Annotated in this window: 43 protein-coding genes, 6 pseudogenes and 1 riboswitch (1 of these 50 only partly in view); of the genes and pseudogenes, 20 read left to right on the top strand and 29 right to left on the bottom strand. The window is 47.8% G+C overall.

Going from position 1 to position 57,671, the window contains the following annotated elements; all coding sequences use genetic code 11:
• The 3 genes from nrdB to N5E87_RS10200 all read left to right on the top strand — a co-directional run.
• Positions 1 to 590: the 3' portion of a class Ia ribonucleoside-diphosphate reductase subunit beta gene (gene nrdB / locus N5E87_RS10210; RefSeq protein WP_086903971.1), read on the top strand. The gene continues 541 nt to the left of window position 1, outside the view; only the last 590 of its 1,131 coding nucleotides appear in the window; its start codon lies off the left edge, out of view; it ends in the stop codon at positions 588 to 590.
• A gap of 16 nt (positions 591 to 606) precedes the next feature.
• The gene (gene yfaE / locus N5E87_RS10205) at positions 607 to 1,029 is read left to right on the top strand and encodes a class I ribonucleotide reductase maintenance protein YfaE (protein ID WP_086903972.1); all 423 of its coding nucleotides are present in this window, start codon (positions 607 to 609) and stop codon (positions 1,027 to 1,029) included.
• A 279-nt stretch (positions 1,030 to 1,308) separates the two neighbouring features.
• Positions 1,309 to 3,546, top strand: coding sequence for an Ig-like domain-containing protein (locus tag N5E87_RS10200; protein WP_086903973.1), 2,238 nt, complete (start codon positions 1,309 to 1,311; stop codon positions 3,544 to 3,546).
• 188 nt (positions 3,547 to 3,734) lie between these two features.
• On the opposite strand, the gene N5E87_RS10195 is transcribed toward N5E87_RS10200, so the two are convergent.
• A complete protein-coding gene (locus tag N5E87_RS10195) occupies positions 3,735 to 5,753 on the bottom strand; it encodes an NADPH-dependent 2,4-dienoyl-CoA reductase (RefSeq protein ID WP_086903974.1) in 2,019 nt (672 codons plus the stop codon).
• A gap of 165 nt (positions 5,754 to 5,918) precedes the next feature.
• On the opposite strand from N5E87_RS10195, the gene sppA reads away from it, so the two are divergent.
• The gene (sppA, locus tag N5E87_RS10190; protein ID WP_086903975.1) at positions 5,919 to 7,763 is read left to right on the top strand and encodes a signal peptide peptidase SppA; all 1,845 of its coding nucleotides are present in this window, start codon (positions 5,919 to 5,921) and stop codon (positions 7,761 to 7,763) included.
• A gap of 110 nt (positions 7,764 to 7,873) precedes the next feature.
• The gene (gene ansA / locus N5E87_RS10185; RefSeq protein ID WP_086903976.1) at positions 7,874 to 8,887 is read left to right on the top strand and encodes an asparaginase; all 1,014 of its coding nucleotides are present in this window, start codon (positions 7,874 to 7,876) and stop codon (positions 8,885 to 8,887) included.
• A gap of 70 nt (positions 8,888 to 8,957) precedes the next feature.
• Here the strand turns inward: ansA and N5E87_RS10180 are convergent, their stop codons facing one another.
• The 5 genes and pseudogenes from N5E87_RS10180 to N5E87_RS10160 form a co-directional block, all read right to left on the bottom strand.
• Positions 8,958 to 9,239 (bottom strand): DUF1315 family protein, encoded by a 282-nt coding sequence (locus N5E87_RS10180; protein ID WP_011716957.1) that lies wholly within the window; start codon positions 9,237 to 9,239, stop codon positions 8,958 to 8,960.
• Positions 9,236 to 9,553: a hypothetical protein gene (locus tag N5E87_RS10175; protein WP_039977219.1), complete on the bottom strand. Its 318-nt coding sequence runs from the start codon at positions 9,551 to 9,553 to the stop codon at positions 9,236 to 9,238. The genes N5E87_RS10180 and N5E87_RS10175 overlap by 4 nt, the downstream gene beginning before the upstream one ends.
• 8 nt (positions 9,554 to 9,561) lie before the next feature.
• The gene (locus N5E87_RS10170; protein WP_011716955.1) at positions 9,562 to 10,689 is read right to left on the bottom strand and encodes a M14-type cytosolic carboxypeptidase; all 1,128 of its coding nucleotides are present in this window, start codon (positions 10,687 to 10,689) and stop codon (positions 9,562 to 9,564) included.
• A 180-nt stretch (positions 10,690 to 10,869) separates the two neighbouring features.
• Positions 10,870 to 11,550: a response regulator transcription factor gene (locus N5E87_RS10165; protein ID WP_086903977.1), complete on the bottom strand. Its 681-nt coding sequence runs from the start codon at positions 11,548 to 11,550 to the stop codon at positions 10,870 to 10,872.
• A gap of 181 nt (positions 11,551 to 11,731) precedes the next feature.
• A pseudogene (locus N5E87_RS10160) lies at positions 11,732 to 12,064 on the bottom strand (integrase core domain-containing protein); the annotation flags it as partial.
• A 4-nt stretch (positions 12,065 to 12,068) separates the two neighbouring features.
• Between N5E87_RS10160 and N5E87_RS10155 the strand changes: the two are divergent.
• A pseudogene (locus N5E87_RS10155) lies at positions 12,069 to 12,928 on the top strand (IS3-like element ISSpu6 family transposase); the annotation flags it as partial.
• Positions 12,929 to 12,966: 38 nt separating this feature from the next.
• Here N5E87_RS10155 and N5E87_RS10150 read toward each other — a convergent pair.
• A pseudogene (locus N5E87_RS10150) lies at positions 12,967 to 13,554 on the bottom strand (integrase core domain-containing protein); the annotation flags it as partial.
• Between N5E87_RS10150 and N5E87_RS10145 the strand changes: the two are divergent.
• Positions 13,553 to 13,834: pseudogene (locus tag N5E87_RS10145) on the top strand (IS3 family transposase); the annotation flags it as partial. The pseudogenes N5E87_RS10150 and N5E87_RS10145 overlap by 2 nt on opposite strands.
• 37 nt (positions 13,835 to 13,871) lie before the next feature.
• Here the strand turns inward: N5E87_RS10145 and N5E87_RS10140 are convergent.
• Positions 13,872 to 14,755 (bottom strand): annotated as a pseudogene (locus N5E87_RS10140) (IS3 family transposase); the annotation flags it as partial.
• Positions 14,756 to 14,863: 108 nt separating this feature from the next.
• On the bottom strand, positions 14,864 to 17,467 hold the full coding sequence (locus N5E87_RS10135; protein WP_086904915.1) for a TonB-dependent receptor: 2,604 nt from the start codon (positions 17,465 to 17,467) through the stop codon (positions 14,864 to 14,866).
• A 1,010-nt stretch (positions 17,468 to 18,477) separates the two neighbouring features.
• Here N5E87_RS10135 and N5E87_RS10130 point away from each other — a divergent pair.
• A protein-coding gene (locus N5E87_RS10130) for an IS3 family transposase (protein WP_279775253.1) occupies positions 18,478 to 19,694 on the top strand; the annotation gives its coding sequence in 2 pieces (ribosomal slippage) (positions 18,478 to 18,826 and positions 18,826 to 19,694; 1,218 coding nt in all).
• A gap of 55 nt (positions 19,695 to 19,749) precedes the next feature.
• Here N5E87_RS10130 and ruvB read toward each other — a convergent pair.
• From ruvB to N5E87_RS10100, 6 genes are all read right to left on the bottom strand, one after another.
• Entirely contained in the window at positions 19,750 to 20,754 is a 1,005-nt protein-coding gene (gene ruvB / locus N5E87_RS10125) for a Holliday junction branch migration DNA helicase RuvB (RefSeq protein ID WP_011716952.1), read from the bottom strand.
• Between the two features lie 120 nt (positions 20,755 to 20,874).
• Positions 20,875 to 21,492 (bottom strand): Holliday junction branch migration protein RuvA, encoded by a 618-nt coding sequence (gene ruvA / locus N5E87_RS10120; RefSeq protein WP_086903456.1) that lies wholly within the window; start codon positions 21,490 to 21,492, stop codon positions 20,875 to 20,877.
• Positions 21,489 to 22,010 (bottom strand): crossover junction endodeoxyribonuclease RuvC, encoded by a 522-nt coding sequence (gene ruvC / locus N5E87_RS10115; RefSeq protein ID WP_011622671.1) that lies wholly within the window; start codon positions 22,008 to 22,010, stop codon positions 21,489 to 21,491. Before ruvC ends, ruvA begins: the two co-directional genes overlap by 4 nt.
• Before the next feature lie 273 nt (positions 22,011 to 22,283).
• Positions 22,284 to 23,030, bottom strand: a complete 747-nt coding sequence (locus N5E87_RS10110) for a YebC/PmpR family DNA-binding transcriptional regulator (RefSeq protein ID WP_011622670.1) — start codon at positions 23,028 to 23,030, stop codon at positions 22,284 to 22,286.
• 216 nt (positions 23,031 to 23,246) lie between these two features.
• Positions 23,247 to 25,022: an aspartate--tRNA ligase gene (gene aspS / locus N5E87_RS10105; RefSeq protein WP_011716950.1), complete on the bottom strand. Its 1,776-nt coding sequence runs from the start codon at positions 25,020 to 25,022 to the stop codon at positions 23,247 to 23,249.
• Between the two features lie 184 nt (positions 25,023 to 25,206).
• Positions 25,207 to 28,020 (bottom strand): transporter substrate-binding domain-containing protein, encoded by a 2,814-nt coding sequence (locus N5E87_RS10100; RefSeq protein ID WP_086903457.1) that lies wholly within the window; start codon positions 28,018 to 28,020, stop codon positions 25,207 to 25,209.
• Positions 28,021 to 28,168: 148 nt separating this feature from the next.
• On the opposite strand from N5E87_RS10100, the gene cmoA reads away from it, so the two are divergent.
• From cmoA to N5E87_RS10060, 8 genes are all read left to right on the top strand, one after another.
• Complete coding sequence (gene cmoA, locus N5E87_RS10095; RefSeq protein ID WP_086903458.1) at positions 28,169 to 28,900, top strand: carboxy-S-adenosyl-L-methionine synthase CmoA; 732 nt, start codon at positions 28,169 to 28,171, stop codon at positions 28,898 to 28,900.
• The gene (cmoB, locus tag N5E87_RS10090; RefSeq protein ID WP_011622666.1) at positions 28,897 to 29,889 is read left to right on the top strand and encodes a tRNA 5-methoxyuridine(34)/uridine 5-oxyacetic acid(34) synthase CmoB; all 993 of its coding nucleotides are present in this window, start codon (positions 28,897 to 28,899) and stop codon (positions 29,887 to 29,889) included. Before cmoA ends, cmoB begins: the two co-directional genes overlap by 4 nt.
• A gap of 83 nt (positions 29,890 to 29,972) precedes the next feature.
• Positions 29,973 to 30,800, top strand: coding sequence for an ATP-dependent zinc protease (locus N5E87_RS10085; protein WP_086903459.1), 828 nt, complete (start codon positions 29,973 to 29,975; stop codon positions 30,798 to 30,800).
• A 209-nt stretch (positions 30,801 to 31,009) separates the two neighbouring features.
• Positions 31,010 to 32,518: a UUP1 family membrane protein gene (locus N5E87_RS10080; RefSeq protein WP_086903460.1), complete on the top strand. Its 1,509-nt coding sequence runs from the start codon at positions 31,010 to 31,012 to the stop codon at positions 32,516 to 32,518.
• Entirely contained in the window at positions 32,518 to 33,462 is a 945-nt protein-coding gene (locus tag N5E87_RS10075) for an alpha-L-glutamate ligase-like protein (RefSeq protein WP_086903461.1), read from the top strand. Before N5E87_RS10080 ends, N5E87_RS10075 begins: the two co-directional genes overlap by 1 nt.
• Entirely contained in the window at positions 33,437 to 35,344 is a 1,908-nt protein-coding gene (locus N5E87_RS10070; protein WP_086903462.1) for a M3 family metallopeptidase, read from the top strand. The genes N5E87_RS10075 and N5E87_RS10070 overlap by 26 nt, the downstream gene beginning before the upstream one ends.
• Entirely contained in the window at positions 35,271 to 36,470 is a 1,200-nt protein-coding gene (locus N5E87_RS10065) for a DUF3541 domain-containing protein (RefSeq protein ID WP_086903463.1), read from the top strand. Before N5E87_RS10070 ends, N5E87_RS10065 begins: the two co-directional genes overlap by 74 nt.
• Before the next feature lie 173 nt (positions 36,471 to 36,643).
• Entirely contained in the window at positions 36,644 to 37,546 is a 903-nt protein-coding gene (locus N5E87_RS10060) for a LysR family transcriptional regulator (RefSeq protein WP_086903464.1), read from the top strand.
• A gap of 176 nt (positions 37,547 to 37,722) precedes the next feature.
• Here the strand turns inward: N5E87_RS10060 and N5E87_RS10055 are convergent, their stop codons facing one another.
• The 9 genes from N5E87_RS10055 to N5E87_RS10015 form a co-directional block, all read right to left on the bottom strand.
• Positions 37,723 to 39,858 (bottom strand): putative metalloprotease CJM1_0395 family protein, encoded by a 2,136-nt coding sequence (locus N5E87_RS10055; RefSeq protein WP_086903465.1) that lies wholly within the window; start codon positions 39,856 to 39,858, stop codon positions 37,723 to 37,725.
• Positions 39,859 to 39,860: 2 nt separating this feature from the next.
• A complete protein-coding gene (locus tag N5E87_RS10050) occupies positions 39,861 to 40,124 on the bottom strand; it encodes a chemotaxis protein (RefSeq protein ID WP_086903466.1) in 264 nt (87 codons plus the stop codon).
• A 124-nt stretch (positions 40,125 to 40,248) separates the two neighbouring features.
• Positions 40,249 to 41,364 carry a 2-iminoacetate synthase ThiH gene (thiH, locus tag N5E87_RS10045; RefSeq protein WP_086903467.1) on the bottom strand — a complete coding sequence of 372 codons (1,116 nt, stop codon included), beginning with the start codon at positions 41,362 to 41,364 and terminating at the stop codon, positions 40,249 to 40,251.
• Positions 41,361 to 42,125 (bottom strand): thiazole synthase, encoded by a 765-nt coding sequence (locus N5E87_RS10040; RefSeq protein WP_086903468.1) that lies wholly within the window; start codon positions 42,123 to 42,125, stop codon positions 41,361 to 41,363. Before N5E87_RS10040 ends, thiH begins: the two co-directional genes overlap by 4 nt.
• A gap of 1 nt (position 42,126) precedes the next feature.
• A complete protein-coding gene (gene thiS, locus N5E87_RS10035; protein WP_086903469.1) occupies positions 42,127 to 42,330 on the bottom strand; it encodes a sulfur carrier protein ThiS in 204 nt (67 codons plus the stop codon).
• Positions 42,327 to 43,343 carry a HesA/MoeB/ThiF family protein gene (locus N5E87_RS10030; RefSeq protein WP_086903470.1) on the bottom strand — a complete coding sequence of 339 codons (1,017 nt, stop codon included), beginning with the start codon at positions 43,341 to 43,343 and terminating at the stop codon, positions 42,327 to 42,329. The genes thiS and N5E87_RS10030 overlap by 4 nt, the downstream gene beginning before the upstream one ends.
• Positions 43,340 to 45,037 carry a thiamine phosphate synthase gene (thiE, locus tag N5E87_RS10025; protein ID WP_086903471.1) on the bottom strand — a complete coding sequence of 566 codons (1,698 nt, stop codon included), beginning with the start codon at positions 45,035 to 45,037 and terminating at the stop codon, positions 43,340 to 43,342. The genes N5E87_RS10030 and thiE overlap by 4 nt, the downstream gene beginning before the upstream one ends.
• Before the next feature lie 2 nt (positions 45,038 to 45,039).
• Positions 45,040 to 47,202 (bottom strand): phosphomethylpyrimidine synthase ThiC, encoded by a 2,163-nt coding sequence (thiC, locus tag N5E87_RS10020; protein ID WP_086903472.1) that lies wholly within the window; start codon positions 47,200 to 47,202, stop codon positions 45,040 to 45,042.
• A 158-nt stretch (positions 47,203 to 47,360) separates the two neighbouring features.
• Positions 47,361 to 47,459, bottom strand: a riboswitch (TPP riboswitch).
• Positions 47,460 to 47,634: 175 nt separating this feature from the next.
• Complete coding sequence (locus tag N5E87_RS10015; RefSeq protein ID WP_086903473.1) at positions 47,635 to 48,801, bottom strand: hypothetical protein; 1,167 nt, start codon at positions 48,799 to 48,801, stop codon at positions 47,635 to 47,637.
• Between the two features lie 276 nt (positions 48,802 to 49,077).
• Here N5E87_RS10015 and N5E87_RS10010 point away from each other — a divergent pair, with 276 nt between their 5' ends.
• Entirely contained in the window at positions 49,078 to 49,761 is a 684-nt protein-coding gene (locus N5E87_RS10010) for a hemolysin III family protein (RefSeq protein WP_086903474.1), read from the top strand.
• Between the two features lie 98 nt (positions 49,762 to 49,859).
• Here N5E87_RS10010 and N5E87_RS10005 read toward each other — a convergent pair whose 3' ends face one another.
• Both N5E87_RS10005 and N5E87_RS10000 read right to left on the bottom strand, forming a co-directional pair.
• On the bottom strand, positions 49,860 to 50,390 hold the full coding sequence (locus N5E87_RS10005; protein WP_086903475.1) for an NUDIX domain-containing protein: 531 nt from the start codon (positions 50,388 to 50,390) through the stop codon (positions 49,860 to 49,862).
• A 113-nt stretch (positions 50,391 to 50,503) separates the two neighbouring features.
• On the bottom strand, positions 50,504 to 51,346 hold the full coding sequence (locus N5E87_RS10000; RefSeq protein WP_086903476.1) for a tRNA (adenine(22)-N(1))-methyltransferase TrmK: 843 nt from the start codon (positions 51,344 to 51,346) through the stop codon (positions 50,504 to 50,506).
• 261 nt (positions 51,347 to 51,607) lie between these two features.
• On the opposite strand from N5E87_RS10000, the gene N5E87_RS09995 reads away from it, so the two are divergent.
• The 3 genes from N5E87_RS09995 (at position 51,608) to N5E87_RS09985 (ending at position 55,407) form a co-directional block, all read left to right on the top strand.
• Complete coding sequence (locus tag N5E87_RS09995) at positions 51,608 to 53,719, top strand: glycoside hydrolase family 97 protein (protein WP_126513065.1); 2,112 nt, start codon at positions 51,608 to 51,610, stop codon at positions 53,717 to 53,719.
• Positions 53,720 to 54,036: 317 nt separating this feature from the next.
• Complete coding sequence (locus N5E87_RS09990) at positions 54,037 to 54,921, top strand: helix-turn-helix domain-containing protein (protein ID WP_086903477.1); 885 nt, start codon at positions 54,037 to 54,039, stop codon at positions 54,919 to 54,921.
• A gap of 36 nt (positions 54,922 to 54,957) precedes the next feature.
• The gene (locus N5E87_RS09985) at positions 54,958 to 55,407 is read left to right on the top strand and encodes a carboxymuconolactone decarboxylase family protein (RefSeq protein ID WP_086903478.1); all 450 of its coding nucleotides are present in this window, start codon (positions 54,958 to 54,960) and stop codon (positions 55,405 to 55,407) included.
• A 68-nt stretch (positions 55,408 to 55,475) separates the two neighbouring features.
• Here N5E87_RS09985 and N5E87_RS09980 read toward each other — a convergent pair.
• From N5E87_RS09980 to N5E87_RS09970, 3 genes and pseudogenes are all read right to left on the bottom strand, one after another.
• A pseudogene (locus N5E87_RS09980) lies at positions 55,476 to 55,634 on the bottom strand (class I SAM-dependent rRNA methyltransferase); the annotation flags it as partial.
• Positions 55,635 to 55,688: 54 nt separating this feature from the next.
• Entirely contained in the window at positions 55,689 to 56,567 is an 879-nt protein-coding gene (locus N5E87_RS09975; protein ID WP_086903479.1) for an alpha/beta hydrolase, read from the bottom strand.
• 146 nt (positions 56,568 to 56,713) lie between these two features.
• Positions 56,714 to 57,007, bottom strand: coding sequence for a YciI family protein (locus N5E87_RS09970; RefSeq protein ID WP_086903480.1), 294 nt, complete (start codon positions 57,005 to 57,007; stop codon positions 56,714 to 56,716).
• Between the last annotated feature and the right edge of the window lie 664 nt (positions 57,008 to 57,671).

The raw sequence follows: 57,671 nt of genomic DNA, 5'->3' as shown, positions 1-57,671 counted from the left end.
AGCCGATTGAAGTCAACACTCGCACGCTAAAGAAAGCGTTGTACCTGTGCATGATGTCAGTTAACGCCCTCGAAGCGATTCGCTTCTATGTCAGTTTTGCCTGCTCATTCGCATTTGCAGAGCGTAAGCTCATGGAAGGTAACGCGAAAATTATTCGTCTTATCGCCCGTGACGAAGCGCTGCACTTAAACAGCACCCAGCATATCTTAACCATTATGCAGGGCGGCAAAGACGATCCTGAGATGGCCGAAATTGCTACGGAATGCCAACAGGAAGCCTATAACCTGTTCCTCAAGGCCGCCGAGCAAGAAAAAGAATGGGCAAAATACCTGTTCAAAGACGGCTCGATGATAGGTCTCAACGAGCAGATCCTCTGCCAATACGTTGAGTACATCACTAACCAACGGATGAAGTCCGTTAACCTGCCACTGCCTTATGCCGAGCAGTCTAACCCACTGCCTTGGATGAAGAACTGGCTAGAAAGTGATGCAGTGCAAGTGGCGCCGCAGGAAGTTGAAGTGTCATCTTATCTTGTCGGTCAAATCGATTCGGCCGTCGACAGTGATGAATTCCTCGATTTCGATCTCTAACGGGATTTGATTGCTTATGGCTAAATCGAACCTGCTGTTAAACAACCCCTTTGCGAAGGCGCCCATTGTGCGCCTTCAAGGGCAACCTGTGCTGCTGTTTACCGAGCAGCACAATTCGTTGTTGCAAGCACTCGAAGCCAAAAAAGTGACCATTTTCTCTGAGTGCCGCAGTGGTTTTTGCGGCGCTTGCAAGACCCGTATCATTAGCGGCAGTGTCAGCTATTTAACCGAGCCTTTGGCCGAGCTTAATGCCGACGAATGTCTGCCCTGCTGCTGTATACCTAGAGAAGATTTAGAACTCGATTTATCCCCCGAAGGTGCTGCCGTGGTGACCTATCCTTGCTATTACACGCACACTCAGCCTCACACGTCTATATCACGTCAACCGTCCAACTTAAAATCAGTATCTTTGCCAATAGCACAAACATTAGAAAAATAAAAATTCTGTACGCGTCTCGCCCCGAACAGAACTAATTTCGATATTCCTTACCACCTCCACTGCAATGATTCGCAAGTGAGAGCGAAATTTGGTGAAAAATAAAACTCTTCAGCTCAGTTATCACTCTAACAGTGACAAGCATCACATAAATATCTTGATATAAGATCACCGTTCCGTAAAATGCCGTCCGCAACCATATTGCCCACAAATTTGCAGCTTTTAAAAACTAAAAAGAAACATTTTATGGGCATAATAATTACAACAATCCTAAGGCTAATAATGTTTAAGAAAACATCAATTGCCCTCATCACTATGGCGCTTTTTGGCTGTGGCGATAACGGCGAAAAAAACGACACTGTAACCCCAAATAATACCGCTCCAGTATTCACAGCTGCAGCAATTGAATCAACCAATGGCACTGCCGCAAACTTAGATATTACTACTTTGGTATCTGACGTTGACGGCGACGACTTAACCATCGCCTCACTAGGCTCCCCCACACATGGCTCAGTTGCATTTACTGGCATGGTCATCACCTATACCCCCGATGAAGACTTCGCAGGTACAGACAGCTTCACCGCAACCATCACTGACGGTAAGGCTGAAACAACGGCCACAATTACCGTTTCAGCTTTTAAAGCATTGACGATTAAAGGTAAGGTTGTTGACGAACCTGTACCAAATGCAGCGGTAAGCGTAACATTAAACGGCCAAACATTTACCGCGACTGCCGATGAAAATGGTGACTACACCATTGAGGTTAAAACCACTGACACAACCAAGTTAGTTAAAGTAGAAGCCACTGGTGATGCTAACGACACCACTGGCATCAAACTAATCAGCTTATTGGGCGCAACCAGCAGCCTTATCACCAAGGCTGGTGATGACGGCATTCTGGGCGATAATGTAGAAGATTCAACCAATGTCACTAACGTCACTTCTGCTCGCTACATTCTGGCCACAGAAGCCAACAACGGGGTTGAAATCACTACTGATGCAGAACTGGTTCAAGCAGAAAAATCTATCGATGCCACACAGTTGATTGAAATTGCAGCTGTAATCAAAGTCATCTTAGACAACCCCAATTACGCGCTTCCAGAAGGGTTCGCGAATGTTATCGACTTCGTCAGCAACAGCCAAGCATATAACACATTCGTTGATGAAGTGACCGCTGCCAACCCTGACGACAACGTTTTAACTCAGACTATCACCAGCATCCAGCAAGATCCTGAGTTAACACAAGGATTTACTGTTAACACGCTTTCGAGTAACTACATATTAGCAACTGCTGCAGCCCCTGGTTTCCTGTCTCGTGGCGGCGACTTAATGGAGTTAAATGCTGACGCTACGGGTCGTTTCACTAACGATTATGAACAGCAAAACTTCAAATGGAGCTTGAACAATAACGAATTAGCTATCACCTTTGATAATCCGTTAAGCTCGTTTGGCTATTATTCAGCTTATGAAGTGCTACCTGCAGCACTGGCAGATCAATTCGTAGCTGAGTATGGTACTCAGCAAATTGGTGGAACAACTCAAGTTACGAGCAAAACATACTCGCGCTTAATCCACGGTAAGCAAATTGATACAGTTTCTGTAACGACAACACATCGCATTATTCTTGATACTTTCTACGTCAATGGCGTAAAAATCACGCCGAATGATGTTGTTGAAACATCAACGACACAAGAGCTGATGCGTAACATGGAAGCCATCACTCCACTTGCTATCACTGTGGAAGACTTAACCGAAACATGGGCTGCACCAACCTACTACCAAAGCGCTTATGGCTTTACATACAATGGCGACCTACTTCAGTTTAATCCTGACGGTACAGGCAACGCCGTTCTAAGTGATAGAGCGTTCAATTGGGTGCTAGACAACAACACAGTTACCGTAGCATTTGCAGATAAAACAAACCTAACTGTTCAAAAAATTGACGCCGAAGGTGAATTAAGCGCACTGTCGTTAAAAACCTACGATCCAAATAACAACCTCATCGCATTTAGCTATAACTTCGGCACATGGCATGATGACGTAAATAGCAACCTAACTGCTGAAAAAATCACCAATAAAGACAATCATCTTTGGGCAACATTCGTTAATGGATGGATGAAAAGCTACTGGTCTAACGGAAGTTTCGACTTCATGAAAGGCTCAGCGTTTGGTTTTGATTTCAACGCTGATGGCACTGCTCAAACCTACAACTATTTCTACACCGACAGTGAAGAAACCGTTATAGACAAGACACTCTTAGACGGTAACTGGATAGCTGGTTCAGAAGAAAACGATCACTTATTCACCTTTACTCGTTGCTGGTCAGCAAGTAACTGTCAAACGAGAGAGTGGTTAGGACTTCAAGTCACAGATAACCAATTAATCGTTATGGAACGCGCACTAAACGCTAATGGTACGGTTGCTATTCCTGCACGTTTAAATATCTATCGTGATTGGGAAAAACTGCCAGAAAACGCTTCGGCAACAACTGCCGCTCGTCAATCATTCGTCCGTAAATAACGTAAAACGTACGATATGAAAATATCTTAGGGCAAACCTTAATCACCTAAGTATTTTTCAACAAATGATGTATGAGTGTTGTTATTCAAACGGTCCTAATATCTGGGACCGTTTTTTTGAGAAAATGCCATCTTTCGATAATAAGTAGTTGAGTTCAAATAAGTGCAACTTATTTTTAATACAAAAAACTACAATCGCATGGCAAGCTCAGCACCTTGACGAATGGCACGTTTTGCATCGAGCTCGGCGGCCACATCGACACCGCCAATCAAGTGCACAGGAATGCCCGTTGCTTTCATCTCATCGACTAAGGTGCGGTTAGATTCTTGTCCGGCGCAGAGGATAACATTATCCACGGCCAACACTTCGGTTTGCTCGCCAACGCGGATATGTAGGCCCGCATCGTTAAACTTGTCATAGCTGACGCCGGTTTTCATCTTCACATCATGCTGTTTTAGCACTAAACGGTGGATCCAGCCGGTGGTTTTACCTAAGCCTTGACCCATCTTAGAGGTCTTACGTTGTAACAGATAGACTTGTCTATGATCGCTATTATCGACTTCAGGCTCAGCTAAACCGCCCGCATGCTGATATTGCTTGTCTATACCCCACTGCTTTAACCATTTTTCAGGATTAAGCGTACTCGACTCAGATTCGCAGAGGTAATGCGCCATATCAAAGCCGATACCGCCGGCACCAATCAGGGCCACTTTGTTGCCAATCGTGGCTTGGCCCGTCAGCACCTGTTGATAATCCACCACTTTGGGGCTATTAAAACCTGGCAAGCTTAACTCGCGCGGGACCACGCCGGAAGCGATAACAATTTCATCAAACGTTTCAGTTTCCAGTACCTTAGCATCTAAAAGGGTATTTAAACGCAAATCAATTTTATGCAGTTTGATTTGATTAAGGAAATAACGAATCGTCTCGTTAAACTCTTCTTTTCCGGGGATTTTACGTGCCAGGTTAAACTGACCACCCACCTCGGATTTGGCCTCAAAGAGCACCACTTCATGGCCGCGCATCGCCGCATACACAGAAAATGCCATCCCAGCGGGGCCTGCGCCCATCACCGCGATACGTTTCTTGTTATGGGTAGGTAAGAAGTTAATTTCGGTCTCATAACAGGCACGAGGGTTGACCAAGCAAGTGGCACGTTTCAGAGAGAAAGTATGGTCCAAGCAGGCCTGATTACAGCCGATACAGGTATTGATAAGCTCTGGCGTGTTGGCCGCCGCTTTATTCACAAATTCAGGATCGGCTAGGAACGGCCTCGCCATAGACACCATATCCGCTTGACCAGAGGCAATGATTTGCTCGCCAATCTCTGGCGTATTGATACGGTTTGTGGCAATCAGAGGCACTGAAACCGATTTTTTAAGCTTTTCTGTCACCCAAGCAAAGGCGCCGCGGGGCACGCTGGTCGCAATGGTTGGCACACGGGCCTCATGCCAGCCAATCCCAGTATTGATAATCGACACCCCCGCATGCTCGAGCCACTTAGCCAGTTGCACGACTTCATCCCAAGTAGAGCCGTTATCGACTAAGTCGAGCATGGATAAGCGGAAGATGATGATAAAGTCTTTGCCCACTTTGGCGCGAATCGCATTCACAATCTCTATCGGAAATTGCGCGCGTTTTTCAAAACTGCCGCCCCATTCATCGGTACGCGTATTGGTTCGCGAACTGATAAATTGGTTGATCAAATACCCCTCAGAGCCCATCACTTCAACGCCATCGTACCCCGCTCTTTTCGCTAAAGCGGCAGAACTGGCGTAATCCTTAATGGTGGCGCGTACTTGGCGGCTCGACATGGCCGAAGGTGTAAAGGGAGTTATAGGCGACTTAATTTTACTCGGCGCCTGCGAAAAAGGATGGTAACCATAACGCCCCGCATGCAGGATTTGCATACAAATTTTACCGTCAGCCTCGTGCACCGCTTGAGTCACAATGCGGTGTTTACCCACTTGCCATGGGAAACTCAGCTGACACGCATGGGGAGTCAAGCGACCACGTAGGTTGGGTGAGATACCGCCGGTGACAATTAAACCGACGCCGCCTAACGCGCGCTCTTTATAAAACGCTGCCAGTTTCTCAAATCCGCCCTTTTCTTCTTCTAAACCCGTGTGCATGGAGCCCATTAACACACGATTTTTGAGCTGGGTGAAACCCAGATCTAAGGGTTCTAATAAATGGGGAAACGACATTCAAACATCCTTTTTAAACAAGTGATTTAAATGAGCATACCTTGAGTCAAATGTAAGCTCAACTGTTGCTAGGGGGTTAAAAGTTAAAATCCTTTACAATTGTGTTTAGCCTGTGAGGGGATTTTCAGTTAGCATTGGCACATTCGATAAGCAAAGGAGTGGCTAATGTCCGCTAACCCATCGTTTTTCAAGAGAATATGTTTATTTATATGGAACACCCTCAACGGGATCCGTAAATTCATACTCAACCTGATTTTTTTTGGCTTCCTCGCCATCATCCTCATTACTATTGGCAGCAGTGAAGATATTCAGGTCGAAGATAACTCAGCATTGGTGCTTAATCTGGCAGGTTCCATTGTCGATCAAAAACAGCAGGTCGACCCGATTGAAGCCGCACTTAAGCAAGGCAATAACGGCAGTAGCGATGGCGAAATCCTGCTGGCAGATATTATCTATGTGATTGATAACGCGACGCACGATAACAGGATCAGCACCATAGTCTTAGACTTAGCCGAACTGAAACGCGCAGGGATCAGCAAATTACAATCCATTGGCGATGCACTAAATCGTTTCAAAGAAAGCGGCAAAAAGGTAGTGGCAATTGGAAACTACTACGAGCAAAACCAATACTTTCTAGCCAGCTTTGCCGATACTATTTACCTCAATCCCCAAGGCAGCGTCTCCCTCGATGGCTTAAGTATGTATAACCAATACTTCAAGTCTGCCCTTGAGAAGCTCAAGATAAAGGCCCACATTTTCCGCGTCGGCACCTTTAAATCCGCAGTAGAACCATACATGCGTGACGATATGTCAGATGCGGCCAGAGAAGCCAGCAGCGCCCTACTCGCCGATGTTTGGCAGAGTTACACTCAAACTGTGGCGGAAAATCGCCAAATTGATGCCAATACCTTAGTGCTCGACTCGGCAAATTACCTCGCGCAACTCGATAAGGCCGAAGGCGATTCCGCCACTATGGCTATCAATATGAAATGGGTCGATACCCTAGCGACCGATGAAGAGTTCCGTAAAGTCATGCTCGATACCGTGGGTAAAGAGAAGTCGGGAGACAGCTTTAAACAGGTCAGCTTTTACGACTACTTAACCTTAGTGACGCCTTTGCCAAGTTTCGTTGAGCAAGACAGTGTCGGCATTATCGTTGCCAGCGGTACCATTTTAAATGGCAGCCAACCCGCCGGCCAAATCGGTGGTGATAGCACCGCAGAACTGTTACGCAAGGCGCGATTTGATAAGCATATCAAAGCACTAGTACTTCGAGTCGACAGCCCTGGCGGCAGCGCCTTTGCCTCGGAGCAAATCCGCCAAGAATTACTCGCCCTCAAAGCGGCGGGTAAACCTGTGGTAGTGAGTATGGGTAGCCTTGCGGCGTCCGGTGGCTATTGGATTTCGGCCAGCGCCGATTATATCTTCGCAACCCCAACCACACTGACGGGTTCTATCGGGATCTTTGGGATGATCACTACTTTCGAAGATTCACTCGCCAGCTTAGGTATTCATACCGATGGTGTATCGACCTCAGAATGGGCAGGTTTGTCAGTGACTCGTACCCTCTCGCCACAAATCGAATCGGTTATCCAGCGCCATATCGAGCGTGGCTACTTAGACTTTATCTCACTGGTCGCTAAGGAACGTAAAATGACCTTAGAACAAGTAGATAGCATCGCCCAAGGCCGTGTGTGGAGTGGTAAAAAAGCCCTAGAGTTAGGTTTAGTGGATGAGCTTGGCGATATCGACCAAGCAGTCGCCAAAGCCGCTAAACTTGCGGATTTAAGCCTGTTTGACACCCGTGTGATTGAACAAGAGCTCACGCCTGAGCAGCGTTTTGTGCAGCAAATGTTTGCCTCAGTGTCGGCCTACTTACCCGCGTCTATCAGCCATTCAACACTGCTTGAGCAAATGCTGGCGCAATGGACGGGCAACTTAAAGACCATCGCAGCCTTTAACGATCCTAACCATGTGTATGTGTATTGTGACAGCTGTGCTGTCAACTAACGCAGACTCAAGATGAAAGACACAAAAGCCCGACCCCTCGGGCTTTTTTATTGGGTTTATGCCTGCAAAATCGTATAATTAGCTCACTTGCAGCTAAGATAACGACAAGAATGACTAAACGCTCCATTTACGTCGCCTATACGGGCGGCACGATAGGCATGCAAAAAACCGCGAATGGTTTTGCTCCGGTGGCAGGTTTTTTGACCCAATGCGTCCAATCCATGCCCGAGTTCTACCATGACGAAATGCCTGAGTTTGTGATCCACGAGTACTGCCCGCTCATCGATTCATCCAATATGGCACCGACCGACTGGCAAATGATCGCCGATGATATCAAGGCCAATTACGATAAGTATGATGGTTTTGTGATCCTCCACGGCACAGATACCATGGCCTACACAGCATCGGCCTTATCCTTTATGCTTCAAGGCCTGTCAAAGCCTGTTATTGTCACCGGCTCCCAAATTCCTTTGGCACAGCTGAGATCCGACGGTCAAACCAATCTGCTTAACTCTTTGTATATCGCCGCCAATTATCCGGTGGCGGAAGTGTGTTTATTCTTTAATAACAAACTATTCCGTGGCAATCGTTCCACCAAAGCCCACGCCGATGGCTTTGATGCCTTTGCCTCGCCAAACTTCCCCTTACTGCTTGAAGCGGGGATCAAAATTAATCTGCGTGCAGGTAAAATTGCCACGCCAAGCGATAAGCCATTAGAAGTGGCTAATATCAGCCCGCAGCCCGTCGGTGTGGTGACTCTCTATCCTGGCATTTCGACGCAAATCTTTGAAAATATCCTGCAGCAACCCGTTAAGGCGCTCATTTTACTGACCTTTGGCGTGGGCAATGCACCGCAAGATAAAGCATTACTCGATACTCTAAAGCAAGCGGATGAGCGTGGAATTGTGTTGGTGAACCTAACTCAATGTTTCCAAGGCAAAGTGAATATGGGCGGCTACGCTACGGGCAATGCCCTCGCCAAAGCGGGGGTGATCAGTGGTGCAGACATGACCATTGAAGCCGCACTGGCTAAGTTGCATTATCTGCTGTCGAAAAACCTAAAGCCGAGCGAAATTAAAACGGCCATGTTGCAAAACTTGGTTGGTGAGCTCAGCCCCGACTAAATATCGAAACGCTGCGCATGAAAAAGCCCACATTAGTGGGCTTTTTATTGTTGAAGCATCACGTCTGCTATTACAGTTCGTCAGCTTTAAACTCGGCAATCGACTCGCCACGGAATTGTTTCTTCAATTCCGCCTTCGACAGCTCATTTAATTTTCCACCGGCAGCTATGGTGAAATGCTCAGTTTGGTCTAAGCGGCGCGCCTGATAGAGCATCACCACTTGTAGGGTAGATTCACGCTGGGCTTCGGTCAATACAGTGCCATCTTCCCATTTGCCTAATTCAGCGGCGCTACGCAGCCTTTCATAGACTTCTTCGGGCATTTGGTCGATTACTTGATTTATGTCGGTCATACACTCTTTCGCTTATGTAATACGATTCTAACGCGGGTAATTAAATAGCCCACAAAACCAAAGACAAAACAGATGGCGCCAATGGTCGCGCGTAAGCCTTCAGCGGGCTCACCGCCCCAAAACCAAATCACCACCCCCGCAATAAACAGCGTCATGGCGACAAAACTTTGGTTCATTAAGCTGCTGGATTTTTGGATATGACTGATCCGAGCGAGCGAGCTATTGTCACCATTGGTTTTTGCCTCACAATGCGGGCAAGCTGGCGCTTTGCTCGACATACGTTTTCGGCAGATTGGACATTCGATTAATGCCATAGTCGCACCTATCTTAACTTATCAACCACGGCGAGCATGGCAATCAATGACGCTTCGCCTAAATAAATACTGCGCTCTGGTGACCAACCCACAAACGGATCCTGCAGATTGTTGTTGTCTTTAAAAGGCATTTCTAAAGTGTTCGATAAGCAATCGAAGGTTTGTGCTACCCAATTAGAGGCCACGGTCAAGTTGGCTTGACCAGGTTCGTCTTTAGCGTAACCGAACTCTGTTTGGAAATCGGCACTGGCCAAGGTTAATGCCTGGCTAAAGTCGGCTTGCAGCTGTGCCAATCGCTCATTGTAAGCTGGCACGCCCTCACAACCCGCGAGGAATACATAAGGCAAACCTTCATCACCATGGACATCGTAAAATAAATCTACGCCCGTTTGCTGCATCTTATGCACTACATGGTAGACCTCAGGGCTTCTTTCTAAACTCGGAGTTTGCCATTCACGGTTAAGGTTAACCCCAATCGCATTGGTACGCAGATGACCTCTTACGCTGCCATCCGGGTTCATGTTAGGCACAATGTAAAAATTTGCTTTATCGAGCAACGCTTTTGCCGTTGGACAATCATTATCCAGCAAACGATTCACTAAGCCTTCGACTAACCATTCCGCCATGGTTTCACCGGGATGTTGCCTTGCGGTGATCCAAATATTGCGTTTATCAGGATTGCCATCGCCCACTTTCATCAGGGTGATATCACGGCCATCTAAGGTCAGGCCTAAATGCTCAAGATTAACATCGGGATGCAATTGTGCGTTACTGAGAAGATCTAAATGACGCTCATAGCTGTATGGCGCAAAGTATGCGATTTGAATCGCATCACAATCAAGCGCTAACTGAATGCTCAGTTTGCCGTCGATATATTGGGTTGGCACACGGAACCAATGTTGGCGATCGTAACTGGCAACCGCATGATAATCTTGCCAGCCCTTAGGATAGGAAGCCGTGCCCGCATTGATGATATTTAAGGTGTATTGATTACCCACCTCACCTTCGAATCGGAAGTTGAACCATTGATAAAACTCACCGCCCGCATCGGGACGGATTGCCAGTTGAATATCGTCTTTATTATCAAGATTAATGACTTGGATATTTCCGCCATCAAAATTGGCACTGATCCGCATAATGATTCCTACTTGGTTATTCATGTGAGGGTAATGATGCTAAATGCACATCTGCTTTAATGCCCGTTAGAATAAACCAAATCCGTATCAGGGGAAAATGAAAGCGACTAAAATTGCCTAAGAAGCCAGCAGTCGCGCTTTAATTCATCAGTGCCAAGTTTGTTAGCCTTTCACTACACATCAAGCAGAAAAACTGTATCCTTGACCACGGACCGTGTTGATTAATGTCCGCGGTAAACGGGTATTTGCTAGTTTGCGCCGCGTGTTACTGATATGCATATCTAAATTGCGGTCGAATCGGCCTAAGTCCTTCTGCAACACCGATTTTTGCAATTCCTGCTTAGTGATCACTTGCCCTTTACGCTCGAACAGATATTTAAACAGCCTAAACTCGGTTTGCGTCAGTTCCACGGCATTTTTACCTATGGTGATCCTATAGGCGGCTTCATCGAATTTGACTGGCTGAGCGGTCGCCTGCTCGATTGCCATTTGCGCCATGGGACGTGGAGATAATCGCCGCTCTAGAGCATGCAGACGCACTAATAATTCTTTTATGCTAAAAGGCTTTGTCAAAAAATCATCCGCACCAAGCTCGTAACTTCTGATCCTATCTTCCTCGTTGTCACGGGCAGATAGCATCATGATCGGCGTCATACAGTCTCTCGCCTCTAATAGGGAAAAACCATCCATTTGTGGCATCACCAGATCGAGCATAATAATGTCGGGCATAAAGCTGCGGATCCGTTTCAGCCCTTCAATGCCATTTATGGCACATTCAACCTCATGTCCCTGTGTTTTCAGCGCTTCAGTTAACCAAACTCTGAATAATGGATCATCATCGACTAACAGTATTTTACTCATCTCTAAACACCAAACGAGAATCAATATCATTTATATTACCATAACTAAAAATATGTCTCTAGCGTTAGAAGATGATTAAAAATCAGTTTTAGCTTAATTGTGATCAAGTTGGCAGCAATAGATAACGACTTGTAACCTTTTGCACTGTCTCGTCCTGAAATAAGTTGACACTTATTTCCACCTAAAACGCTCGATGAACCTCATCGGGCGTTTTGTATTTTAAGGCCAAATGTGGCCGCCGTTGATTATAGATGGCAACCGCTTCTGCCACCATTTGTCGCGCCTCCTCCAGCGTTGCGGGCTTATGTGTTAAAAACTCCTGCTTCAATATGCCGTTTACTCGCTCTGCTAAGGCATTTTGATAGCAGTCATATCCGTCTGTCATTGAGCATGTCACGCCATGTTGTGCGTGAACCGCTTGATACGCGTTTGAGCAGTACTGTATCCCTCGGTCTGAGTGGTGTATCAGCGGTTTACTTTTATCTTGTCGCTGCTTCAGCGCCCGTTTGTAGGCCGTTAGCCTGGCTGAAGCTGCTGCGTTACTGGTGCTCAGAAAAAAGCTCAATGCGCTCTGGGGGGACGACAGCGAGGAGAGCTAACCCCCTTGCCTGAGCGCATAGCATTGATTGCCTTAATCCAAGAGGCCTATACCAATGGTGCTCGCCTTTATAAGGCTTGTGCTGAAACGGGCCTCAGTAAGCGTACCTATCGACGTTGGTATCGAGAAGGTCAAGTGCAAGCTGATTTAAGGCCAACAGCAGCTCGACCAGAGCCAGCAAATAAACTCGAAGAACATGAGCGACAACAGATATTAAGTGTGTGCAATCAAGCGGAGTACGCCAGCTTACCCCCGTCGCAAATTGTGCCAACATTATTAGATAACGGGATTTATATCGCCTCGGAATCCAGCTTCTACAGAGTGTTAAATGCTCATGGTCAACTTAACCATCGTGGCCGCACTCAGGCTGCGGTCAATCGAAGCAAACCGTTGAGTTATCGGGCAGATGGGCCGAATCAAGTGTGGTCATGGGACATCACTTATTTAGCCTCAATCGTCAAAGGCCAGTTCTACTATTTGTACCTGTTTGAAGATATTTACAGTAGAAAAATAGTGGGTTACGAAGTTCATGAGCAAGAAAGTGGGGAATATGCCGCTGCGCTAATCCAACGCTGTCTGTTACGCGAGCAATGCTTTAACACGCCATTAGTGCTGCATTCTGATAATGGGGCGCCGATGAAGTCACTGACCATGAAAGCCAAGCTGGAAGAGCTTGGTATTACGGCATCATTAAGTCGGCCGCGGGTGAGTAATGACAACCCCTTTTCAGAGTCGTTATTTAAAACGTTGAAATACCGCCCACAGTGGCCGGCATCAGGCGGTGTTTTTCAAGATAGTTGTCACTCTTTGTTTAAATATTAAGCTGCATTTATTACGCCTTCTTCTGGTGCCTTATCTGGGTTGAGTGTTACAGCGCCAACCGCTTCACAATTTCTGATCTCTGTAGACCAACGCATCGGTTTTCTTTCCTTCGCCGCCTCAAGCACTTTCTTGCGCTTCGCTAAAATAGCGCCATCTTGCAGTGCATGACGTTGCCCTGGTGAGACAAAATTTAGCTGGCTGTGTTTATGCTCATCGTTGTACCAGGTTACAAACTTTTCCACCCATTCTCTTGCTGTTGCTAAGCAGCTAAAACCTGATGCCGGCCACTGTGGGCGGTATTTCAACGTTTTAAATAACGACTCTGAAAAGGGGTTGTCATTACTCACCCGCGGCCGACTTAATGATGCCGTAATACCAAGCTCTTCCAGCTTGGCTTTCATGGTCAGTGACTTCATCGGCGCCCCATTATCAGAATGCAGCACTAATGGCGTGTTAAAGCATTGCTCGCGTAACAGACAGCGTTGGATTAGCGCAGCGGCATATTCCCCACTTTCTTGCTCATGAACTTCGTAACCCACTATTTTTCTACTGTAAATATCTTCAAACAGGTACAAATAGTAGAACGGTTTTAGCTGCTTAGCAACAGCAAGAGAATGGGTGGAAAAGTTTGTAACCTGGTACAACGATGAGCATAAACACAGCCAGCTAAATTTTGTCTCACCAGGGCAACGTCATGCACTGCAAGATGGCGCTATTTTAGCGAAGCGCAAGAAAGTGCTTGAGGCGGCGAAGGAAAGAAAACCGATGCGTTGGTCTACAGAGATCAGAAATTGTGAAGCGGTTGGCGCTGTAACACTCAACCCAGATAAGGCACCAGAAGAAGGCGTAATAAATGCAGCTTAATATTTAAACAAAGAGTGACAACTATCTTGAAAAACACCGTTAGCACCCCGTCTGTTTTAAGATTATCATCAACATGATAACCCACAATTTTTCGTGACCAGGCATCGGTCACCAAGCTTAAATAGGCTTCATTATCTTGCAGTGGTAGATAGGTAATATCAGCCACCCAGACTTGTTCTGAGCGACTGATGTCCACTTGCTGCTCACTGGGCTTAAGCAAGTTGGGATGACACCTAAATCGATGATGGCTATGGGTCGTTTTATGGTACGCTCGTTTCGGCGTGACCAACAAACGATGCGTCCTAATACAGCGAAATAACCGGTCTCGTCCTATCACTATTTGATGCATTTTGTTGAGTAAATACTGCAGTTTACGCGTACCGACTCGCGGTTGAAATAACCGTTCATATTGTACTGTTTGCAACACCTGTTGCTCCCTTAGCTCTGAGACGATTTGCCGCTGACATTGCTGATAATACGCCTGGCGACTGATGCCAAGATAGCGACAGCATTGGGTGACGCGATAACCTATGTCCGTTTTTTCCTGGAGCGTTTCGCGGGTGGCTTTTTTACGACGGATATCCCGTAGTCAGTTCTGAGTTTTTCGACAATGGCTTCGAAGAACGCCGCTTTCATGCGGGTATCTTCCAGTTCGGCTTCGAGGGCTTTTATCTTTTGCTCGGGGGTGAGCTCGGTGGGTTCTGTCATCAACTGTCCTCGCATTGATGTAGACGGTGTCCCTTGGGACCAATCCAGTTTGCCGTGCTTGCGTAACCACACTAACACGGTGGAGCAACCTTGAATACCGTACTTGTCTTGCGCCTGCTTATAGGTCAGCTCCCCTTTCTCCACTTGGTCGACAACCGCCAATTTAAAAGCGAGGGAATAATCACGTTGAGTTCGTTTAATTGTTGAAGTCATTACACTCTCCAAAATGAGTTTGAAAAGTGTCAACGCTATTTAGGACGGGTCACACCAAAACAAAAAAGCGCCCGAAGGCGCTTTTTTTAGGCTGAGTTCTAGTTAATATTAGAACTTAACAGTTACACCACCGTAAATAGTACGGCCGATAGTGTCGTAAACTTCTGGAACAGTACCGCCATCACTACCGTTAGATACGGTCAATGGTTTCTCATCGGTAAAGTTCTTCACGCCTAAGCTTACAGTTGTGCTGTCGTTAACATGGTATGTACCAGAGATATTGTGGTAAATAATTGAGTCTACATTTGCTACAGCAGTAAATGCATCTAGATTTGCATCATAGTCAGTATAGTAATCTTTCATCGAACCAATATAACGGTTGAAGTACATAACGCTCCAATCATCTTGACCTACAGAAATGCTGAAATTATTACGTACGCGAGCATAAGCTCCGAAGTTACCGTCGATAGTACCAGTATAATCTTCACCATCTTGTTCGAATTTAGCCAGATAAGTCATATCGTTGTTAACTTTCCAATCTAGACCTAACAATTCGAAATTGTAGGCCAAGTTGAAATCGATGCCGCTGGTATCTTGTGAGCCAACATTCGTTAATGCACTAGAAAGATTTGTTAAATCACCATTTGCACCAATCTTGAATGTCTCACAGGCTGTAGTGTCACCAGCAAAGCAAGCATTAAGACCGGTCTGTACATCCATACGAGCAATTGCATCAGTCAACTTGAAACGCCAGTAGTCTAATGTTAACGACATTCCATCAACATAACTAGGTGAGTATACTAAACCAAAAGTGTAAGACTCAGACTCTTCTGGTTTTAAATTATCATCAGAAATATAGTTTACTAAGATTTGAGGATCTAATTCATTACCCCATGGATCAGTTAAATAATCAAAAGATCCTGAGTTGCCACCATATAATTCGGCAACACTCGGCGCCCGGAAACCTGTTGCTGCAACAGAACGAACCATCAGCTCATCAGTTGCATTATAAGTTAAACCGATTTTCCAAGTAGTCGCTTTACCAAAGGTTGAGTAATCGTCAAAACGCAGAGCAAATTCGCCCGTCAGTTTTTCGGTAAATGGAATACTGACTTCTTGGAAGAAAGAAACCACATTATAGTTACCATCAGTAGGATCTTGCTGAGCAGAAGTACTCTCACCTGCGATAACCACTTCGTCTGGCGTATAGAAACCACTTTCACGACGGTATTCTGCACCGATAGCAAAGCCTACCGCACCAGCGCTCAGATCGAATAACTCACCATTTAATCCAGCTGATAGTGTCTGTTGTTCGTTACCACCCTTAGTGTCTTCAACAAAACTAATATCTTCTATAATGTCTGCAGTTAAAGGAACACCTGTTAACCATGCATTCGTATTAGAATAAATAGAAGCCTCTGTTGCTGCAGCATTAATTGAGTTTTCTACAGTGGTTTTCGCTTGGTTTTTACCATAGGTGTAAGATAAATCCCAATTCATCCCAGTATGGACATCTAAAGTACCCGCTAAACCAGTCGATAGGCGCCAAGTATCAGTGTCTTGTGAATAAATACGAGGACCTACATCTGTAGTACGACGACGGTAGTTCACTTTGCCTCTATCATCAGCTTCAATACCACCTGCAATCATTGCAGAATCAAGTACCAAACATTGGTCAGAAGTAGTACCTACACCACAGACATCCAGCATAATATCCGCTGGTTGTGCTGCTAGTTGCTGACTTGAACGACGATTTGTATAAATAGCGTCAGCAGTTAAGACAACATCATTACCCAGTTCTTGCGTCATGTTGGCAAATAAGCTACGACGCTCACTTGGTGTTTGGTAAAAGCTATCTTTTGTAAAATCATATCCCTGAGATAGAGGTTTCCACTCTCCATCTTGGAAAGTCTTAACTTGCTGCTTTACATTACCTTTTACATCATAGATCGGATTCCCATCAGCATCTAATCTGTTGCCGACAATGCCACCATTTCCAACGAACGAACTGTTACCTGGCTCGGTCCAGCTACGGTCACTTTGGACTACACCACGACGGTCTGAGTAAGCTGCACCAAAGGTGTAGTTACCACCATCAGTATTAAAGCCATATAATATACTGGCGTCACCGTTTTGACCGTCACCTTTGTCGGTACCACTACCGTTCATATCAAACTGGAAACCTTCAAAATCTTTTTTGGTGATGATGTTCACTACGCCGGCAATCGCATCAGAACCGTATACCGCCGAAGCGCCATCTTTCAGGATTTCAACGCGAGCAATCATAGCAACTGGGATAGAGTTTAAATCCACTGAACTGTTAGCACCTGAGCCTGAGTTCACCATGCGACGGCCGTTTAATAGTACGAGAGTACGTTGTGAGCCCATACCACGTAAGTCAACTTGTGCAACACCGTCAGCACCGTTGTTAGTGGTTGAGCCTACCGCAGCCCCCGCCATTGAGGTTTGAACTTGTAGCATTTGGTCTACAGAGGTAAAGCCTTCGGCTTTGATTGCAGCAGCATCAATAACGGTAACAGGAGAAGCTGTTTCCATATCTTGACGTTGAATACGTGACCCCGTGACTTCAATACGCTCAACTTTTGCAGTCTCTTCAGCTGCAAATGCGCTTGATGCTACAAAGGTACCAGCAGCTATTGAGCTAACGACAGCTAAATTAATAGCCGACGCAACTTTGGTTCTTTTGATCATGAATGAATGCTCCCTAGATCTTACTATTATTTTTATGCTTACAGCTTGTACAACAATTGCTGTACGACTGTTGCGCTTGATACTGAGGATTCACTTTCATTCAGTCAATCTTCATTTTTTTAACCTTAAAAACTATTTTGTTTGTTATTTTATCCATTATTGTAAAATATTTGTTTGATTATAATCTTGGATGCTAACTCACTTCTATTTACAGCATTAAAAACCGTACATCCCAGTAATCAATAGCAATTAAAACTGTTAAAGAAATAACATTTAACAAACATGCGATAACCTCGAAAATGTGACTTGCACCACACTTTTCAAGAAGGTAACTATCTGCCACACAGAATAATATGTCGATTAATTATGAAGAAATATGCATATTAGTAATCATTGCAACAGAAAGAATCTTGTAAATATCAGGGATTTTACAGTGCACAATGATACAAAATGAATAAGTTGTGATTTTTATGCACCGCAAGTGTGCAATACACACAAATGCAACAATTCATCGCCAATTTAGAACAAGCATAAATATGTGGTGCTTTAGGATGAGATAAGGGTTAAAGAGCCGAAATAAACAGCATCTACAGAATAAGAAAGCGTTGAACCACACTAATCTGAATGCTGTTTTTATAAACAATACAAATGTCATTTCGAGTTGTTTCAACTCAACATATAAATACATTTGTTTTATTATTGTTAATTTATTGGATTAAATATTATTTACAAACCAAAATAAGATTATTAATTAACCGAATAAACTTAAATAAAAACAGCGCTCAAATGACTAGTCCGCGCCATAGTCAATTAAGTGAAACCGCTATTCATTAAATAATATTCATCTTGATGATTTGGATGTGGTTCGTTCTAACGGCAACATTATCTGGTGACAAAAAGGACAATAATGAAATCGGTAAAAACAAAAAGCGGCCAAGGCCGCTTTTTGTTAACAAGGTGACCCGTCCTAAATAGCGTTGACACTTTTCAAACTCATTTTGGAGAGTGTAATGACTTCAACAATTAAACGAACTCAACGCGATTATTCCCTCGCTTTTAAATTGGCGGTTGTCAACCAAGTGGAAAAAGGCGAGCTGACCTATAAGCAGGCGCAAGACAAGTACGGTATTCAAGGTTGCTCCACCGTGTTAGTGTGGTTACGCAAGCACGGCAAACTGGATTGGTCCCAAGGGACACCGTCTACATCAATGCGAGGACAGTTGATGACAGAACCCACCGAGCTCACCCCCGAGCAAAAGATAAAAGCCCTCGAAGCCGAACTGGAAGATACCCGCATGAAAGCGGCGTTCTTCGAAGCCATTGTCGAAAAACTCAGAACTGACTACGGGATATCCGTCGTAAAAAAGCCACCCGCGAAACGCTCCAGGAAAAAACGGACGTAGGTTATCGCGTCACCCAATGCTGTCGCTATCTTGGCATCAGTCGCCAGGCGTATTATCAGCAATGTCAGCGGCAAATCGTCTCAGAGCTAAGGGAGCAACAGGTGTTGCAAACAGTACAATATGAACGGTTATTTCAACCGCGAGTCGGTACGCGTAAACTGCAGTATTTACTCAACAAAATGCATCAAATAGTGATAGGACGAGACCGGTTATTTCGCTGTATTAGGACGCATCGTTTGTTGGTCACGCCGAAACGAGCGTACCATAAAACGACCCATAGCCATCATCGATTTAGGTGTCATCCCAACTTGCTTAAGCCCAGTGAGCAGCAAGTGGACATCAGTCGCTCAGAACAAGTCTGGGTGGCGGATATTACCTATCTACCACTGCAAGATAATGAAGCCTATTTAAGCTTGGTGACCGATGTCTGGTCACGAAAAATCGTGGGTTATCATGTTGATGATAATCTTAAAACAGACGGGGTGCTAACGGCCTACAAACGGGCGCTGAAGCAGCGACAAGATAAAAGTAAACCGCTGATACACCACTCAGACCGAGGGATACAGTACTGCTCAAACGCGTATCAAGCGGTTCACGCACAACATGGCGTGACATGCTCAATGACAGACGGATATGACTGCTATCAAAATGCCTTAGCAGAGCGAGTAAATGGCATCTTGAAGCAGGAGTTTTTAACACATAAGCCCGCAACGCTGGAGGAGGCGCGACAAATGGTGACAGAAGCGGTTGCCATCTATAATCAACGGCGGCCACATTTGGCCTTAAAATACAAAACGCCCGATGAGGTTCATCGAGCGTTTTAGGTGGAAATAAGTGTCAACTTATTTCAGGACGAGACAAGGTCATTCTTCTTGGATGTTACTCTGGTTTTATCATGCCAAAATGCAGATAGGCTCTGGTTGTGGCAATACGACCACGTGGAGTACGTTGGATAAAGCCTTGTTGGATAAGGAAAGGCTCCAATACATCTTCAATGGTTTCACGCTCCTCACCAATAGCCGCGGCAAGGTTATCAAGCCCTACAGGGCCTCCCATAAACTTATCGATAATAGCAAGCAGCAGTTTTCGATCCATATAATCGAAACCTTCGCCATCGACATCGAGCAAATCAAGCGCCTGCTCTGCGACTTTTTGCGTTACAGCACCGTCGTGTTTCACTTCCGCATAGTCACGCACTCGGCGCAGTAAACGGTTGGCGATCCTCGGGGTTCCCCGTGAGCGCTTGGCAATTTCGGTGGCCCCTTCACTATCAATGGCCAATCCCATCACCTGCGCCGAACGGGTCACAATGGTGCTTAAATCTTTAACATTATAAAACTCGAGCCGCAGTGGAATGCCAAAACGCGCCCTTAACGGAGAGGTTAACGCCCCTGCCCGCGTGGTCGCACCCACTAAGGTAAAAGGCGGTAAGTCCAACTTAATTGAACGTGCAGCAGGCCCCTCACCAATCATAATATCCAGCTGATAGTCTTCCATCGCAGGATACAGAATTTCTTCGACGACAGGACTTAAGCGGTGAATTTCATCGATAAAAAGCACATCCCCCGCCTCAAGATTGGTGAGCAGCGCCGCCAAGTCCCCGGCTTTCTCGAGCACAGGCCCCGACGTCGATTTGATGTTCACCCCCATTTCATTAGCCACAATCATGGCTAAGGTGGTTTTACCTAACCCCGGCGGGCCGTAGATCAACATATGGTCTAAGGCTTCTTCGCGATTCTTTGCCGCTTGAATAAACACTTTTAATTGGGCACGCGTATCATCCTGCCCAGTATATTCATCGAGCAATTTAGGGCGCATGGCCCTGTCGATAACATCGTCTTGACCTTGCAGCTGCGGCTGGATCAGTCTATCTGCTTCAATCATTTACCTATTCCTGTTACCGCATCGACATACGGCACTTGCTATTTTGGTGCAGTTGCAACCTAACTGGCTGCAAAAATCGCGTACCGCAATATAACACTAGCCTCAATGAAAACCATGCCATTAGAGCATCGATTTTAACGCGGCTTTAATCAAGGTCTCACTGTCCATGCCTTCTTTATAGGTGGCAGAAACGGCTTTACTCGCCTGTGGTGGTTTATAGCCGAGGGAGATCAAGGCTGAAATCGCATCCTCTTCGGCACTGTTGACCGTCGGAGCCGGTGAATAGTTAGATTGCAGCACGAACTCACGCTCAGAGCCTACGGATGCCTCCATTAAGCTCTTCAATTTATCGCGCATCTCAACCAATAAACGTTCGGCAGTCTTTTTACCAACACCGGGTAATTTCACCAGCGTCACTATATCATCGCGCTCGACACAGCCCACAAACTCGCTGGCGGTCATGCCAGAAAGAATGGTTAACGCCAGTTTAGGACCCACGCCGTTGGCCTTGATAAGCAAACGAAACAGTGAGCGCTCTTGTTTAGTGATAAAGCCGTAAAGCAGCTGGGCATCTTCACGCACCACAAAATGGGTATACACTGTGGTCGGTTGATTGACCTCGGGGAGTTCATAGAAGCTGGTGAGGGGCATCTGTAACTCGTACCCTACACCATTGACATCAATCAACACCTCTGGCGCTTGCTTTTCAATTAACACGCCACGTAAACGACCTATCATCTGTACCGTCCATATGTTCTTGTTGTCGCTCGGCCGCTTAAGGCGACCAAACTTTGATTGGTGTGATAATGACATACCGCAACGCCGAGCGCATCAGCAGCGTCGGCCTGTGGCGCCGCAGGCAACTTAAGCAATTGCTGGATCATATGTTGAACCTGTTCTTTCTTGGCTCGCCCCGTTCCGACCACCGCATTCTTAATTTGGGTGGCACTGTATTCGGCAACGGGTAAGTTGGCCACTGTCGCAGCCACGATGGCCGCACCACGGGCTTGACCCAATTTCAAGGCCGAGTCGGCATTCTTGGCGAGAAACACTCGCTCAATCGCAAATTCATCGGGTTGGTATTGGCGAATAATTTCACTGATCCCATCAAAGATTTGCTTGAGTCTTAATGGTAAATCCTCGCCCGAGGTGCGAATGCAGCCACTGCCCAAATAAAGTTGCTGACGCCCTTGGCATTGGATAACGCCGTAACCTGTGATCCGAGAACCTGGGTCAACCCCTAAAATAATCGCCATGCTATCCCTAATGTCTGTACTCGAATTAATTCAACCTAGATAACGGCAATTGTAAACCGAGCAACAGCGCAAAAAACATCAATAAATCAAAGGTAAATCTAAGGTGACCCAATAAGCAATATGTGGTGTCTAAACGCTGGTTCAAAGCTCAGTGTTAAGCGCTTGCTCTATGTAAGAACCGCTCTATGTAAGAACTGATCTATGCAAGAACCAAGCTCTGGCGAGCTCAGCTCCGGCCACCTACTAAGATAAAAATCAAATGACAGCTTAGGCTTACCCTAAACTTTCCATAATCTCATCGGAGATTTCGGCATTATGATACACCTCTTGCACATCATCGTGCTCTTCGAGGGTATCGATAAGACGCATAAACTTCTCCGCCGTCTCGGCATCTAACTCCGCTTTGGTCGAGGCTATCATCGCGATTTCGGCGTTATCACTGACAAATCCCGCCGCATCGAGGGCATCTTTCACCCCATAAAACTCGGTCGGTTCGGTAAATACGTCAATTGCACCATCATCGTAACTCACCACATCTTCGGCGCCTGCTTCTAGCGCCGCGTCCATCAGGGCGTCTTCATCTGTGCCCGGCGCATAGGACAACACGCCGCGCTTAGTGAACAAATAAGCAACCGAACCATCGGTCCCTAAATTCCCACCCGATTTACTAAAGGCATTACGCACGCCGCTCACGGTACGGTTACGGTTATCTGTCATGGTCTCGACCATCACAGCGGTGCCGCCAGGGCCATAGCCTTCGTAAATAATGGTTTCGAGTTGCTGACCTTCAAGCTCACCGGCGCCACGTTTAATTGCGCGCTCAATGGTGTCGCGGGTCATGTTGCCGCCAAGCGCTTTATCGATTGCAATACGCAGACGCGGATTTGAATCGGGATCCGAACCACCTTCACGGGCAGAAACCGTTAACTCGCGGATAAATTTGGTAAAGAGTTTACCGCGTTTGGCATCTTGCGCTGCTTTGCGGTGTTTAATGTTGGCCCACTTACTATGACCTGCCATGGGAGTTCTCCTCTACACATAGCCATTGCACATCTTATCAATAGCCTAAGGTAACCTTGACGGCGCCTCTTGCAAGGTTCCTATAACCAATGTTCCTTTACACAAAGATTGACGGCAAATTCAGTGACGTCGATAACGCAGATATTGATAAGAAATGAAATGACGGGGTAAAAATAGACCGAGGCTTGCGCCTCGGTACTCGATAAATACTAAAGATTAGTCTTCAGTCTTCGCGGCTTTCACCACGGAAATACCTAGTTCAGCTAATTGTTGTGGGTTAGCAAAACCTGGGGCATTGGTTAACGGACACGCAGCTGTGGTGGTTTTCGGGAAAGCCATCACATCACGGATTGAGCTTGCGCCCGTCATCAGCATGATAATACGGTCTAAACCGAATGCCAGACCCGCATGTGGCGGCGTACCGTAGCGCAGCGCTTCGAGTAAGAAGCCGAATTTCTCTTTCGCTTCTTCATCGGTGATGCCAAGAATACGGAATACCGCAGATTGCATCTCTTGGTTGTGGATACGAACTGAACCACCACCTAATTCACAGCCGTTTAATACCATGTCGTAAGCATCTGACACACGGTTAGCCGGATTGGCTTCCAGCTCTTGTGGTGTCACGCCGCGTGGCGCAGTAAACGGATGGTGAACCGCGTGGAAGCTGCCGTTGATCTTCTCAAACATTGGGAAGTCAACCACCCACAGTGGACGCCATTGACCTTCGAGCAGATTAAAGTCTTCACCGGCTTTAAGACGCAGTGCGCCCATAGATTCAGCAACCACAGTCGCGTTATCGGCACCAAACAGGATGATATCGCCAGTTTGTGCGCCAGTGCGGCTGATGATTTCGTTTACAATGCCTTCGTTCAAGAACTTAAGCACAGGTGATTGAATGCCTTCTAAGCCTTGAGTCAGGTCGTTTAGCTTCATCCACGCTAAACCTTTAGCACCGTAAATACCGACAAACTTAGTGTAATCATCGATTTGCTTACGGGATAAGCTCGCGCCACCAGGAATACGCAGGGCCGCAACACGGCCTTCTTCATCATTAGCTGGGCCTGAGAATACCGCAAACTCCACTTCTTTGAGCAAGTCAGCGACGTCAACCAGTTCTAATGGGTTACGTAAATCTGGCTTATCTGAACCGAAACGACGCATGGCTTCGTTATAGGTCATACGTGGGAATTCGCCTAAATCGACGTTCAGCATCTCAAGGAACAGACCACGCATCATCTCTTCGGTCTTAGCCATCACCTGCTCAGACGTCATAAATGAGGTTTCGATATCGATTTGAGTAAATTCTGGCTGACGATCAGCACGTAAGTCTTCGTCACGGAAGCATTTTACGATTTGATAGTAACGATCAAAGCCTGACATCATCAGTAACTGTTTAAACAGCTGTGGTGATTGTGGTAGCGCGAAGAATTGACCTTTGTAAGTGCGGCTTGGCACTAAATAGTCACGTGCACCTTCTGGCGTTGCCTTAGTCAGGATAGGCGTTTCGATATCTAAGAAACCGTTTGAGTCGAGGAAACGACGCACAGCACTGGTCACTTTCGCGCGGAACATTAAGCGCTGCGCCATTTCTGGGCGACGTAAATCTAAATAACGGTACTTTAGACGCTGCTCTTCACTGTTGTTTTGATAGTTATCTAAGCTCAGCGGCAGCGGCTCAGAACTGTTGATGATCGTCAGTTCTTTACCTAATACTTCAATTTCGCCGGTCTTCATTTGCGCGTTGACTTGGCTATCAGGACGGGCACGAACCACGCCTTTTACCTGCACACAAAACTCGGCGCGCAGCGTACTGGCCACATTGAACACCTCAGGTAAATCTGGATCGTAAACCACTTGGACCAGACCTTCTCTGTCTCTTAAATCTAAAAAGACCACGCCACCCAAATCACGGCTACGATTAACCCAACCTACCAAGGTAACTTCTTGTCCAACGTGAGACTTATTGACGTCTCCACAATAATGACTGCGCATCTAACTCTATCCTTTATCCGGAAACCGGTGCTTTGGAAATAATCAAAACGAGATAAAAGCGGCATTATAGTCAAATAATGCCGATTACCAAAGTACTTCACTTTTAGGCGGTGAAGTATCAAACAGTTTTACGCCCTTGACTAGAGGCGAACGCACTATCTGCGTATAAGCGTTCAAAAAACCATCAAGCTAGGCGGTAGCAACGGCCACCCGCCGTTTTGGCTTGATACATCAGTTGGTCGGCTTTCTTCATTAACTCGATGGCCGTATCGCCATCGCGGGGATAAATGACCACGCCAATACTGATAGCCACCTCAACGGTCACCCCTTCTATGCTAAAAGGTGACGATAACGAGTGCAGAATATTATCAGCAACTTGGGTCGCGGCATCGAGATCTTGCACACGATTTAGCAGGATCACAAACTCATCGCCGCCGAATCTTGCCACTGTATCAGAATTGCGAATGGCTTTGGTCAATAATCCCGCCACTTTTAATAGCAGTGCATCCCCCACAGGATGACCATATTGATCGTTAATTTGTTTAAAGCCATCCAAATCGATAAACAACAAGGCGAAATGGCTATGATCTCGCCGATGGGCAAGTAAGGCCTGAGACAATCTATCATCCAACAGTGCCCTATTAGGCAATTGGGTTAAGGCATCGTGACTAGCAACATGCTGCAAACGCTTTTCAGCGGCAATTCGGCGGGTGATCTCAAGATTCAAACGACGATTAACGACTAAAATCGCCACCATCACGCCAGATAACACTAACGCCCCGAGCAATAAATAACGGATCCATTGCAGATATTGACTGTTATCCGTCGTCAAAGAAAAACTCACCCAATGGGAATAGATTTGTTGCTGCGTATGTTGATCGATTTGCGCCAACACGCGATTGATTAAGGGAACCAGCGGCGCATACTGCGGGTTAAGTCCAAAGTGGCTGTGCTGATCGGCTAAGTCACTGAGGAGTGACATTTTCAGCAACGGATATTGGCCTGTTTTTAACTCAGAGGCCAGCGTCACGACTTTATCGATAAACACATCCGCATGGCCATCGTTGACCGCCGAGAGTCCCGACTGGGTATCAGGCACCAGCACCAGTTTGAGCGAGGGCTGCAATGCCATCAGTTGCGCCACCAGATGATAGCCCTCCACCACTGCCACCCTTTGTCCCGCCAATTGCGCCAGATTAAATACCGAGACTTGCTCAAGCTGTGATACTAAACCCCATGGTGATGGCCAGTAGGGATCGCTAAAAGTTAAAAATTGCTGGCGCTCGGCGGTTTGAGCAATACTGCCCGCCAGTGCAATCTCGCCTGAACGCAAGGCGCCAATCAGCGAGTGCCAATCGTCAAAGGCGACGGGCTGAATATTAATCCGCAGTTGCTCGGCTAACAGCTGGCTGACATCGCTATTAATCCCCGCAAACTGGCCTTGCTCATCGCTAAACTCCATTGGCGGCCACTGTTTCAAGTAACCGAGTTTAAGCTCACCGAGTTGCGAGAGGTAATCTTGCTCACTGCTTGAGAGCTGAATGCCGTGTAATCCCTTTTGGTTAAAAATGCGATCCTTAGGGTTAAGCATCCATTTCTGCTCTACCTCGGCAAATTCCTGCATGCTAATACTGCGAAAACCATTAGCAATGCGCTGGGTTAAGCCGGGATCGTCACTGCGGGTCAGTACATACACATCGGTCGGAAACTCAAGCTCAGGATATTGATGAAATTCGGACCAAGCCTTATTTTGCAATAAATAGTGGGAAGTCCATGCACCCGCGGCAACAAAGCCTGCGATCTCGCCCGAGCGCGCACCCGCGACCATGCTGTCCATATTTTCGTAATAACGCAGCGTGACATCGGGCAGCGCTTTACGCAGCGCAACGAGATAAGGCGCTGTCGGCACAACACCGATACGTTTGCCTTTTAAACTCTGTAAATCGGTCAGTTGTTGCTGATATAAAAACAACCGACTCTTCACCGTATAGAGTTGCCATGCGCGGGTTAAGCCAGTTTTCAATTCGTCACTTTCAGGGTAACCAATATGCGCATCGGCTAAACCTTGGCGCACATCATTGACACTGGCATTCATGTCGCCCGAGATAAAATCCACATTAATGCCGGTCTTCGCCGACCATAGTTGCCAGAGATCCACATAAAATCCATGGGGCAAGCCATCGACGCCTAAATCGACAAAGGGCTCAACGCCTAGCTGCATCGCCACCACAAGACCCGCTTTTTGCCCGTGATAGCCTAACCAGCGACGCTCGGTTTGTTGCACAAAACGTGCATCGAGTGAATGAAACCCCTGATTAATCTTCTCGACTAAAGCTTGATTGCCTTTCATCACCGCGGGGACAAACTGCATGGCCTTGATTGGAATACGCGCACTGATGGGAAAACTGCCCGCAATTGCTTGGCTTGATGCAGGATCGCGCAGATAGCCATCGAGTCCTGCAAAGACGACCGTTTCGCCCGCTGCAACACCCGCCAGTAATTTTTCACGGCTCTCATAATATTTGAAGACTAAATTCGGCTCGATACGGCGAAGCTCAGCCTCATGGGATGAGCCACTCACAATTCCGATTTGGTAAGGAATAAGTTCCTTAATGGACTTTTTACCCTGCAAGGATTTATGCAGGTAAAGATAGGTACTGACATCGGCAATAGGCTCCGCAAAATCAAACAACTGTTCACGCTCGGGCGTCTGTCCCATGCCGATATGCACTTGGGCTTTACCCTGCTGCAACTGCTGCAATGACTCATTCCAGTGACGCGCCACAAATACTAATGGTGTATTGGTACGCTTGCCCCATTCCTTCCACAGATCCACTAATAAACCCGTGGCTTCACCGTCGTTGTCGACAAACTGATAGGGAAAGCTGTCTTCCCCCATCACCACAATCAGTGACTCAGTCTGTCCTTGACTGGCGTTAACTGCGTTACTGGTGAGTATGCAACACAGGATCACGATAAGCTGGAGCACTAACTTCAACTGGGGTCCCTAGTACTTGATGTACAATGTAAATACTTTGTTATTGATGCATATTAGACAGAAATTTCGGGCAAATTACTAGCTGAGACTTGCTGCTAGTCAACGGGATTCGTTAAAATGCATGGCTGAATTTTCGAGATATTCCCAGATGAACGCTTCCCAAGATACTATCTACGCTCAAGCGAGCGAACACATTAGCGATTTCCAGTTTGATAACCGTGTCGCGGGTGTCTTCAGTGACATGATCCGCCGCTCGGTGCCTGGCTATGCGCAAATTATCAATACTATTGGCGATTTTGCGGATCGTTTCGTCAAGCCTAATACCCAAGTCTATGATTTAGGTTGCTCTTTAGGTGCTGCCACCTTAAGCATTCGCCGTCAAATCCAGGGCCGCGATTGCCGCATTATCGCCGTGGACAATAGCGAATCCATGGTGACGCGCTGCCAAGAAAACCTCAATGCCTATGTGAGTGATACTGAGGTTGAGCTGATCTGCGGCGATATTCGTGATATTCACATCGAAAACGCTTCTTTAGTCGTGCTTAACTTTACCCTGCAATTTTTACCGCCAGAGGACAGAGAAGCGCTGATCGCGAAGATTTATCACGGTTTGAATCCCGGCGGTCTGTTAGTGCTGTCGGAAAAAATTCGCTTCGATGATGCGCCTATTCAAAGTGTGCTCGAAGAGCTGCACTTAGACTTTAAACGCGCCAATGGCTACAGCGAGCTCGAAATCAGTCAAAAGCGCAGCGCGCTCGAAAACGTGATGAAGCCCGATACCTTAACTCTCCACCAGCAACGTTTGACTCGCCAAGGGTTTAGCCACTTTAGCTTGTGGTTCCAATGTTTTAATTTCTCTTCCATGGTGGCCATCAAGTGATCAGTTTCAGTTCCTTTTACCAACAAATTGCCGATTCCAATTTGCAGCATTGGCTCGAGACTTTGCCAGCCATTCTCGGCAAATGGCAAAGAGAACATAAACACGGCAACTTACCCAAGTGGGAAAAAGTGCTCAATAAGCTGCACTATCCCGCCCCAGATCGCGTTGATTTTGTCAGCAGTGTCACTGTCGGCACAGGCGAGCAACTCACGCCCGGCGAAAAGGAAAAGCTTGAGAACCTACTGCGCCTGTTTATGCCTTGGCGCAAAGGCCCATTTCATATCCACGGCATTCATATCGATACCGAATGGCGCAGCGATTGGAAGTGGGATCGCGTGAGCCCGCATATTTCTCCTTTGCAAAACCGCACAGTGCTCGATGTCGGCTGTGGCAGCGGCTATCACATGTGGCGCATGCTTGGCGCGGGCGCTAAACGCGTGGTGGGCATCGACCCTTCACCGTTGTTTTTGTGCCAATTTGAAGCCGTTAAGCGCCTAAGTGGTGAAAATCACCCGGTGCACTTACTGCCACTTGGCATTGAAGAGCTGCCACCACTGGATGCATTCGATACGGTTTTCTCCATGGGCGTCTTGTATCACAGACGTTCGCCTATTGATCACTTGTTACAATTACGTGATCAGTTACGTATGGGTGGGGAATTAGTGTTAGAGACTTTGGTAATAGATGGTGATGAAAACGCCGTACTCGTCCCTCAAGATAGATATGGGAAAATGAATAATGTATGGTTTATTCCATCCGTCGCGGCCTTGATGCTCTGGCTAAAGAAGTGTGATTTCACAGACATACGTTGTGTCGACACCGATGTCACCGCCCTAGCCGAACAGCGCCGAACCGATTGGATGCCGAATGAGTCACTGGTTGAATATCTTGACCCTAACGATATCACTAAGACTATCGAGGGTTACCCCGCGCCGAAACGCGCAACGATTATTGCGGTGAAAAATCAACCCAATCAAGATTTGACCTAACGAGTTAACTCCAGTGGCCTAATACGCTTATGCCTAGGTAAACCCTAGGCATAAAACCCGTTTTAACGCCAATAGGAAGTACTATGCTAAAGCAGTTGATCGCTATCGCCGTTGCCAGCAGCTTAATGGGATGCGCAGCGACAGAACCGACCGCCCACGCCCCCACACCACTCGATACTGATACTTTTAATACCCGTCTTAATCAGCAGCAAGATCAGTTAGTGGCTGCGATTAATCAGCAATGCCAGCCTGCGGATTTAACCTCGCTTGCGACACTCAACAGCCAAGTCGAGCAGCTCAGTCTGCAAATCAATCATTTAAATCAAGCGGCGAAAAACCTCACCGCACAAAAGCAAGCCGCCGTGGCGACGCCTGCGCCGAGCCAATGTCCCAAATCCGCCCTTGGGGATAAGTTTTTACTCGGTGAAATCGAAAATGTGTTTATCGATGAACTCAATGCCAGTTTTGCCACCCGCATTGATACCGGCGCAGAGTCCTCCTCCATCGATGCCCGTAATATCACCCTGTTTGAGCGCGATGGCGCCCAATGGGTGCGCTTCGATGTGTATACCCAAGGGGAAAAACAGCCCGCGACGAATTTCGAATCTAAGGTCGTACGTTTTGTACGGATCAAGCAGGACGCGAATGAAAAGGACGATCGTCGCCCCGTGATCCACGCGCACCTTAAGATAGGCCAATATTCCGCAGAGACTGATCTTAACCTCACCGACCGTAGTCACCTCGACTATCCCTTATTGCTCGGCCGTAAATTTATCAAAGATATCGCCGTAGTCGATGTCGGCCAGCGCTATGTGCACGGTAAAGCCAAACAGCCCAAAGCCACACCTAAACAACCCGGTCCTGAACAACCCAAAGCAGAGTCAGCTATCGTCTCCAGCGGCAAAAAATAACCGCTTGAGCCAAGCCGTTTTACAAGCTGAGCATAAGAGCCGCTTGCGCTTATTGGTCTGCCAGCTTGTGACATCGCCGCTCAATCTGACGCAGCCTGACGTAGCTAATACCCGCCACGCGTGGATCTAACGCGTGACGACGAGTTCGAACCGCCAATGCCTGGGTAATCCCACGTTTTTCGGCCATTGGCGCAACATGGGAAACACGTATGCATTCACGTAAACCTTTTTACATTTTGGTGGCATTACTATTTATTGTCGGTTTAAGCGCCAGCATTTACCGCGGCGTTAAGCATCAGGTGCCTTTTCTCCCCGGCGAGCAAGTGCAAAGCTGGGCGGTAGACGCCAAGATAAGCTTCGATGGCACAGGGGATGCGGCCGAAGTGTCCTTCTCTTTACCACAGGATCCCGCCTATGAAGTCTTGGTCGAGAACGCCAGCTCCCCAGGCTTTGGGCTGTCCCTGAGTGATGATAAGGACGCGCGCCGTGCCAATTGGTCGATTCGCGAGGCCTATGGCAGCCAAGATCTCTATTATAAAGTGACCCTAGTGCCGACGGGCGTGACCCAAATCCACAGCGACGATATCCCAAGTCAACCAGAGCCTTACCTCTGGCCTGCGACCGAGAAGACCGCCGCGGAGCAAGTGATAAGCGAAACTTGGGCGCGCAGCGCATCGAACTTGTCCTTCGCCCAGCAATTGATGAATGCAATCACGGCCACTAAGCGCAGCCAAAATATGGAGCTGCTACTGTCGAGCCAAACCGCGACGCAAGTGTTTTTACATATGCTGCAAACCAAGGGTATTCCCGCCCGTGAAGTCAGTGGACTCTACCTTGAAGATCAACGCCGCCGTCAATCCCTCTCACCCTTTGTGGAAGTGTTCCATAACAGCGAGTGGGTCTTGTTCGATTTAGTTAAAGGCAAGCAAGGCCGACCAGAGAACTTACTGCTGTGGGAACGTTCGGGCCATTCCGTGCTCGATGTGATGGGCGGCGTTAACTCGCAGGTGCATTTCTCGATGTTACAAGACACCCGCTCGGCATTAGCGACATCCATCGATATGATGATGAATAACAATGCCTTGGATTTTTCACTCTACCAATTACCGCTAGAAGAACAGAGTCTATTTAAGGGTATTTTATTGATCCCTATCGGGGTGCTGATGGTGGTGTTTTTACGGGTGATCATTGGGGTGAAAACCTCGGGTACCTTTATGCCAGTCCTTATCGCCCTCGCCTTTATTCAAACCAGTTTAGTCACGGGCTTAGTCGGCTTCTTGTTGATCGTGGCCTGCGGTCTAATGATCCGCTCCTATTTATCCCAATTAAATCTGTTGCTGATCTCGCGAATATCGGCGGTGATCATCGTCGTTATCGGCATTATCGGTGTCTTTACCTTACTGTCTTATAAATTCGGTTTAAGCGAAGGACTGACGATTACCTTCTTCCCGATGATTATTTTGGCGTGGACCATCGAACGTATGTCTATCCTGTGGGAAGAAGAAGGCCCGAAAGAAGTGATAGTGCAAGGCGGTGGCAGCCTGATGGTCGCCACCCTCGCCTACTTAGCCATGAGTGCCAGTTGGGTACAACACTGGGTATTTAACTTCCTTGGGATCCACTTAGTGATCTTGGCCTTAGTCCTATTAATGGGCCAATACACAGGTTATCGCCTACTCGAACTCAAACGCTTTAAACCACTCGCGGGAGATGCCTAATGAATATTGCTTGGCCATGGGAGCTTCGCGCGCGCGGCGTGCTCAATATGAATAAGCGCAATATCGATTACATTGGTCGCTATAATCCGCGTAAATTTTATAAACGAGTGGACGATAAGCTGCTGACTAAACAGTTGGCATTAGCCAATGATATTGCCGTGCCCGATTTAATCGCCGTTGTGCGCGAGCAGCACGAAATTGTGCATATTCCCGAGCGCGTTAAGGGCCGCACAGGGTTTGTGATCAAACCTGCCAAGGGCTCTGGTGGTAAAGGCATTTTAGTGATCACCCATATTGAGCAGGGGCGTTACTATAAACCCAGCGGGCACGAAGTCAGCCCATCGGAATTGGATAGACACGTGTCTAATATCCTCAGCGGCTTATTCTCCCTTGGCGGCAAACCCGATGTAGCGATTGTCGAGGGACTGATTGAATTCGAGCCCGTGTTTGACGGTTACAGCCATGAAGGCGTGCCCGATATCCGCTTGATTGTCTTTAAAGGTTTTCCGGTGATGGGAATGCTCAGGCTCTCCACCGCCGCCTCCGATGGTAAGGCCAATTTGCACCAAGGCGCCGTAGGTGTGGGCGTTGACATTGCCACGGGAAAAGGGTTACATGCTGTGCAATTTGATTCTCCAATTGAGTTTCATCCAGATACAGGCAAAAAGCTCACCGATATTGTCGTCCCCCATTGGGACAGCTTGCTGCATACCGCATCGAGCGCATATGAAATGTGTGAGATGGGTTATTTAGGCACAGATATGGTGCTTGATCAGACTAAAGGCCCGCTGTTATTGGAACTCAATGCACGCCCGGGACTGGCGATCCAGATTGCAAATGGAAAAGGCATTTTGCCTAGACTTAAGCATGTCGAAGCCATGTCATCCCATTCAATGACAGTTGCAGAACGTGTAGCCTATGCAAAAATCCATTTTAACGGCTAGCCTGTTTGGCTGGTGTTTATCCTCCCTCGGTGCAGCCTATGCTGCGCCAAGTCCTGTGCCGCTGCTGGTTGAGCAGTGTTTGCGCCAACCCAATATCGATTTGGCTGGCGCCTTCGCCAGTTATGCCAGCACCCACCAGCGCCAAAGCTTAACACTGGCGGATAAGGCCCTAGTGTTAGAGCAGCAAACCATAGGGCTGAATAATGTCAACGACAGACTCACCTACTACCGAGGTTTGCTGCTGTCGGGGGATGAGCGCCAAGGTTTACTGCAGTGTCAGTTGCGCTTGGCCGACACTTTGAGCGACTTACTAAATCAGGCGGAATTTAGCCAACTGGCGTTTGAGCTGACCCAAGCCACTGCGGCAAATAATGATGCGCCAAATCAGGAGCAGTATTTACTCGGTGAGCAATTAACGGCTTTATTGCGCCAACATTTATCCATTATGGATAAAGCCAAGCTGCACACGGCGCAGGCTAGCATTCGCCAAGGCTTAGGCAATCAGCAGTTTCAACTGGATATTCAAGCGGCTAACTGCCAGCTAACAGATGAAGTAGCGGAGATTAATACAGCCAATAACGAGGAAGAAACAGCAAATTCAGGCACTTTCTCAGGGACTATCGCGAGTTACTTGTTAAAGCAACCTAATGCCGAATGTCGACAAACCCTGTGGCAAGCCTATCAAGGTCGAGCCAGGGAACATAATCAAGTCGCCTTACACCGCATTGCCGAGCTTCGCCAACGCATTGCCAATGACGCAGGTTTTAGCGATTACGCCAGTTACAGCCTCAGCGATCAACAACTCAATACCCCGGAATTAGTTAAAGCGTTTCTCGATAGCCAAACCGAAGCAATTCAAGTTACCCCTTGGGATCTTGGCCGTACCTTATCGCAATTACCTAGTGCGCAAACCACCACCCTCAATACCCGAGAGCTGCTCGACAAGGCCTTAACAAGCTTAAGCGAGTTTGGTTTACGTTTTGAGGTGATTGGCGAGCATCTAGACTCGACAGCTACTCAAACGGCACTTTCTCAAACGGCACTCGCACAAGCGCAGCAACAGATCCTCCGCGTTTACCATATGGATAGATTATTGGGAGAAGTGTATCTGGCTATCGGCGCTCAAGATAAAGTGAATAAACCTAGGAATGCCAGTCAACACACCCTCAGGCAAAATGTGATTGGACAGCAATTTGGTCAACAGGCGCTTGAGCTCCCCGCGACACTCAATAATTTCAAAGATATAGAACGCTTTACCCAAGCCCTCGCCGATGCAATGACCTCGCTGGCGCGCGGCAGTCATTTTTACCTTAATAACACCTTAGGCCCGACGCTCGATACCAATCAATTACCGAGTCTTTGGCTCGCTAAGGTATTACGCCAAACGCTATTCCCCCAATTTGATACCCTATATATTCAGCCGAGGGAAACGCTCGCAAGCACCTATGCAACGCAGCTTAAAGTCTTTCGCGCTAAGGTAGCACTTAACTTTTACCAGTCCTTAAACCAGCAAAGCTATCCGGATCTCCCTGCTGAATTTAGCAAAAGCTTTGGGGCGAACTGGACACAAGCGATTGATTACCCATACAGTTTCAATGCAATCGCCAACGAAGGCCCACGTTATTATCAATCCCTGTGGCAAGCCAAACTCGCAACGCTTGTCCATCAATCCACCCAAGACTGCCAAGATAAGCTTGGGCTTTTTAATCTCCTCGTGGTCAATGAGACCGCACTCACCTTGAGCGAGCAACTGCGCGCCATACTTGGCGAACCCGTGGATGCCGCTGCGCTTATCCAAAGGATTATCCATGTCTCAGGATCTGAAAATCACCCATACACCACAACCGAAACACAAACTCACACTACCCATTGCGCTTTTTAGCGGTTTAGCCTTCTTTACCGCACAGAGTGCTTTCGCCAACACGCAAAGCTCGCCCTTAAGTCACGCTGGGCTTGAGTACTCACAAAAGGTACTCAAGCCAAACGCCGCGGATAAAACCGAATTAAGCCAAAGCGACGTTGCGCAGCTTATTCAACAGAACCTTGAAACCCATCTCTATACACTCCCGCCTCGGGTGCAGGGCCATTATGGGATCCGCCTCTATCGCCTGACGGGCGATGAGCAATATGCTAACGCGGCGTTAGTCGATCTTTATGCGGTAACCGAAGCTCAAGCGTTTTATGCCTGCCAAATGGATAACCCTGAGTTTGTACGCCAAGCCTCACAGAACGCCATCGCCGAACTGGGCAATGGTCCCAGAGCCAAGGCCCGTAAAAAAGCCCTCGCGCCCTTTCCTGAGTTTTTATTTTACTCCGATGTGCTATTGCGATTTGCCAGTCGAATCGATGAGTTAGGCTTTACAGGTCCTTGCCATAATCAAATGATCCAAGCCCTCAAAAAGGCCGACTTACGTCAAGGTTTGACCGATCCCGCAATGATTAAAGCCTGGGCGGCGCAACTGATTAACTATGTGTATTGGGCCAAACAATTGGGTGTGGGAGATTATCTAGAGGATTATAAAACGGCGTTTACTCGGGTTTATCCTGATTCGCAGGATGCCACACTCAGCAAAGCACTGTTTCGTAATAAGCTCTACGGCATGACGCATTTTATCTTTGCCGCCAGTGAATATTATCAGCATCGGGTGGATGCCACTGAGTTTGCATGGATTTTGGATTACTTTGACGCCAACATTGAGCGAATTTTACAGGATGCGACCGACGATATTATTGCCGAAGTCGGCATTAGTTTTCTGCTAGCGGGCAAGACAGACCATACTGTCGTGGCTCAAACTCGGACTTATATTGCCAACTCGTTCGACCCTAATAGTCAAATTATCCCCTCACCCAAAGGCAATCCTGACTTAGCCCTTGGCGAGCATCGTAATGTGCTTGCGATAATGTTACTTAATTGGCCAGAAACGCTCTATCCCGGCCCCTATCTTAACGAACTTAACGCGACGAAAAAGTATTTACCTATGGGCGTGACGCCTAAGGTTATCGATTAACCCATACCCATAGTTCGTACTGATAAGAGGTTGTCACGCCGCAGCATTGCAACGCGATAACCTCTTTTTCAATTAACACGATAATAGTATTGAAAAAACGATCATAGCTCGCCACTATAAGCCTCAATCTATCGCTTTTTTAGAAACCTGTCGTTTACGACATGAGGACAACCATGACTCGCGCGAAATCCACCCTTGAGCAATGGCGTATTTTACAGGCTGTCGTCGACTATGGCGGCTATGCGCAGGCGGCAGAAAAGCTCAATAAGAGCCAATCCTCACTCAATCATGCGGTAGCTAAGTTGCAACACCAGCTCGGTATAGAGCTACTCGAAGTTCGAGGCCGCAAAGCTTACCTGACACCACAGGGCGAAGTATTATTGCGCCGTTCGCGTCATGTGACTCAAGCGGTCAATGAGTTAGAACAACTCGCGAGCAACCTTGAGCAAGGTTGGGAGCCCACACTTACCATTGCTCGCGAAATCGTCTATCCGATGGAAAGTCTAGTGTGCGCGCTAAGTGACTTTTTGCCCCATAGCCGCGGCACTCGGATCATTATGTTGGACTCAGTCATCACAGGTACTCAAGAATTAATCCTTCAAAATAAGGTCGATATTGCGATTTGCGCAGGAATTCCACCGAAGGGCTATTTATCCGAGCCCCTGTGTGAACAGGAGCTGCATCTGGTTTGCCACCCGAGCCACCCCTTGGCAGAAATGGGCACCTTAGACGATGACAAGCTACTAGCGCAGTACCTGCAACTGGTGATCAAAGACACGGGCCTGCAACCCAATGTTGATATCGGTTGGTTGAAGGCCGAGCAGCGCTGGACAGTATCTAACTTCCATGAGGCGAAAGTCATTTTAAATCAGGGTATTGGTTTCTGCTGGATCCCATCTTTCCTTATCCAAGAGGAATTAGCCGCAGGCAAACTAGTGCGTTTACACCTCCAAGGCAGTCAGAAACGGCGGATTATGTTAAGCCTTGTGATCCCGAATCGTGACCAACAGGGCCCCGCTTCAAAACTGCTGGCCTCTTATCTCCTCAAACATCATGGTGTGAGTACAAGCGAATAACCACGCTCAACTTCTTCCACCGTGTGCGGCAAAACGAGCACCAGGCTGCAGGGAATCATTGTGGGTTTATCCTCTTAATGGCGACTGAACTTGTCAAACAGAACGGGCTTAAGCGATTGTCCTTAATAGGCAAACGCTAGTTAGTTAAAATTTGCGGGCATTTCGAGAACGAGAGGCTAGACATTCACATCTAAGAAGCGTGGACGGTGCAGTGCTAAGGTTTGAGGATTGAACAGGCCGCGTGTATTTTGACCGCTTGAGGACTCGAGCGCCAATCCATTGAACATAACACTGCCTGGCTCGTAGCTAGACGAATCACCTATCGGCTCAAGTGAAACATCATTCGAACCTGATTGATTAACTTCAGTGTTTCCCTTACTTGTCAGCGTTGTTACAGCGACCGAGCCGTAGAAACGCACAGCATTACTGCCGTTTGTGGTGTGACTCGATGTGCCCTTGTTATCACGAGACGACGCCAACCGCTGCATAGCAACCTCTGGCGCTTCATCCAACGCTAAGGTCGCCGTTGGCGGCTCGATGGTCTCTGTCTTATCAACTTCAGAGGTACTTGCTACATCTGAGGTTTTACTCGATGCAACCTGCGCCGCAATGGCTTGTTTAATCTTATCAATCACGTCTGTTACAGGCGCCGATGGTGCCTCTTGGGGCGCAGTAATATTGCCATTAGCATCAATCTTGCCTGTGACTTGAATTTGCCGCTCCTTAAGCGGTGGTAAACCTTCAATCAGTGCCTCGGCGCCAATCAGCGTTTCCGTTGTCGGTTGATCAACTATCTGCTGCTGACGTTCCTCTGCAAGTTTCGCCTTGGCCTCATTCATTTTCTGCAGCGCTTCTGCGGCAACACGAATATCCGCCGAAGAAGGATCAACGGGTGCCATCGCCGCCGCATAGACCTGCTTCATCTTATTGATGGTCGCCAGTGGATCGCCAGGTACTATCGACACATCGATTTGCACCTCACCGTCAGTCGCATAACGCTGACCATCGGCACCTTTTTCATATTTGAAACTGGGGCTTTGGGCATATTGACCGCCCACACTGGCGTGGGCATGCTCATGGGCTTTGACTTCTGTGTCCCTTGATTTTAATGCGTCCACTTGGGCTTTTTGCTGCTCAATTGCCTTTTCTTGCGCCTGTTTAACTTGCTCCTTCGCTACGTCTTGCTGACGAGTTTGCTCGTCCTGTGTCTGCTGAGCTTGTTTAGTTTGCTCTGCTTTGGCAAAAACCTCGGCTAACGCTTGCTGCTTTTGCTCCTGCTCTTGTGCCGCCTGTGCCCTTGCCTGCTTGGCTTGTTCATCTCGCGCATCTTGAGCTTGAATTTGTTCTGTTTGAGTCTGCTGTTGTTGCGTTTGAGCATTTGGGGTAATTCCAGCACCGACTTGGCCACTTTCCCCCGAGGGTTTACTAAAAACACGGCTCAACTGCTCGCTTACACCGCTTGATTGATTGCTATCAGGAAGCGCATTTGAATTGGCAAAAGCTGAGGCGCCGGAATGTGACGCTTTGCCTGTCGCATCTGCACCAGAAAATTCAGTCGCAAAGGGAGTCACCACTGCACTTGAGGCATTTGGATTAATGCTATTAGACCCGGTTGAGCCAATATTCGTAGCAACCGCTGTAGATGTGGAGAAAATATTGGCTAACCCCACACTCGCGGAGCCAACACTGCTATCGGTAGTAGCAATTGTGGCTGCAAGGCTTGGGGCTGGAGGAGAAAAAGGCGTAACAGCACCACTCGTGGCGCTAAAACCTACATCCGATGCCCCCAAGGTTGAAACTGATGGCTGTGTGGCTATGGCAGCAATTTGCCCTTCCCTCATTCCGCCAATCGAGCGAGGGCCTGTGAGTAAGCTAAAGCTAGTTGAAGCATGTAAGCTTGTATTTAACGGAGTCGAAACAGTCTCGTTAGAATGGAGTTGTGCCTTGGCATTTCCACCGAGAGCGGTGAAAGCCTTCTGAACAGCTCCAGTATCAACATGAGATGAAATCGGAGGACTAGCAGGTTTGACATCCGTCAATGAAGCGGGCGGTGTCGTACTGATTGGCATAGCTTGGTCCATCACAGCCCCGAGGCTGCTTAGTGATGGTGCAAGTGCCCCACTCGCTTCGAGTTTTGGCGCATTTAGGTTAGTGGTTGAAGCAAAGAGCGTTGCAACCGCCTGACCATTTCCCCCTTGATAAGTCTGTCCGCCTTGAGGTTTAACGCCTTTTGCTGGCTCAATAGACTTATCCGCGCCCAAAAACGAAGTGGATGGCGCGCCAATTTGTGCTGACAGCGCCATAACCGACATAACTATACCTTGATGTTAATTATCGAACCTATGGTTTCTGACTCTCGCTGGAGTACCTCAGTCGATGCCTCACCTTGTCGCAATGATTCATTCGCCGCCAGTAACGCCGAAGTTTTATCGGGTTCATCTACCGCCTTAGCGGTTTCTGTCGGCGCAGCACTTTGCGATGGGCTAGGTTTGGCCACATCAATCGTTGCCTGCGTGAGCCCTGATTGAGCCGTTTGCAAGCCTTGCAGACCGGAAGCATAAGCAGATTGGATTTGCATAGGAGTATTCCTGCATCTGGTAATGACTGGATTAATTATTAACCAACTCTAGTGCGAAGTACAGATTTATCGCCCCTTCTAGCGGCATTTTCGAGCGCATTTCTGCAGGATCTTCGCACGCCATTTAACCCGCAATCCAAGCCGATTCCCAATCCTTAAAAACCGGATTAAATCCCCGAAGGCGCATCTGAGTCATGACTTGCTCAACGGTACGTTCATCGCTTATCTCAAACTGATCTAATTGGCTCTCTGGCGCCTGATAACCGCCAGGTTGCGTTGAACTCCCCGCACTCATTTGTGTTATCCCAAGTGGCAGCAAATTATCCCGAAGTGATGGCGCCTCGCGTGTCGATAAACTGATATCAAGTTGCTGATTAAAAAGCCTGAAGGCACAGATCAATTGTACCAGTCCAAGATCGGTTAAATGCACTTTTGGCGTTATGCCGCCGGTACAAGGCCGCAAACGAGGTAACGAAATACTAAAGCGAGTCCGCCAATAATGCCGTTCTAAATAGTCCAAATGATGCCCCATCAGTAAGGCATCGAGTCGCCAGTCATCCAAACCCAATAACACGCCTAGGCCAATCTTATCGACACCTGCGCTGGCAACGCGGTCGGGCGTTGCCAGCCGATACGCAAAGTCCTGCTTATTGCCTCGGGTGTGATGCTTAGCATAGGTCGCCGCTTGATAGGTTTCTTGATACACCATCACAGCATCAAGTCCTAGCTCGACAAGCTGGCGATAATCAATCTCATCAAGCGGCTGTACCTCCATGGCTAAATAACTAAACTGCTGTTTTACAATGGGTAACACGCGCTTAAAGTAATCCATCCCTACTTTGGTTTCATGCTCACCCGATACCAGTAAGATAGAGTCAAAGCCACGGGATTTAATAATCGCCATTTCGGCCACAATTTCCTGCTCATTGAGCACTTTGCGCTTTAGCTTATTGCTCATGCTAAAGCCGCAATAGTCGCACTCGTTGGCACACAGATTTGACAGATATAAGGGTAAATAGAGTCCAATATTGGCCCCAAAGCGTTGCCGAGTGAGCGCCGCCGAGCGCTGCGCCATCTCTTCAATATAGGGCTCTGCTGCTGGAGACAACAAGGCGAGTAAACTCTCTAGATTACCCTCGGGTTGCATCAGGGCGCGCTCAACCTCCGCTGCCGTGCAGGAATATAACGCCAGCAATAACTTATCCCGTTCAATGCGGGCAAATTGGTCAACAAAACTCATTGCTGCAAGAATCCTGTTAATGGACTGGTATGGACAGCCTGGGTTTGCACTCGGCCAAGCCCCGCTTCAAAGGCGCGTCGCCCGCAATCTACTGCATCCTTAAAGCACTGCGCCATTTCAATGGGCGAAGCACTACTCGCGATGGCGGTATTAACCAGAACGGCATCGGCTCCCAGCTCCATCGCGTGGGCCGCATGGGATGGCGCGCCAATTCCCGCATCAATCACCACGGGCACTTTTGCCTGCTCAATAATCATCTTGATAAAAGACTCAGTCACCAGCCCCTGATTAGTGCCAATTGGGCTTGCCAGTGGCATCACGGCAGCGCAGCCAACCTCTTCTAAGCGGCGACATAACACAGGATCGGCATGCACGTAGGGCATCACGATAAACCCACGTTCACACAGGGTTTTGGCCGCCGCTAACGTCTCGACTGCATCGGGCATCAGGTATTTGGGATCGGGATGAATTTCAAGTTTAACCCATTGTGTTCCCAGCATTTCCCGCGCCAGTTCAGCGGCGAATATCGCTTCCTTCGCATTACGCGCCCCCGATGTATTAGGCAAGAGTCGCACGCCCGCTTGCCTTAGTGGCGATAGCAAATCATCGGCTCCTGTTTTCAAATCAATTCTTTTCATCGCAACTGTAACCAACTGCGATTTAGACGCCTTAATGGACTCCAGCATCAGCTGACTTGAGCTGAACTTACCCGTGCCCGTAAATAATCGTGACTCAAATTCCACACCCGCAATCGTTAACATCTTAACCTCCAGCTACAACGGCAAATACATCAATCTTATCCTCGTGTTGGCACTGGATAGATGACCATCGGTGTTTTGGCACAACAGCCTCATTAAGCACTAAGGCAACCGAGTGTTGGCAAATATTTTGTGCTTCTAACAAGGCTTGTAAACTCAGCGGTTGTTGCAGTGTTTGGGGCATATTATTGAGATGAATTAAAATCATAACAAACCTCGATTAGGGACAGATTTGAATGAAACGGTTACGGTCGAATGCTGAGTGTTAGCATTCGCCTTTTCTACGCGCTCGCTTGATTGGCGTTGCATGAATTCACTCGGTTTTAATGAATTCAGCTTTAATGAACTCGGTTTTAATCCGCACACTTCGCACTCGGGATCACGGGTTAATGCGGCCGAATGCCATTGCAGCAACTTGGCATCGAAGCGCCAGAATCGCCCAAGTAGCGCTCTCGTGGAGGCGATTGAATGGCTTGCCTCTTCGAAAGTCTGATTGGCTGTTTGCTTTGTTGCAGAGGTTGGCGGCGTGGCTAGGAGCAACAATTGCATTGCTAGCAGCGCCTGCATCGATGCCATCACGCCGACACTGGGGCCAAGCACACCTTGGCTGCTACAATTTTGTGGCGCGCGAGTATTCGAGGGGAAAATACAGTGATAACAACCGCCCATTGGGAAACGCTGTTGATCAACCGCAAACAGTTGACCGTTGAAAGCGGCAATGGAGGCGCTCACCAGAGGTAAGGCATGATCAATACACAGCCGATTGATACAGTGGCGCGCTGCAAGATTATCGGTACAATCAAGCACTAACCTCGTCTCTTCACCATGGGCTAACAGACCAGAAAATACAGTGTTCGCAGACTCGAGAGTCAAATGCTCGGCAAAGGCATCAATCTCACAACCTTGCGCTAACACGGCCAATTTCTGTTTAGCAATGAGGGCTTTGTGATGGCCAATATCGTCGTCACTAAAGAGTAATTGCCTTGGCAGATTGGACAATTCCACCCTATCGCCGTCGACAAGCGTTAAGCGCCCAATACCGGCACAAGCTAAATACTGCGCCGCCAATTGCCCAAGGCCGCCGAGGCCGACGATAAGGACATGAGTCTGTTTAAGCAGCAACTGGCCAGCCTCGCCGACCTCAGGTAAAAATATTTGCCGCGAATAACGAATAAAGTCTTTATCGGCAAGGGATTGCGCCTGCTCTTGTGTCATGCTCATAGGCTTGACTCCCAAGCCCGAGTCAATTCGGCATAGGCCATTACTGGATCATTTGCTTCGGTAATCGCCCGCACCACGGCAATATTGCTCACCCCAGTCGCTTTGACTTGGGCAAGATTCGAAGGTCCTATGCCACCAATTGCCACTAAGGGATAGTGCGCATTTAACAGCTCAACATAATGAGTGAGTTTACATAACCCCTGCGGCGCCGATGGCATTTGCTTGGTGGTCGTCGGGAAGATATGCCCAAGGGCGATGTAAGATGGCGCATGTTGATGGGCACGCAGTAACTCGAAATAACCGTGGCTCGAGATGCCAAGAGCCAAGCCTACTGCATGAATGGCGTAAAGATCCGTTACCGCCAGATCTTCTTGTCCAAGATGGACCCCAAATGCGCCATGCTTTATCGCTAACTGCCAATGATCATTGATAAAAAGCTGCGCATCATAATGCTTACCTAAGGCAATCGCGGTTTGGATTTTTGCCTCAAGTTCGTCCGACGCCAGCACATTAGACTTTAGCGCATTAGACTTTATCCTGAGCTGTACCGTCTTCACGCCCGCCGCCAATAACTGTTCGAGTAACAGTAAGTTATCGACAACTGGATAAATCCCTAAGTCAGGTTCAAGGCGCTTAAACGCGCCGCATTGCAAATCACTGGATTCACTCAAGCTGTTTTGAGAATAAGCAGTGACGTGAGGATACGCTGTTAAGCTGTGCGGCCAAGCGGTACGCGCGAGTGGCCCAGGGCCTTGGCCAATCCCCTGTGCATAAGTTAAGCCTTGATTGACATAGGCTTTTGCTACCACAACTGCATCCTGCAATACAAAGCCAAAAGCTAACACCGAGGCGATGGCCGAAGACAGAGTACAACCACTGCCATGGTTGTGGCGAGTGTTTATCCGCACACTGCTCAGCCAAAAACCGCCATTCGCGTCAAGCGGTGAGCAGCCAGTAACCTGATGACAAATCAGCAGATCTTCCGCCAAACGCTGATTATCTGCGGCGATACGATGACTTGTGATACCGCTTTTGTGATCGCTTAAGCTATCCCTTATATTAATGCCAGCACTTGCCTGAGCCGCAAAATCAATATCGCCGCCCTTGGCTAATACGCTGCAAGCTAATTGCACAGAAAGTTGCATTGCCGCAGCGGCGAACTCTGCTTTTGTGTGAATTGCTGACGCTTGTTTATCTGTAACGACAGTAAGCCTTGCCAACTCCTGCACATTCGGCGTAATCAGGCTAATCAAGCCCTTAAAGGGAGTAAAATCCAGAGGTTTGCTCGCCGTGCTCTTATCGCCAAGTTCATCCCCACAGCTTGCAACCATCACAGGGTCGAGAATAACGGGGACGAGCGGAAATTGGGTTTTAAAACCAGCCAACCAATCGGCAACTAAGTGCACTTGCTGCTGATTCGCGAGTAAGCCAATTTTAATCGCCTGAGGCGGTAAATCGGCTAACAGGGTCGAGAGCTGTGTGAGTAACATTGCCTCACTCACAGGCTCAACTAACGCCACCGCCACCGAACTTTGGGCCGTTAACGTGGTGATCACGCTGCATCCATGGCAGCCCAAATCCTTGATGGTGGCTAAGTCGGCTTGGATCCCCGCGCCGCCACCGCTGTCTGAACCGGCAATGGTCCAGACGATAGGTTTAGGCGCCACCTGGCTAATATGTTTAGCTGGGGTCATTATCAAACCTCCGCAACCTGTGCTGTTGGTTTGAGCTCTGTCCCATCCTGCTGCTTGGCCGATTCTTTGGCTGTATTGGCTGTATTAGCATCGCCCAGCGGCAGATACAGTTTGGCGCCCGAGGCCGCAAACTCGGCCGATTTTTGCGCCATGGCCGCCGCTAATTCATCTTGGGTTTTGACTCTGATCTGCTGGATTGCTTCTGTGTTTGATTGCCCTTGTTGAGCAGGGTTTATCGATGCAAGCGCTTCAGCGCTCTCAACATTTTGGCTTGACGAAGCCACTGACAACGTACCCGCCGCTAAGCTTGCCGCATAGTCGCGCACATCTTGGGTTATCTTCATCGAGCAAAACTTAGGGCCACACATAGAGCAAAAGTGCGCAACCTTGGCCGATTCCTGTGGCAGGGATTCATCGTGATAGGCTCGGGCGGTATCAGGGTCGAGTCCCAGGTTATATTGATCTTCCCAACGAAATTCAAAGCGCGCCTTGGATAACGCATTGTCGCGGATCTGCGCGCCCGGGTGGCCTTTTGCAATATCGGCCGCATGGGCGGCAATCTTGTAGGCAATCAGCCCTTGTTTGACATCCTGCTTATTGGGTAGACCTAAGTGCTCTTTCGGCGTCACATAGCAGAGCATGGCGCAGCCATACCACGCGATCATCGCCGCACCTATCCCTGAGGTGAAGTGATCGTAACCCGGCGCAATATCAGTAATTTGCGGCCCTAGGGTATAAAACGGCGCCTCGGCGCAGTGGATAAGCTGCTTATCCATATTCTCTTTGATAAGTTGCATCGGGATATGTCCAGGCCCTTCGATAATGGTCTGCACATCGTATTCCCAAGCGATTTTGACCAGCTCGCCTAAGGTCTCAAGCTCGGCAAACTGCGCCTCATCATTGGCATCGGCAATCGAACCTGGACGCATACCATCGCCTAATGACAGCGACACATCGTAGGCCACGCACAGCTCGCAAATCTCACGGAAATGGGTATAGAGGAAGTTTTCTTGATGGTGGCTCAAGCACCATTTGGCCATAATCGAGCCGCCGCGGGACACAATGCCAGTCACCCGTTTGGCGGTCATGGGCACATAGCGCAATAACACGCCCGCGTGGATGGTAAAGTAATCGACGCCCTGCTCCGCTTGCTCAATCAAGGTATCGCGAAACACTTCCCAGGTCAGGTGCTCGGCGACACCATTCACTTTTTCAAGAGCTTGATAAATCGGCACTGTGCCAATCGGCACTGGCGAGTTACGGATAATCCATTCGCGGGTTTCATGGATATACCTTCCCGTGGACAAGTCCATCACAGTGTCAGCGCCCCAACGGGTTGACCATACTAGCTTTTCCACTTCCTCCTCGATGGAGGACGTGACCGCCGAGTTACCGATATTAGCATTCACTTTCACTAAAAAGTTACGGCCAATAATCATAGGTTCGGCTTCTGGATGATTGATATTTAACGGAATAATCGCGCGGCCACGGGCAATTTCATCGCGGACAAACTCTGGGGTAATCGGTTTACCAATCACAGCGCCAAAGGATTCACCTTGGCCGCGGCGGTTTAAGATTTCATCTTGCACCTCGGCGAGCGCCATATTTTCCCGAATCGCCACATACTCCATTTCAGGGGTAATAATCCCTTGGCGGGCATAGTGTAATTGGCTCACGCGTTTCCCCGGTAAGGCACGGCGAGGACGAACAATCGCACTTGAGCCGGCTTCGAAACGCAGATGATCGAGTCCATCATCCTTTAGGCGTTGCTGGGTAAAATCTGAGGTAGCACAATCGAGCACTTCGGTATCTTGGCGCTCGATAATCCAAGGTAATCTGAGTTTGGCTAAACCTTGGCGCACGTTTATTTGCGCAGCCGGATCGGAATAAGGACCGGCGCAGTCATACACAGGAATGGGAGGATTTTTCTCGACTATAGGCGCGGTAGCAGTACCGCCAATTCGCGTATCGGTTTGCAGAATTTGCCGCATCCCTACACGGAGATCCTCGCGACTTCCCTGCAGATATAACTTTTGCGAATTAGGGTGTTGTAATGGTTTAAGGGTATCGATAAAGGCTTGCGCCTGGGCGCGCGCCGCACGGCGACTCGTTTGCCCTTGGGCATTAACGGCAATCGATTCTGAGGACGATTCTAAACTGGACATAAGCAATCTCACTTTAACAAATAAAAATGGGGTTGCTTGTCTGGAGACTTGAGTGTTGAAGCTGAGCTGTGCAAACCCAAAGCGGATTTACGGACTCAATAACGACTAAATCGATGAGTTAATACAGGGCGAAAGGTGGCCGCTGATACGATTTAATGGATGTTATTATGCTTGTTTCCTTCGCAGGTTTTAACCTGATCAGGTTCAACGGATCCCGAATAAACGGTCTCAGCCAAGAGGCACTCCGACAAGATGGGCAAAAGTATAGGCAGAAGCGCTGCGAACAAACAAGCGTAATTTTAGGATAAAAATTGAATTATCAATCAAAAATAAAGAACGAATAACACAATGTATTTAAAGGCTTTTAATTTTTATTCGTTTTACAACCGCTGATTTAAACTATTTTTAGTGAAAATTTATCATTACTATTATTTAACCTTTGGGCCGCTTTACCATCATTTTATCGAGCTGCGCCTTAATGGCATCGTCAATTTCTTGGTTCATTTTCTTGCCACTGCAATCGAAGGGGAAACCTAAATTCTCGGCATAGGGATTAATTTGAGTGCCTACTTTGACGACCCGATAGCAGGTATCCCCTTTACGGACAATTCGATTGGGATCCAGTTCTAAATCTAAACTGGTGGGGCCGCTAAAATCGTCGGCATTGGGCACAATCAGCACCTCCATCTCAGCACTCATTTCAGACATATTCGATCGTTTAGAGTAATGATTTGCTTGCTCTAACACTAAATCATCTAAAGCTTGCTCACGCTGGCGCTCAAAATAGCGCTGGGTAAATAATCCCACGCTACCAGCCGCCCCGCCGCCGCTTTGCCCACTTGCCGCTGACTGCTCTGTACTTACCGCTTGTGCCGAGCTTGATTGGATTTCTGCCTTTCTAGACTTAACAGCCTCTTTTGCACTCAGCTGGGTTTGGCTTTGTGTTGGAGCGTTAGGTGTTGAGGCGTTAGGCACTGATGTGCTTGGTGCTGGTGCTTTTGATTCTGTTACTTTTGATGCTTTTACTTTTGATAATTGGGCACTGACTTCAGGAGGTTTTGTAATCTGCTCAGTGGGTTTTGGCATCGGCTTTACCCTATTAGGTGCTGAAGTTATTGGCTCGCGAGAAACCGCAGGCTCTTCCACAGAAGAATCTTTAGCCGAATCCGCAGGAGCGGTTTGCGTTGGCGGCGCATAAATAAAATATGCCTTTAACGCTTTGGTTTCAGTTCGTGCATTGGCTGAAGATTCGCTAAACGACAGCCCTAACTGCTCCGACTGGGTTCGCCATAAAAAAATTAATAACAACAGCAGTAAACCATGACCCAAGATGACCCAAAGCAATAGCTTAAGATTGAAATAATGCGACCACTCTCGCCAACTGAAGCCTAAATTGGGGTGGAATGCGCTATCGTTCTCTCTTTGGTTAGCCTCACTCAAATTGAGGTTTATAGCATTGCCCAAAGGCTCTGCATGGGCGCTAAAAGCCGTAGCACAAAAAGGCATAGCGGAAAATGCGACAGTATCGTCGTTTGTCACGCGACTGTGCGCAACAAAACTGAGATCATCTTCTGGGGTAATAGTCGAACGAACAGGCAAAATCCATCCCTTAGTACTTTATGGACAAAGTACTTAACAAATCCATGATTACTACGGGGGATTAGAGAAAGCGCACCGCACAAAGTTCCAAGGCGTTGACATTAATCGGTCGTAAATAGGCACCATAATGTTGTACAACTAGATAAGAGCTCGCCTAAATCTCAGTTGATAGTGTTAACCTCAAAATAAATTAGCTTACACGTGTAAGCTAATTATGGCTTTCCAATTTACCAACTGATAGACTCAGTCATTATCGCCATCGAGTGGATCAACAGCATGCCAAGCCAGAGTTTGATAGAGCCGCAAATGACTCATGAAAAACCATTGAATATCAGTGGATATAGCCTTAGTGAAGAGATAGCCAATAGCATAAGCCATGGCCTAGGGGTGATCGCGGGTATAGTAGGCTTAGTGTTTATGATCCTCAAAGGCGCCGACCATCTCACCAATATTCAGCTCACAGGTGTTATTATTTATGGCGCAAGCCTCATCCTGTTGTTTTTAAGTTCTACCCTGTATCACAGCGTGACGCATCTAGGCTGGAAACATAAACTCAAGATTGCTGACCATTGTGCCATTTACTGCTTAATTGCAGGCACCTATACCCCGCTGATGTTAATCAGCCTGCAAGGACAGCTTTCCACCATTATCCTCACGGCGATTTGGTCTTTGGCTATTGGTGGGATTTTATTTAAAACTTTGTTTATTCATCGCTTTAAAAAAATGAGCCTAGTGCTCTATTTAGTGATGGGTTGGCTGTGTGTGACTGTGATGGGCGATTTGACGGCGGCGATGTCACCGCTAGGATTTAAGCTTTTGCTATTGGGCGGGTTGTTTTACACCTTAGGGGTGATCTTCTATGTCGGTAAACGCATTCCGTACAATCACGCGATTTGGCATTTATTTGTATTGGCGGGCGCGATGAGCCATTTCTTTTGTATTTATTTAACCGTGATCTAGCCGCTAAGACAGACTTTCCTCACAAGCCATCCTTAGGATGGCTTTTTTATGTCTGCGTGTTGAGCCAATGTGCCAATAAGACCATCGAGCATGGCTTTCTATAGCAATTCTTCAACGATTCGTTTGAGCAGAAAGGTTTCCCTGTCGATAGATTGCCCTTTATTGGCAAACGTCCGTAGGATCGCTTCATTATGGGCAATCGCTTGATGGATATTGATCCACTCTGGTCGCATCCCGTTTTTTATCTCATGGGCTTCGAGCCTTGGCTCACCCAAGCCGCGTTCGCCAAGGCTCATATCGATTTCGCAAAGATAGCAATAAGAGTCCATATGCATCACGTTTGCCCCCTCACGAAACCAGGAGCGATATTCCTCATAACGGCCAAAGGGCGCTAACACTCTGGCGGCAATGGCGCCGGTTTCTTCCTGCAATTCGCGGATAAGTCCAACTTCGATACTCTCGCCCTTATCCACCCCACCGCCAGGCAAACCGTAATCGCGATATTTCTGGGTATAGAGCAGCAAAATATCTTCCCCCGACAGCACTATGGCGCGGGCGGCTTGGCGATAAAAAATCTTCGCCTGTTTAAGATTGAGATTGGCAGCTTGGGTGGACTTCAATAAACGCATAATAAAACTCAAGATTAACGGCCTATTAGCATAAACCAACTCGATGGATTTACAGAGCAAAACCGTTTTAATGCCAAGATGTAGTACTCAATGGGCGCATTTGACCTATAGGGTTAACAATTCAGTTGCTGCAAAATGTACTGATAGGCCGCCACAATTTGTGGTTTGTTGGGCATGCGACTCTCAGGGATACGTTGGTAGTGACTGATAGTTTGGTCAAGATAACGCTTGGCCTGACGAGTTTTATCCGCATCTAACCCTTTCCACATGATTGAGCCCGTCGCACTTAAGGGCACTGCTTCAGTTGTTTTTGAACTGGTATTCGTCTTTGAGCTAGCATTTGCTTGAGTTAAATGCAGTATCTCGTAGAAACGTTGGTTTTCTTCGAGTAAATATTCATCTTTAAGGGATAAGCCCAATTCTGCCAACGTGCTGCGCACATGGTAATTATGATGCACGGGACACAAAATAAATTCGAGCTGGCGGGCGCCTTGACTAAGGTCATGATTGCTCGAATCATTTCCACTGTGAGCATCACTTTGACTTTGCTGATTCGCCACAATACTGCGAACCAATTCAACCAACAACTCACCACCGACACCCGCAATAATTACTAAGTGCTTGGCTTGCTTGCCGTATTGCGCCAGTGGCAAGGCCGCCACATCGAGGCAATGCACTTGCCATTCACTTTGAAGATTGGCGGTTTGCTCAGTTGTAGTTTGCTCAGTTGCATTTTGAGGGTTTGAGATAGGCTGCTGAGGGAAAAACCTTGCTAACTCAAGGCTAAGTTGCTGCATCAAGGGCGCAACACAATCGACAAAATGCACCTTAGGTGCAGCATTTCTTTGCAGTAACAACATGCCGAGTAAACCATGATCGCAGCAGCAGTCCCAGATATGATCGTACCCTGGCCCCACCATTCGATTGATCTGCTGTAATCGCTGACTAATTTTCACCGCTCACTCCCAAACGCGTTGATATCGCTGCCCATATCGGCTTAAGTCTTAAGCCCCTTAAACAAAATAAGAAAGCCAAGAAAGCCGCGCATTCTACCCGAGTCAGCAGTTAAAACCCATCTCTTTACTCTTTACGCCTTACGTTTAGCCTGCCGCCAACCCGCTCGCTATGGTGAATACGTATGCAAAGCATTGCGAGCAAAAACCCATCGCCACTAGTATGCATTGACCCATATTCACTATAAAAACAAGGATCAGGGAATGTTCAGCAATCCTCTTACCCACGCACGCCACATCAACTCACCAACGCAAAATAGCCGCCATTGGGCCGCCAACCTATTCACGCCCTGCTTGCTCGCACTCAGCATTGGCAGCCTGCTCAGCACCAGTGCCACAGCACAGACCCTCAACCTAAGCTCCCCCGATAAGCAAATCGTCTTGAGTCTGAGCGATGATACGGGCCGCCCCGAATACCAAGTCCATTTTCATGGCAAATCGATTATCGAACCGAGCCGCTTAGGGTTAGTCTTTGCCTCATTGGGCGAATTAGGCCAAGGTCTTCGCATTAAATCGAGCCACACCGCCAGCGCCGATGAAAAATGGCAGCAACCTTGGGGTGAACAAGAGTGGATAAAGGATCAACACAATCAACTTAGCGTGGTATTAACCGACGGTAAAATCGACTTAAACCTCGAGTTTAAAGCCTTTGACGATGGCATAGGCTTTCGTTATCACTTAGCGACCCAACACGCACTGCCGACCAATACGCCGCTTGCCATTACCGATGAACTTACCGAATTTAATATTGGCCAGAGTGATAAGGCCACCGCCTGGTGGATCCCTTCTCGTGGATGGAACCGCTACGAATATTTGTATCGCACCAGCGCGCTCAATCAAGTCGACCGAGCCCACACCCCTTTTACCTTTAAACTGGTCGATGGAATCCATTTGAGCATTCACGAGGCGGCGTTAGTTGATTTTGCCTCGATGACCCTCGATCAGCAGCGTGATGGCAAGCTCAAGGCCGATCTCACCCCTTGGTCTGATGGTATTCGGGTTAAAACCCAAGCGGGCTTTTATACCCCATGGCGCACGATTCAAATCGCCGACAAGGCCACGGGCCTGCTTAATTCTCACCTTATCCTCAACCTGAATGAACCCAATAAACTGGGGGATGTCTCTTGGGTTAAACCGGGCAAATATGTCGGTATTTGGTGGGGGATGCACCTCAATGAAAACACTTGGGGCTCGGGTCCAACACACGGCGCAACCACCAGCGAAACAGAGCGCTATATGGATTTTGCCGCCAAGTATCAGTTTGATGGCGTCTTGGTCGAAGGTTGGAACCAAGGTTGGGATGGCGATTGGTTCCATAATGGCGATCAATTCAGTTTTACCAAGGCCTACGATGATTTCGATTTACCCGCCATTACCGCCTACGGCGCGAATAAAGGCGTGCGCCTGATTGGTCACCATGAGACCGCAGGCTCAGTGACCCATTACCGTAATCAAATGGATGATGCCTTCGCCCTGTATGAAAAACATGGCGTGACCCAAGTCAAAACCGGTTACGTGGCAGACGGTGGACAAATCAAACGCATCGATGAAAATGGCATCACCCGTCACGAATGGCACGATGGACAGTTTATGGTTGGCGAATATCTGCACAGTGTCACCGAAGCCGCAAAGCACCATATCAGCATCAACAGCCATGAGCCGATTAAAGATACCGGACTTCGCCGCACCTATCCGAACTGGCTTGCCCGCGAAGGCGCACGCGGACAGGAATACAATGCCTGGGGCAGCCCACCAAATAACCCAGAACATACTGCCATGCTGCCCTTTACCCGCATGCTGGCAGGGCCAATGGACTTCACCCCGGGGATTTTTGACTTAGCCCCCAAGGGCTTAGATGCCGAAAACCGCGTGCAAACCACCTTGATGAAGCAGCTTGCCCTGTATGTGGTGCTCTATAGCCCAATCCAAATGGCTGCCGACTTGCCGCGCAATTACCAAAAACATCTAGATGCTTTCCAGTTTATCCGCGATGTACCAACAGACTGGTATCAAAGTATCGCACTGGCTGGCGAAGTGGGTGATTATGTGGTGTTTGCCCGTCAGGCCAAGGATCAACAGGATTGGTACTTAGGCGCGCTGACCGATGAAAATGCCCGTCAGGTTAAGGTAAAACTGGATTTCCTCGACCCAAATAAACGCTATCAAGCACAGATTTACCGTGATGGCACTAAAGCCGAATGGAAAACCAATCCTTATGATTATGTGATTGAAACCAAAGAGGTTAGCGCCAAGGATAGTCTGACATTACAGCTAGCCAGCAGTGGCGGCACAGCGATCCGCTTTAAAGCGCTGTAACGACAAGCGCTAACATGAACGCTTAAGAAAACCGAGTAATAGTCACTATTTGCGACTGTAACTATTGCAGCAGCAATCCTAGTGACAGTAGTCATTACAATAGTCACCGAGACACCGTTCTTGGTGACTATTTTTTTATTGAGCCACTTCGTTACATGTTTAAGTTACTTGCTTGAGTTGCTTAAGTTTTAGTTACAGCGCCTAACAACCGTTGGCGGATTGCATGTGAGCTGTACCATTGCCCTCCACTACTGAGTCACACTTGATACGGATGCAAATGGCATTAAGTTAGCTTAAGCTAAACTCCCCAATGCTTAATGGTGACGACCTTGCGATACACGGCTAATGAACTCGAAATGCGCAGTTTTAAGCGTTTCGAGACCCAATTTGCCCACTTAGGCTTTAATCATTTTCAAGCCATTGCCCCACTGCGTCCTTGGGTGCAGCGTTATTTTCATTTGCATGTCGCAGCGGATTTACCACAGTCAATCGAACAAATCTTCTATCCTGACGGCGGCACAAGCCTGCATTTCTATTTACCATCACCCGGCACTGGCGATACGCCTTTAGCGTATTTTTACTCGGGACAGCAACGGCATTATCACAGCTTCGCACCGGGTACCGAGCAAATTACGGTGCGTTTTCAGCCCGGTGGTGCCTTCCATTTATTGGGTCTTGAGCTAGCCGCTATTCGCGCCGATACGACAGCAAGCGTTATCAATATAACTCAGTGGCCCATCGTGGGTTTAACGGCGCTCTTATACCAACTCGTCGACACACCACAGCCTAGCGAGCGTATCGCCCTCGTGGAACACTGGCTATTGCAACGAGCGAAGCAATTAGACTTAAGCTTATCGACGCGAATGAGTCTAGTCCCCGCAACCTTGCCTCGACTCATCCACACCCAAGCCAATTTAGACACGTTTTACGGGCAACTCCCCATGAGTCGGCGCCAATTTGAACGTAAATTTAAGCAGGAAACAGGTTTATCGCCCGCGCAATTATTGCAGCTGAATCGAGTCAAAATCGCCCGCAACTTATTGAGCCAATCGCCATCCCTTAGCCTAGCGCAGGTAGCCTTCGATTGTGGATTTTACGATCAAGCCCACCTACACCAGCATTTTTTGCGGGTAATGCAGCAAACACCGGGGCAATATAAAAAACGCAAGATGTCGCAAATCTCCAATAAAACGCCCGATTAAGCCCTTAGATTGAAGCCTCAACTTACAGGAGGCTTTATGTCAGAACGAATTGCACGCCAACAGATTTACCAACTCCAACCCGAACTCGCCAAAGCACTTATTAGCCTAGATAAAGCGGCGGCTGACTCGGCGTTTTCACCATTATTGGTACATTTAGTCAAACTGAGGGCATCGCAGCTCAATGGCTGCGCGTTTTGTCAGCGAATGCACGCCGAGGAAGCGCGCCACGATGGTGAAACCCAGCGGCGTTTAGATTTACTGGCCGCTTGGCACGAAGTCGATGATCTCTTTGATGCACGGGAGCAAGCAGCGCTGCGCTGGACCGAAAGCTTAACCCGCGTCGCTCAATCGCCGGTGCACGACAGTGAATATGCCGCGCTCACCGAGCATTATTCTGAGAAGGAGATTGTCGATCTCACCTGCCTCATCATTGCCATTAATGGTTGGAACCGCGTTGCGATCGCCTTCCATTTACAACCCATCTAGCGGCAGATAAATCGACAAATAAACAGGGCACCGAATCGGGTGCCCTGCTTGTTGATATCATTGTGTCGTTAGTTTAAGGTCAACGCGACAATTTTAAGTGGATGATTATCATCGAATGACGGGAAATCCTCATGGGGATCGAGCCAAGTGTGCTCAGTCACACCTCGGCCTTGTTTTTCAACGCAGCGTACTAGGCTATCAAACCAATCTTGTCGGTCTACTTGGCTCGCCGCGATTGTTAACCCGCATTTTAGCTTTGGTCGTTACCGCTAAATGCATGCTCAGACTAATTTATACCTTCCGTTTCGGTGCAATTCAGCGAGTCCACTTTGGATAAGGCTTATGCAGGCAGAGGGATCTTCTAATGGCAGCAGATGTCCATAGCGCTTATCTTCTAAAAACACTGTGTCTGGCGCGAGCTGTTGCCAGCGCTGCCAAGTCGCTTCAGAAAAGAAAACTGACGGTTTCCCTCTGATGGCGACGCAGGGAAGCTTTAGCTGCTGCAATATCGATAATACATTCGGCGGTTGAGTGTAATTATGCGCTTCCCACTGTTTAGGAAACTTCAACGTGAACTGTCCATCAGTGTTTTGATAAACCCCGAATTGGGCTAAGGCGGTAAACGCCTCATCATCAAAGCGTTTGTATAGCTTACTCATTTTGCAATATTCAAGAAAATGCTCACGGCTTTCCCACATATCGCGCTTCTTTAAGGTGTTTTTTGCGGGCGCAGTAAAATTCATTAGTGATTTAGGCATTAACTTGGCAAACCAAGCGATAGAGCGCGATACCATTGCGGGTTCAATAAGGACCAATGCCTTAAACAAATCGGGTCTTTTGCTGGCGGCAAGAATAGTACTGGTTGCTCCCATCGAATGGCCTATGCCCACAATTGGCGCACTGCAATGTCGTTCAATATGCGAGATCAAATCATCGGCATATAGCTGCCAATCTCGGCGCTTAGGCGGCAAACCAACATCGGGCCATGTCGGTCTTAACTCGAGTGCACTCAGGCTGAATGCTGGCTGCAACTTGGCTAATAAGGGCGCATAAACACCCAATGGAAACCCATTAGCATGGTAAAAATGTGCACCTTCACCAGTGTCAGAAAAGGTTTTAAAAACCTTTGCCTGTTGTAACTCATTGCAAATTTTATCCATTAAATCTTACCTATTGCGTCCCGCTGTGCTAGTTACGCGGCATGAAATTAACCAATCTCAGCATTTGGCACCTTTCGCTAAAGCGACGAAATCTAGCGATGAAATCTAGCCTGCCGATATCAGCCTCTAGACAGACTTAAAGGCCATTAAATCACTTCAATCAACGGCTCTAAACCTGCTGCGGCCCGAGTAGGCACAAACTCCACCACCTCAAATTCGGCCACCTCTTCGATATAGAAGGGGTCGAGTTTGACAATGGCTTCAAGCTCGGCGCGATTATCCGCTTTGGCAAGGATCACTCCACCCGTGCGAGGGACCTTACGGCCTGAGGCGATAAAGGTGCCCTTGGCATAATATTCATCGAGATAGGCAATATGGGCCGCTAAATGCAATTCCACATCGGCCAGCGGTTTTTTGTAGGTTAAAGTAATAACAAACATAGCGTTCCTTAATGGCGTAATAACAAGCCAGAATGAATTCTCAATTGCTCTTGCCACACACTTCAATGGCGGCAAGTCGCCAATAGTCAGTAAAGTCTGGCGACATAGTGATGCATTATGCTTTCGCTATCAATAGCCTAGGGCGTGTTGTTCAAGCTGAAAGATGAGCCATGAACTTACCCAGCGATCTGAGTGGATTCATGCATAGCCCTTCATCACAGCGCGAGTGACCCGTGGGGCAAGGTTCTGAACTCATCCCATCGATGTGAGAACTGGATAAATCGAGGGTTTAAACCCATCCACGCCTCACGTAAAATCCACACACTATTAGTTACAGGGCTGTTTCGCTAGGGTTATCAAGGAATGATGAATACGTATGTAAGCGGTTGTGTGTCAATTGGCGCTGCGGCTACTATAAATTCGCTAGTTTCACCCTCTGCTTGTGGGGTTGAACACTGTGAGGTCGTTTCTGGTGGTTGCCTTTGAGGATAGCTGTCAGGCTTAGGTTCTTTTCTGCTATTGAGCATTTGCATCATTGAGTATGAAAATGAATTTATTGGCGAATATGCTTCTGAGGGAGAGGTATATTCGCCATTTTTTCACCCACACGGTCAAGCACTGATGCACATTTGGGAAGCTAGCACAACACGCGTAAAACTGAGCA

It is taken from the genome of Shewanella sp. GD03713, from assembly GCF_029843705.1.
GTDB lineage: Bacteria > Pseudomonadota > Gammaproteobacteria > Enterobacterales > Shewanellaceae > Shewanella.
Note: the sequence above shows the minus strand (reverse complement) of the source record. Positions and strands in the feature narration are given on the sequence as shown.

Excerpts from the sequence above, each read along its gene's own strand:
- yfaE (WP_086903972.1), top strand. The coding sequence starts at position 607 with ATGGCTAAATCGAACCTGCTGTTAAACAACCCCTTTGCGAAGGCGCCC.
- N5E87_RS10200 (WP_086903973.1), top strand. The coding sequence starts at position 1,309 with ATGTTTAAGAAAACATCAATTGCCCTCATCACTATGGCGCTTTTTGGC.
- N5E87_RS10195 (WP_086903974.1), bottom strand. The coding sequence starts at position 5,753 with ATGTCGTTTCCCCATTTATTAGAACCCTTAGATCTGGGTTTCACCCAG.
- sppA (WP_086903975.1), top strand. The coding sequence starts at position 5,919 with ATGTCCGCTAACCCATCGTTTTTCAAGAGAATATGTTTATTTATATGG.
- ansA (WP_086903976.1), top strand. The coding sequence starts at position 7,874 with ATGACTAAACGCTCCATTTACGTCGCCTATACGGGCGGCACGATAGGC.
- N5E87_RS10180 (WP_011716957.1), bottom strand. The coding sequence starts at position 9,239 with ATGACCGACATAAATCAAGTAATCGACCAAATGCCCGAAGAAGTCTAT.
- N5E87_RS10175 (WP_039977219.1), bottom strand. The coding sequence starts at position 9,553 with ATGGCATTAATCGAATGTCCAATCTGCCGAAAACGTATGTCGAGCAAA.
- N5E87_RS10170 (WP_011716955.1), bottom strand. The coding sequence starts at position 10,689 with ATGCGGATCAGTGCCAATTTTGATGGCGGAAATATCCAAGTCATTAAT.
- N5E87_RS10165 (WP_086903977.1), bottom strand. The coding sequence starts at position 11,550 with ATGAGTAAAATACTGTTAGTCGATGATGATCCATTATTCAGAGTTTGG.
- N5E87_RS10135 (WP_086904915.1), bottom strand. The coding sequence starts at position 17,467 with ATGATCAAAAGAACCAAAGTTGCGTCGGCTATTAATTTAGCTGTCGTT.
- ruvB (WP_011716952.1), bottom strand. The coding sequence starts at position 20,754 with ATGATTGAAGCAGATAGACTGATCCAGCCGCAGCTGCAAGGTCAAGAC.
- ruvA (WP_086903456.1), bottom strand. The coding sequence starts at position 21,492 with ATGATAGGTCGTTTACGTGGCGTGTTAATTGAAAAGCAAGCGCCAGAG.
- ruvC (WP_011622671.1), bottom strand. The coding sequence starts at position 22,010 with ATGGCGATTATTTTAGGGGTTGACCCAGGTTCTCGGATCACAGGTTAC.
- N5E87_RS10110 (WP_011622670.1), bottom strand. The coding sequence starts at position 23,030 with ATGGCAGGTCATAGTAAGTGGGCCAACATTAAACACCGCAAAGCAGCG.
- aspS (WP_011716950.1), bottom strand. The coding sequence starts at position 25,022 with ATGCGCAGTCATTATTGTGGAGACGTCAATAAGTCTCACGTTGGACAA.
- cmoA (WP_086903458.1), top strand. The coding sequence starts at position 28,169 with ATGAACGCTTCCCAAGATACTATCTACGCTCAAGCGAGCGAACACATT.
- N5E87_RS10085 (WP_086903459.1), top strand. The coding sequence starts at position 29,973 with ATGCTAAAGCAGTTGATCGCTATCGCCGTTGCCAGCAGCTTAATGGGA.
- N5E87_RS10080 (WP_086903460.1), top strand. The coding sequence starts at position 31,010 with ATGCATTCACGTAAACCTTTTTACATTTTGGTGGCATTACTATTTATT.
- N5E87_RS10075 (WP_086903461.1), top strand. The coding sequence starts at position 32,518 with ATGAATATTGCTTGGCCATGGGAGCTTCGCGCGCGCGGCGTGCTCAAT.
- N5E87_RS10070 (WP_086903462.1), top strand. The coding sequence starts at position 33,437 with ATGCAAAAATCCATTTTAACGGCTAGCCTGTTTGGCTGGTGTTTATCC.
- N5E87_RS10065 (WP_086903463.1), top strand. The coding sequence starts at position 35,271 with ATGTCTCAGGATCTGAAAATCACCCATACACCACAACCGAAACACAAA.
- N5E87_RS10060 (WP_086903464.1), top strand. The coding sequence starts at position 36,644 with ATGACTCGCGCGAAATCCACCCTTGAGCAATGGCGTATTTTACAGGCT.
- N5E87_RS10055 (WP_086903465.1), bottom strand. The coding sequence starts at position 39,858 with ATGTCGGTTATGGCGCTGTCAGCACAAATTGGCGCGCCATCCACTTCG.
- N5E87_RS10050 (WP_086903466.1), bottom strand. The coding sequence starts at position 40,124 with ATGCAAATCCAATCTGCTTATGCTTCCGGTCTGCAAGGCTTGCAAACG.
- thiH (WP_086903467.1), bottom strand. The coding sequence starts at position 41,364 with ATGAGTTTTGTTGACCAATTTGCCCGCATTGAACGGGATAAGTTATTG.
- N5E87_RS10040 (WP_086903468.1), bottom strand. The coding sequence starts at position 42,125 with ATGTTAACGATTGCGGGTGTGGAATTTGAGTCACGATTATTTACGGGC.
- thiS (WP_086903469.1), bottom strand. The coding sequence starts at position 42,330 with ATGATTTTAATTCATCTCAATAATATGCCCCAAACACTGCAACAACCG.
- N5E87_RS10030 (WP_086903470.1), bottom strand. The coding sequence starts at position 43,343 with ATGAGCATGACACAAGAGCAGGCGCAATCCCTTGCCGATAAAGACTTT.
- thiE (WP_086903471.1), bottom strand. The coding sequence starts at position 45,037 with ATGACCCCAGCTAAACATATTAGCCAGGTGGCGCCTAAACCTATCGTC.
- thiC (WP_086903472.1), bottom strand. The coding sequence starts at position 47,202 with ATGTCCAGTTTAGAATCGTCCTCAGAATCGATTGCCGTTAATGCCCAA.
- N5E87_RS10010 (WP_086903474.1), top strand. The coding sequence starts at position 49,078 with ATGCCAAGCCAGAGTTTGATAGAGCCGCAAATGACTCATGAAAAACCA.
- N5E87_RS10005 (WP_086903475.1), bottom strand. The coding sequence starts at position 50,390 with ATGCGTTTATTGAAGTCCACCCAAGCTGCCAATCTCAATCTTAAACAG.
- N5E87_RS09995 (WP_126513065.1), top strand. The coding sequence starts at position 51,608 with ATGTTCAGCAATCCTCTTACCCACGCACGCCACATCAACTCACCAACG.
- N5E87_RS09990 (WP_086903477.1), top strand. The coding sequence starts at position 54,037 with ATGGTGACGACCTTGCGATACACGGCTAATGAACTCGAAATGCGCAGT.
- N5E87_RS09985 (WP_086903478.1), top strand. The coding sequence starts at position 54,958 with ATGTCAGAACGAATTGCACGCCAACAGATTTACCAACTCCAACCCGAA.
- N5E87_RS09975 (WP_086903479.1), bottom strand. The coding sequence starts at position 56,567 with ATGGATAAAATTTGCAATGAGTTACAACAGGCAAAGGTTTTTAAAACC.
- N5E87_RS09970 (WP_086903480.1), bottom strand. The coding sequence starts at position 57,007 with ATGTTTGTTATTACTTTAACCTACAAAAAACCGCTGGCCGATGTGGAA.